General features: G+C 35.4%; 63 protein-coding genes and 2 pseudogenes. 48 read left to right on the top strand and 17 right to left on the bottom strand.

The window, feature by feature from the left end; translation table 11 throughout:
- The first annotated feature begins 92 nt into the window (after positions 1 to 92).
- Complete coding sequence (locus BAQ46_RS00360) at positions 93 to 374, top strand: LCI fold-containing protein (protein WP_000473834.1); 282 nt, start codon at positions 93 to 95, stop codon at positions 372 to 374.
- A gap of 688 nt (positions 375 to 1,062) precedes the next feature.
- Here the strand turns inward: BAQ46_RS00360 and BAQ46_RS31505 are convergent.
- On the bottom strand, positions 1,063 to 1,278 hold the full coding sequence (locus BAQ46_RS31505) for a hypothetical protein (protein ID WP_000833256.1): 216 nt from the start codon (positions 1,276 to 1,278) through the stop codon (positions 1,063 to 1,065).
- A 261-nt stretch (positions 1,279 to 1,539) separates the two neighbouring features.
- On the opposite strand from BAQ46_RS31505, the gene BAQ46_RS31315 reads away from it, so the two are divergent.
- From BAQ46_RS31315 to BAQ46_RS30500, 5 genes are all read left to right on the top strand, one after another.
- Positions 1,540 to 1,665: a hypothetical protein gene (locus tag BAQ46_RS31315; RefSeq protein WP_260115516.1), complete on the top strand. Its 126-nt coding sequence runs from the start codon at positions 1,540 to 1,542 to the stop codon at positions 1,663 to 1,665.
- A gap of 576 nt (positions 1,666 to 2,241) precedes the next feature.
- Positions 2,242 to 3,978, top strand: coding sequence for an S-layer homology domain-containing protein (locus BAQ46_RS00345; protein ID WP_071741438.1), 1,737 nt, complete (start codon positions 2,242 to 2,244; stop codon positions 3,976 to 3,978).
- 136 nt (positions 3,979 to 4,114) lie between these two features.
- A complete protein-coding gene (locus tag BAQ46_RS00340) occupies positions 4,115 to 4,429 on the top strand; it encodes a PadR family transcriptional regulator (RefSeq protein ID WP_061131459.1) in 315 nt (104 codons plus the stop codon).
- A 13-nt stretch (positions 4,430 to 4,442) separates the two neighbouring features.
- The gene (locus tag BAQ46_RS00335; protein ID WP_002170313.1) at positions 4,443 to 5,054 is read left to right on the top strand and encodes a DUF2812 domain-containing protein; all 612 of its coding nucleotides are present in this window, start codon (positions 4,443 to 4,445) and stop codon (positions 5,052 to 5,054) included.
- Between the two features lie 458 nt (positions 5,055 to 5,512).
- Positions 5,513 to 5,677: a hypothetical protein gene (locus BAQ46_RS30500; protein ID WP_169823856.1), complete on the top strand. Its 165-nt coding sequence runs from the start codon at positions 5,513 to 5,515 to the stop codon at positions 5,675 to 5,677.
- Between the two features lie 762 nt (positions 5,678 to 6,439).
- Here BAQ46_RS30500 and BAQ46_RS00330 read toward each other — a convergent pair.
- Both BAQ46_RS00330 and BAQ46_RS30960 read right to left on the bottom strand, forming a co-directional pair.
- On the bottom strand, positions 6,440 to 6,679 hold the full coding sequence (locus BAQ46_RS00330) for a DUF2798 domain-containing protein (protein ID WP_000700215.1): 240 nt from the start codon (positions 6,677 to 6,679) through the stop codon (positions 6,440 to 6,442).
- A 300-nt stretch (positions 6,680 to 6,979) separates the two neighbouring features.
- A pseudogene (locus BAQ46_RS30960) lies at positions 6,980 to 7,069 on the bottom strand (YjcZ family sporulation protein); the annotation flags it as partial.
- 312 nt (positions 7,070 to 7,381) lie between these two features.
- On the opposite strand from BAQ46_RS30960, the gene BAQ46_RS00320 reads away from it, so the two are divergent.
- On the top strand, positions 7,382 to 7,795 hold the full coding sequence (locus BAQ46_RS00320; RefSeq protein WP_000120200.1) for a hypothetical protein: 414 nt from the start codon (positions 7,382 to 7,384) through the stop codon (positions 7,793 to 7,795).
- An 86-nt stretch (positions 7,796 to 7,881) separates the two neighbouring features.
- Here BAQ46_RS00320 and BAQ46_RS00315 read toward each other — a convergent pair whose 3' ends face one another.
- Positions 7,882 to 8,337, bottom strand: a complete 456-nt coding sequence (locus BAQ46_RS00315; protein ID WP_071741436.1) for a hypothetical protein — start codon at positions 8,335 to 8,337, stop codon at positions 7,882 to 7,884.
- 214 nt (positions 8,338 to 8,551) lie between these two features.
- Between BAQ46_RS00315 and BAQ46_RS00310 the strand changes: the two genes are divergently transcribed.
- From BAQ46_RS00310 to BAQ46_RS00300, 3 genes are all read left to right on the top strand, one after another.
- A complete protein-coding gene (locus BAQ46_RS00310; protein ID WP_000448798.1) occupies positions 8,552 to 8,941 on the top strand; it encodes a YflT domain-containing protein in 390 nt (129 codons plus the stop codon).
- A 50-nt stretch (positions 8,942 to 8,991) separates the two neighbouring features.
- Complete coding sequence (locus BAQ46_RS00305) at positions 8,992 to 9,192, top strand: CsbD family protein (protein ID WP_000004269.1); 201 nt, start codon at positions 8,992 to 8,994, stop codon at positions 9,190 to 9,192.
- Between the two features lie 75 nt (positions 9,193 to 9,267).
- Positions 9,268 to 9,519: a GlsB/YeaQ/YmgE family stress response membrane protein gene (locus BAQ46_RS00300; protein ID WP_000522902.1), complete on the top strand. Its 252-nt coding sequence runs from the start codon at positions 9,268 to 9,270 to the stop codon at positions 9,517 to 9,519.
- Between the two features lie 180 nt (positions 9,520 to 9,699).
- On the opposite strand, the gene BAQ46_RS00295 is transcribed toward BAQ46_RS00300, so the two are convergent.
- Positions 9,700 to 9,900: a hypothetical protein gene (locus BAQ46_RS00295; RefSeq protein ID WP_000390993.1), complete on the bottom strand. Its 201-nt coding sequence runs from the start codon at positions 9,898 to 9,900 to the stop codon at positions 9,700 to 9,702.
- A gap of 197 nt (positions 9,901 to 10,097) precedes the next feature.
- Between BAQ46_RS00295 and rsbV the strand changes: the two genes are divergently transcribed.
- The 5 genes from rsbV to BAQ46_RS00270 all read left to right on the top strand — a co-directional run bounded on the left by rsbV (position 10,098) and on the right by BAQ46_RS00270 (position 13,493).
- Positions 10,098 to 10,436: an anti sigma b factor antagonist RsbV gene (gene rsbV, locus BAQ46_RS00290; protein ID WP_001996861.1), complete on the top strand. Its 339-nt coding sequence runs from the start codon at positions 10,098 to 10,100 to the stop codon at positions 10,434 to 10,436.
- Positions 10,437 to 10,442: 6 nt separating this feature from the next.
- On the top strand, positions 10,443 to 10,925 hold the full coding sequence (gene rsbW, locus BAQ46_RS00285) for an anti-sigma B factor RsbW (RefSeq protein ID WP_000970573.1): 483 nt from the start codon (positions 10,443 to 10,445) through the stop codon (positions 10,923 to 10,925).
- Positions 10,888 to 11,664: an RNA polymerase sigma factor SigB gene (gene sigB / locus BAQ46_RS00280; protein ID WP_002163732.1), complete on the top strand. Its 777-nt coding sequence runs from the start codon at positions 10,888 to 10,890 to the stop codon at positions 11,662 to 11,664. Before rsbW ends, sigB begins: the two co-directional genes overlap by 38 nt.
- A 70-nt stretch (positions 11,665 to 11,734) precedes the next feature.
- Positions 11,735 to 12,175 (top strand): ferritin-like domain-containing protein, encoded by a 441-nt coding sequence (locus BAQ46_RS00275; protein ID WP_000017747.1) that lies wholly within the window; start codon positions 11,735 to 11,737, stop codon positions 12,173 to 12,175.
- A 175-nt stretch (positions 12,176 to 12,350) separates the two neighbouring features.
- Entirely contained in the window at positions 12,351 to 13,493 is a 1,143-nt protein-coding gene (locus BAQ46_RS00270; RefSeq protein WP_000025556.1) for a fused response regulator/phosphatase, read from the top strand.
- A gap of 38 nt (positions 13,494 to 13,531) precedes the next feature.
- Here BAQ46_RS00270 and BAQ46_RS00265 read toward each other — a convergent pair whose 3' ends face one another.
- The 3 genes from BAQ46_RS00265 to BAQ46_RS00255 all read right to left on the bottom strand — a co-directional run bounded on the left by BAQ46_RS00265 (position 13,532) and on the right by BAQ46_RS00255 (position 17,553).
- Positions 13,532 to 14,389, bottom strand: a complete 858-nt coding sequence (locus BAQ46_RS00265) for a CheR family methyltransferase (protein WP_000429051.1) — start codon at positions 14,387 to 14,389, stop codon at positions 13,532 to 13,534.
- A 16-nt stretch (positions 14,390 to 14,405) separates the two neighbouring features.
- Positions 14,406 to 17,096: an ATP-binding protein gene (locus tag BAQ46_RS00260; protein WP_071741435.1), complete on the bottom strand. Its 2,691-nt coding sequence runs from the start codon at positions 17,094 to 17,096 to the stop codon at positions 14,406 to 14,408.
- Between the two features lie 205 nt (positions 17,097 to 17,301).
- Positions 17,302 to 17,553, bottom strand: a complete 252-nt coding sequence (locus BAQ46_RS00255) for a hypothetical protein (protein ID WP_000991341.1) — start codon at positions 17,551 to 17,553, stop codon at positions 17,302 to 17,304.
- Positions 17,554 to 17,774: 221 nt separating this feature from the next.
- Here BAQ46_RS00255 and BAQ46_RS30495 point away from each other — a divergent pair, with 221 nt between their 5' ends.
- From BAQ46_RS30495 to BAQ46_RS00235, 4 genes are all read left to right on the top strand, one after another.
- Positions 17,775 to 17,912: a hypothetical protein gene (locus BAQ46_RS30495; RefSeq protein ID WP_000359816.1), complete on the top strand. Its 138-nt coding sequence runs from the start codon at positions 17,775 to 17,777 to the stop codon at positions 17,910 to 17,912.
- 39 nt (positions 17,913 to 17,951) lie between these two features.
- The gene (locus tag BAQ46_RS00245) at positions 17,952 to 18,482 is read left to right on the top strand and encodes a general stress protein (protein ID WP_071741434.1); all 531 of its coding nucleotides are present in this window, start codon (positions 17,952 to 17,954) and stop codon (positions 18,480 to 18,482) included.
- A gap of 125 nt (positions 18,483 to 18,607) precedes the next feature.
- Positions 18,608 to 18,811: a DUF4028 family protein gene (locus BAQ46_RS00240; protein WP_001996867.1), complete on the top strand. Its 204-nt coding sequence runs from the start codon at positions 18,608 to 18,610 to the stop codon at positions 18,809 to 18,811.
- Positions 18,812 to 18,947: 136 nt separating this feature from the next.
- A complete protein-coding gene (locus BAQ46_RS00235; RefSeq protein ID WP_000637511.1) occupies positions 18,948 to 19,259 on the top strand; it encodes a YbjQ family protein in 312 nt (103 codons plus the stop codon).
- Between the two features lie 556 nt (positions 19,260 to 19,815).
- Here the strand turns inward: BAQ46_RS00235 and BAQ46_RS00230 are convergent.
- The 3 genes from BAQ46_RS00230 to BAQ46_RS00220 form a co-directional block, all read right to left on the bottom strand.
- Positions 19,816 to 20,121 carry a hypothetical protein gene (locus BAQ46_RS00230; protein ID WP_071741433.1) on the bottom strand — a complete coding sequence of 102 codons (306 nt, stop codon included), beginning with the start codon at positions 20,119 to 20,121 and terminating at the stop codon, positions 19,816 to 19,818.
- Between the two features lie 117 nt (positions 20,122 to 20,238).
- The gene (locus BAQ46_RS00225; RefSeq protein ID WP_071741432.1) at positions 20,239 to 21,231 is read right to left on the bottom strand and encodes a zinc-dependent alcohol dehydrogenase family protein; all 993 of its coding nucleotides are present in this window, start codon (positions 21,229 to 21,231) and stop codon (positions 20,239 to 20,241) included.
- Between the two features lie 194 nt (positions 21,232 to 21,425).
- The gene (locus BAQ46_RS00220) at positions 21,426 to 22,271 is read right to left on the bottom strand and encodes a helix-turn-helix transcriptional regulator (protein WP_071741431.1); all 846 of its coding nucleotides are present in this window, start codon (positions 22,269 to 22,271) and stop codon (positions 21,426 to 21,428) included.
- A gap of 178 nt (positions 22,272 to 22,449) precedes the next feature.
- On the opposite strand from BAQ46_RS00220, the gene BAQ46_RS00215 reads away from it, so the two are divergent.
- Genes BAQ46_RS00215 through BAQ46_RS30375 form a run of 3 tightly spaced genes read left to right on the top strand, consistent with a single transcriptional unit; the run spans position 22,450 to position 24,211 of the window.
- Positions 22,450 to 23,619, top strand: coding sequence for an MFS transporter (locus BAQ46_RS00215; RefSeq protein ID WP_071741462.1), 1,170 nt, complete (start codon positions 22,450 to 22,452; stop codon positions 23,617 to 23,619).
- A complete protein-coding gene (locus BAQ46_RS00210; protein ID WP_071741430.1) occupies positions 23,619 to 24,014 on the top strand; it encodes a carboxymuconolactone decarboxylase family protein in 396 nt (131 codons plus the stop codon). Before BAQ46_RS00215 ends, BAQ46_RS00210 begins: the two co-directional genes overlap by 1 nt.
- A 41-nt stretch (positions 24,015 to 24,055) precedes the next feature.
- On the top strand, positions 24,056 to 24,211 hold the full coding sequence (locus BAQ46_RS30375) for a hypothetical protein (RefSeq protein WP_157180316.1): 156 nt from the start codon (positions 24,056 to 24,058) through the stop codon (positions 24,209 to 24,211).
- A gap of 136 nt (positions 24,212 to 24,347) precedes the next feature.
- Here BAQ46_RS30375 and BAQ46_RS00205 read toward each other — a convergent pair whose 3' ends face one another.
- Positions 24,348 to 24,488 carry a YflJ family protein gene (locus BAQ46_RS00205; RefSeq protein WP_000273537.1) on the bottom strand — a complete coding sequence of 47 codons (141 nt, stop codon included), beginning with the start codon at positions 24,486 to 24,488 and terminating at the stop codon, positions 24,348 to 24,350.
- A 154-nt stretch (positions 24,489 to 24,642) separates the two neighbouring features.
- Between BAQ46_RS00205 and BAQ46_RS00200 the strand changes: the two genes are divergently transcribed.
- On the top strand, positions 24,643 to 25,005 hold the full coding sequence (locus BAQ46_RS00200; RefSeq protein ID WP_000582794.1) for a hypothetical protein: 363 nt from the start codon (positions 24,643 to 24,645) through the stop codon (positions 25,003 to 25,005).
- A gap of 27 nt (positions 25,006 to 25,032) precedes the next feature.
- Here the strand turns inward: BAQ46_RS00200 and BAQ46_RS00195 are convergent, their stop codons facing one another.
- Entirely contained in the window at positions 25,033 to 25,218 is a 186-nt protein-coding gene (locus BAQ46_RS00195) for a YhzD family protein (protein WP_000539554.1), read from the bottom strand.
- A 168-nt stretch (positions 25,219 to 25,386) separates the two neighbouring features.
- Between BAQ46_RS00195 and BAQ46_RS00190 the strand changes: the two genes are divergently transcribed.
- The 18 genes from BAQ46_RS00190 (at position 25,387) to glpD (ending at position 45,593) form a co-directional block, all read left to right on the top strand.
- Positions 25,387 to 26,628, top strand: a complete 1,242-nt coding sequence (locus BAQ46_RS00190) for a metallophosphoesterase family protein (protein WP_071741461.1) — start codon at positions 25,387 to 25,389, stop codon at positions 26,626 to 26,628.
- Complete coding sequence (locus BAQ46_RS00185; protein WP_071741429.1) at positions 26,625 to 29,549, top strand: ATP-binding protein; 2,925 nt, start codon at positions 26,625 to 26,627, stop codon at positions 29,547 to 29,549. Before BAQ46_RS00190 ends, BAQ46_RS00185 begins: the two co-directional genes overlap by 4 nt.
- A 41-nt stretch (positions 29,550 to 29,590) precedes the next feature.
- Complete coding sequence (gene yhaM / locus BAQ46_RS00180) at positions 29,591 to 30,535, top strand: 3'-5' exoribonuclease YhaM (RefSeq protein WP_001970601.1); 945 nt, start codon at positions 29,591 to 29,593, stop codon at positions 30,533 to 30,535.
- A gap of 303 nt (positions 30,536 to 30,838) precedes the next feature.
- Positions 30,839 to 31,036, top strand: a complete 198-nt coding sequence (locus tag BAQ46_RS00175) for a hypothetical protein (RefSeq protein ID WP_000884893.1) — start codon at positions 30,839 to 30,841, stop codon at positions 31,034 to 31,036.
- Between the two features lie 424 nt (positions 31,037 to 31,460).
- The gene (locus tag BAQ46_RS00170; RefSeq protein ID WP_000272995.1) at positions 31,461 to 32,405 is read left to right on the top strand and encodes a ring-cleaving dioxygenase; all 945 of its coding nucleotides are present in this window, start codon (positions 31,461 to 31,463) and stop codon (positions 32,403 to 32,405) included.
- Positions 32,406 to 32,449: 44 nt separating this feature from the next.
- Positions 32,450 to 33,427: a ring-cleaving dioxygenase gene (locus BAQ46_RS00165; protein ID WP_061131470.1), complete on the top strand. Its 978-nt coding sequence runs from the start codon at positions 32,450 to 32,452 to the stop codon at positions 33,425 to 33,427.
- Positions 33,428 to 33,683: 256 nt separating this feature from the next.
- Entirely contained in the window at positions 33,684 to 34,778 is a 1,095-nt protein-coding gene (locus tag BAQ46_RS00160) for a response regulator aspartate phosphatase (RefSeq protein ID WP_071741428.1), read from the top strand.
- Positions 34,778 to 35,143 (top strand): Phr family secreted Rap phosphatase inhibitor, encoded by a 366-nt coding sequence (locus BAQ46_RS00155; RefSeq protein ID WP_061185158.1) that lies wholly within the window; start codon positions 34,778 to 34,780, stop codon positions 35,141 to 35,143. The genes BAQ46_RS00160 and BAQ46_RS00155 overlap by 1 nt, the downstream gene beginning before the upstream one ends.
- A 239-nt stretch (positions 35,144 to 35,382) precedes the next feature.
- Positions 35,383 to 36,255: an alpha/beta fold hydrolase gene (locus tag BAQ46_RS00150; RefSeq protein ID WP_116777215.1), complete on the top strand. Its 873-nt coding sequence runs from the start codon at positions 35,383 to 35,385 to the stop codon at positions 36,253 to 36,255.
- 80 nt (positions 36,256 to 36,335) lie between these two features.
- On the top strand, positions 36,336 to 36,536 hold the full coding sequence (locus tag BAQ46_RS00145; RefSeq protein WP_000449227.1) for a sporulation YhaL family protein: 201 nt from the start codon (positions 36,336 to 36,338) through the stop codon (positions 36,534 to 36,536).
- A gap of 173 nt (positions 36,537 to 36,709) precedes the next feature.
- Positions 36,710 to 37,561, top strand: a complete 852-nt coding sequence (locus tag BAQ46_RS00140; protein WP_000554476.1) for a DUF2935 domain-containing protein — start codon at positions 36,710 to 36,712, stop codon at positions 37,559 to 37,561.
- 271 nt (positions 37,562 to 37,832) lie between these two features.
- Positions 37,833 to 38,483 (top strand): DUF7018 domain-containing (lipo)protein, encoded by a 651-nt coding sequence (locus BAQ46_RS00135; protein ID WP_062921986.1) that lies wholly within the window; start codon positions 37,833 to 37,835, stop codon positions 38,481 to 38,483.
- A 28-nt stretch (positions 38,484 to 38,511) separates the two neighbouring features.
- Positions 38,512 to 39,585, top strand: coding sequence for a DUF3994 domain-containing protein (locus BAQ46_RS00130; protein WP_071741426.1), 1,074 nt, complete (start codon positions 38,512 to 38,514; stop codon positions 39,583 to 39,585).
- Between the two features lie 531 nt (positions 39,586 to 40,116).
- Positions 40,117 to 40,566 (top strand): helix-turn-helix domain-containing protein, encoded by a 450-nt coding sequence (locus BAQ46_RS00120; RefSeq protein WP_071741424.1) that lies wholly within the window; start codon positions 40,117 to 40,119, stop codon positions 40,564 to 40,566.
- Between the two features lie 96 nt (positions 40,567 to 40,662).
- On the top strand, positions 40,663 to 41,223 hold the full coding sequence (gene glpP, locus BAQ46_RS00115) for a glycerol uptake operon antiterminator GlpP (protein WP_000394287.1): 561 nt from the start codon (positions 40,663 to 40,665) through the stop codon (positions 41,221 to 41,223).
- 228 nt (positions 41,224 to 41,451) lie between these two features.
- Positions 41,452 to 42,273 (top strand): glycerol uptake facilitator protein GlpF, encoded by an 822-nt coding sequence (gene glpF / locus BAQ46_RS00110; protein ID WP_001272193.1) that lies wholly within the window; start codon positions 41,452 to 41,454, stop codon positions 42,271 to 42,273.
- Between the two features lie 13 nt (positions 42,274 to 42,286).
- On the top strand, positions 42,287 to 43,777 hold the full coding sequence (glpK, locus tag BAQ46_RS00105; RefSeq protein ID WP_000759991.1) for a glycerol kinase GlpK: 1,491 nt from the start codon (positions 42,287 to 42,289) through the stop codon (positions 43,775 to 43,777).
- A gap of 133 nt (positions 43,778 to 43,910) precedes the next feature.
- A complete protein-coding gene (gene glpD / locus BAQ46_RS00100) occupies positions 43,911 to 45,593 on the top strand; it encodes an aerobic glycerol-3-phosphate dehydrogenase (protein ID WP_000672813.1) in 1,683 nt (560 codons plus the stop codon).
- Between the two features lie 199 nt (positions 45,594 to 45,792).
- Here the strand turns inward: glpD and BAQ46_RS30490 are convergent, their stop codons facing one another.
- Positions 45,793 to 45,957: a hypothetical protein gene (locus BAQ46_RS30490; RefSeq protein ID WP_000561154.1), complete on the bottom strand. Its 165-nt coding sequence runs from the start codon at positions 45,955 to 45,957 to the stop codon at positions 45,793 to 45,795.
- 238 nt (positions 45,958 to 46,195) lie between these two features.
- On the opposite strand from BAQ46_RS30490, the gene BAQ46_RS30485 reads away from it, so the two are divergent.
- From BAQ46_RS30485 to BAQ46_RS00080, 4 genes are all read left to right on the top strand, one after another.
- Positions 46,196 to 46,363, top strand: coding sequence for a hypothetical protein (locus tag BAQ46_RS30485; protein ID WP_000877814.1), 168 nt, complete (start codon positions 46,196 to 46,198; stop codon positions 46,361 to 46,363).
- A 264-nt stretch (positions 46,364 to 46,627) separates the two neighbouring features.
- Positions 46,628 to 47,161 (top strand): sigma-70 family RNA polymerase sigma factor, encoded by a 534-nt coding sequence (locus tag BAQ46_RS00090; RefSeq protein WP_071741423.1) that lies wholly within the window; start codon positions 46,628 to 46,630, stop codon positions 47,159 to 47,161.
- Between the two features lie 4 nt (positions 47,162 to 47,165).
- Positions 47,166 to 47,573 (top strand): PadR family transcriptional regulator, encoded by a 408-nt coding sequence (locus BAQ46_RS00085; RefSeq protein ID WP_000390165.1) that lies wholly within the window; start codon positions 47,166 to 47,168, stop codon positions 47,571 to 47,573.
- A 6-nt stretch (positions 47,574 to 47,579) separates the two neighbouring features.
- A complete protein-coding gene (locus BAQ46_RS00080; protein WP_071741422.1) occupies positions 47,580 to 48,839 on the top strand; it encodes an FtsW/RodA/SpoVE family cell cycle protein in 1,260 nt (419 codons plus the stop codon).
- Positions 48,840 to 48,896: 57 nt separating this feature from the next.
- Here BAQ46_RS00080 and BAQ46_RS00075 read toward each other — a convergent pair whose 3' ends face one another.
- Complete coding sequence (locus BAQ46_RS00075) at positions 48,897 to 49,382, bottom strand: MarR family winged helix-turn-helix transcriptional regulator (protein ID WP_000841456.1); 486 nt, start codon at positions 49,380 to 49,382, stop codon at positions 48,897 to 48,899.
- Positions 49,383 to 49,663: 281 nt separating this feature from the next.
- Between BAQ46_RS00075 and BAQ46_RS00070 the strand changes: the two genes are divergently transcribed.
- The 3 genes from BAQ46_RS00070 (at position 49,664) to BAQ46_RS00060 (ending at position 53,047) form a co-directional block, all read left to right on the top strand.
- Positions 49,664 to 50,029 carry a DoxX family protein gene (locus BAQ46_RS00070; protein WP_000156910.1) on the top strand — a complete coding sequence of 122 codons (366 nt, stop codon included), beginning with the start codon at positions 49,664 to 49,666 and terminating at the stop codon, positions 50,027 to 50,029.
- A gap of 152 nt (positions 50,030 to 50,181) precedes the next feature.
- Positions 50,182 to 51,573: an MFS transporter gene (locus tag BAQ46_RS00065; RefSeq protein ID WP_071741421.1), complete on the top strand. Its 1,392-nt coding sequence runs from the start codon at positions 50,182 to 50,184 to the stop codon at positions 51,571 to 51,573.
- A gap of 25 nt (positions 51,574 to 51,598) precedes the next feature.
- Positions 51,599 to 53,047 (top strand): MDR family MFS transporter, encoded by a 1,449-nt coding sequence (locus BAQ46_RS00060; protein ID WP_001097156.1) that lies wholly within the window; start codon positions 51,599 to 51,601, stop codon positions 53,045 to 53,047.
- Positions 53,048 to 53,214: 167 nt separating this feature from the next.
- Here BAQ46_RS00060 and BAQ46_RS00055 read toward each other — a convergent pair.
- Together BAQ46_RS00055 and helD are read right to left on the bottom strand one after the other, a co-directional pair.
- Positions 53,215 to 53,778 (bottom strand): annotated as a pseudogene (locus BAQ46_RS00055) (hypothetical protein).
- Positions 53,779 to 53,866: 88 nt separating this feature from the next.
- The gene (gene helD / locus BAQ46_RS00050) at positions 53,867 to 56,200 is read right to left on the bottom strand and encodes an RNA polymerase recycling motor HelD (RefSeq protein ID WP_071741420.1); all 2,334 of its coding nucleotides are present in this window, start codon (positions 56,198 to 56,200) and stop codon (positions 53,867 to 53,869) included.
- Positions 56,201 to 56,710 lie beyond the last annotated feature (510 nt).

Below are 56,710 nucleotides of genomic sequence, written 5' to 3'. Positions count from 1 at the left end.
AAATATTTCTACATATTCAAGATATTTACATAAATTACAAAAGTGATACATTTAAGTTGTAAGTTATAAAAACTATTAAAGGGGGATTTATTATGTTTAAGAAATTAGTAGTAGGGCTATTGGCAACTGGTATTGCATTAACAGGAGGAATTGGAGCGGCTTCAGCTGATACGCAAAAAGCTGTGAGTTCTCCGAAGCAAGCAGCATGCTCAATTCCTTATGAGTATTCTAATGGTAAATTTAAAAGAACTCTTTATTACTCAAATGGAGTATATGCTAATAGTTTTAATGAAAATGTTTGTGGCGGGACGATTACATGGTATTTAAAGCATGTTCAAAATGGAGTTGCTTTTTACGAAGGTAATTTAAAATAGTAGAGTTTTTGAACCTCATGTATTGAGGTTCTTTTATTTTTGATTTTTAAACTGATTCTCTATAAAAAAGCTAGGATTTCTCTTAGCAAAAGAGTTATATGTCATACAGAAAGACAATTGTATACAAACTGGATATTTTCAATTTTATTATATAACGTTTATTGAGGGAATAATTGAATTATGGCAATCTTTACGTAAGCTTTATGTGATATTAAAGTTTTTGGGAGAGGTTGAAGTAGAATTTTGTACAAATAAGTAGGAAGTATGGAGATAATATTATAAATAAAGGGCTCAATTCTCAAAAGGGAGAGAGTTGAGCCTGAAGAGGTAATTACTAAGCTCTCGGGTTGATGAAAACTAGTAATTAAATAAAATCGCCCTAGGTTTAAGGGGTCTAGGGTTTCACGTTTTGGTATATCTCACACGACATTATAAAAAGAATAGAACGTACTGAAGATAACACATGAATGTTTCATATATGTATCAAAAAAATGAACAAATTGTGTTTGAAATAAAAAAGGTCCTTACTATTATGTAAGAACTCCATAAACAAAGAAAAAAGTCGTATGTGCCTCTATATTAGAATCGAAATAACCTTTTTAATATTCAATTATATATAGTTTTCTATATAACTTAACGTGATGAAGTTAAATAAAAATGTTATTTTAATACAAAACGAAATTGAAAGTTAGCAAGCAATACTTAAATAAGTAAAAGCGGCAAATCCATAAACTAATAAGCTACTAGTAGCAAGGAATTTTATAATTTCATTTGTAGAAATAATAGTTAAACATATTGCTATAGATGCACCTATAAAGAATTGGTACTTCGTATGTATATTTGTAAGATTAATTATTACAAGTACAGTTAAGAAAAGTGAAATGAAGTTCAAATATCTTTTCATTGTCATATTTCCTTTCAATATTTGATCTGTATTTATTATACCGGATTGTACCAGTAATAACATACTTTGTAATAGATCGTAATAGAAATCTCATTTTGCCATAAATAAAAAGGCGGTTGTTTCCGCAACCACCTTTCAGCAAAATAAAGCACTTTTTCAGAAATAAAATATGGATAATTCCTGAAAATGTTATAGGATATAATCCCATTTTTATAATTCAAGTGACGAGCTTAATTTATAAGAAAGGAATGACTACATTATATGAAAACTTGTCTAACAAGGTTACAAATAAAAGAGCAGCTAGCAAAGGCTAACTGCTCAATACAAGGAGATACAGAGAAAACTAAATGGGTTTTGGCATACAGCCTATCAACATTATGGACATAATATTGAGTTTTATTCGAAGGAATTCATGTTTTTTAAATTAGATTATAATAATAGATAATTTAATAAATGCTACGATTGGTTTAGGGTTAGTAAGGCAATACATCGCTCCACAGAAATTAGAAATGGCTGTAGCTTGTATAATGAAATAAGTGATGATATGGCACGAAAGCAAACGCGAGAGTCTCTTAGTATTGTACTAGATAAAACGATAAATACGTTTATAAAAATGAGGAATAAAAGAAAGGACCCCCTGGAGTTCGGGTCCTTTTAGAAGTGATGATGTTTTCTCGGCTTGGGAAACTGAGAAAATACAAAAATATAATACATTGAGATTTAGAGAATTTCAATACTAAATTAGAGATTATCATGAGGGAGTTATAACGAGTTACTATTTATATATCCACAAATAAAACAACATAATATCACCATGAATCCCTATAACAATATGAATTTTTGCATATTTCAAAACCTAATATATCCCTCAAAAAATTTTAATAGTATAATATGTTTTGTCATATTCTTTTAGATTTTTCGACAAAAATAACATAAATAGAAACGATATTGGGAGAAGGAATTATGTACACAAAACTACTAAAATCAATTACATCATTATCACTTATTGGTGGTGCTTTACTGTATACAAACGGCAGTGATGTGAAAGCTGCTGAGGCGGGTATTTTTTCTGATGTGCCTACATCGCACTGGTCGTATCCAGCGATTAAAGATTTAGCGAGCAAAAATATTCTTTCCGGTTATGGAAATGGGATATTTGGTTTTGGAGATGTTGCGACGAGGGAGCAAGTTGCAGCTTTAGTGTATCGTGTAATGCTTCCGAATAGACAAGGCGGAACATTTAGTAGCAATAATGCTCTTTATGTATTAAAAGATGGATCTAAGTTTAATAACCCTTATGGTGATATTAATCAAAACTCTACGATGTTCCCTGAGGAAATTTTAATGTTAACGAATGCAGGGGTATTTACAGGGGATGAGAAAGGGAATTTTAGACCGAAAGCTCCTGTGAGTCGTGCGGAAATGGCGCAAATTTTAACAAATGCCTTCCATCTTTCTGCGAAACAAAAGCATACATTTAACGATGTTCCAAGCGGTTTTTGGGGTGAAAACGCAATTAGTGCAGTGCAATCAACTGGGATTGCTTCTGGTACAGGTGAAGGGAAATTTGAGCCATCTAAAACGGTAACACGTGAACAGTATGCGCAATTTTTATATAACACTTTGAAATATAAAAAACCAGAAGTTGCGGTGCAAAATACAGGAGATGCAGCACTATTAGCAGCATTCAAAGATGAAGTGCAGAAGCGTATTAATGCGTACGAAACGAATATTACACTTCCATATAAAACGACAAATAGTAATACAAAAGAAGTGATGAATACACTTTTTAACGCCTATAAAGAAGTGGCAAGTAAAAATGAGTATACAAATAATAATAGATCGAATGTTTCATATGGACTTTCTGGATCACCTGGAAATTATACGTTTACGCTAAAAATTACATATCGTGAAACGAAAGAACAAACAGAATATGTAATGAAGCAAGCGAAGGCAATTGTTTCTTCTATTACACAAGTTGGGATGGATGATCACGAAAAAGTGAAAGCGATTCATGATTATGTCGTAAAACATGTTTCTTATGATACGTCTTATAAAGCTTACACAGCATATGAAGCACTCGTAAATCGTTCTGCGGTTTGCCAAGGTTACGCACTATTAACTTATCAATTATTAAAAGAAGCAGGAATTGAGAATCATTTTGTAGTAGGAACTGGAGACGGTCAGCCTCATGCTTGGAACTTAGTGAAAATCGAAAACAAATGGTACCATCTTGATACAACATTTGATGATCCGGTTCCAGATGAACAAGGCCGCGTAACATATTCCTATTTCAACTTATCAGATGAGCAAATCGCAAGAAATCATGAGTGGAACCGAGGGGACTATCCGCAAGCTACAACAAATTATTATAGTACATTAACAAATAAAATTGCTGCAGGTAGTACGAAAATCCCTGTCTATCAGAAAATATTAAAAGATACAAAGTTAAACTATTTAGGAAATGAATACATCGCAAATAACTATAACGAATTAAAAAATAAAATGCAGCAACGTTATAACGAAAAGTCACCAAAGATCGAAATCCTTTATAAACAATCAATGGATGGCGCATTGCAAGATGTGAAAAAAGCAATTGGGGAAATCGGTTATCCGCAAGGGGCGAACCGTGTTTCTTATAAAGCGGAGCCGTATAATGCGAAAGAAGGATATTCTTTAGTGACGATTACATTTATGTAAAAATAACCTAGATCCTATGGGATCTAGGTTATTTTTTTAACTTAATTTGACATATAAAGTCTAACTGTATAAAATCAAACTATACAGTTGAACTATATAGTTTAGCTATATATTTATTGTTACATTGGAGGTCTTTATGAATAGAGATAAAAATTTACCATTAACGGAAACGACGTATTACGTTCTTTTAGCTTTATTAGAGCCAGCACATGGTTATTTAATTATGCAAAAGGTGGAGGAACTGAGTAATCATCAAGTGAAAATCGCAGCGGGTACATTGTATGGGGCGGTTGAAAATTTATTAAAACAAGGGTTAATAGAATCAGTAAAAAGTGAAGATAAACGAAGAAAAGTGTATGCCATTACGGAACGTGGGAAAGAAGTATTGCATTTAGACTTTATGAGAATGCAGCACATTATTGCGGTTACAAAAAGTTTATTACACGTATAGTTAGGGGGAAACGATGATGTGGAAATTGAAATTCTTTTTAGACTTTGAGAAAGAGGAAAAATGGTTAGAAGAGATGGCTTGGAGAGGATATCAACTAGAGAGCGATACATTTGGTTATACATTTAGATATACAGAACCAGAAGATGCAACAATTAAAATAGACCATAGAGTATTTAGTAGGAAAAGTGACTTTATTAATTACTGTACATTATTTGAAGATAGTGGTTGGGAGCATATAGCTGGTAATTGGTGGTCAGGTACGCACTATTTTAAAAAGGTAAATGAGGAAAGTGAAGATGACATTTTTTCAGATCAAATGTCACGAGCAGGGAAATATAAACGTCTATCTAAAACATTTTTAGAATTAGCTATATGTTCTATTCCGATATTAATCCTATTTATGTTTAATGACACGATTCATTTAGGAGCACTTGCAAATCCGAAAGAATTATATTTTACGCCAGGACTATGGGATAAGCAAGGTGTATCATTTCTATGGGCATTCTTATTTGAAACACCACTTGCATTGATGAGAGGCTTTGCATGGTTGTTTATCCCTGTAGCAATTGTTATGTATTTAGTTTGCTCATATAAAGCACATCGGTTGTATGAAGAGAGAAGATGAAAACAAGCACTTGTTAAGTAACATTAAGATAGGCAGAGAAATATATATTTTTTCTACCAATATGTAGTTCCATTAGGAGATTGCTTATAATGGAATTTAATACATACACAGTAATGCTTATGTTCTTAGCCATTGTCTCAAGCAAGGACTTTTAGGTGTTATTACTACTATTGTTCTCTTGTTAATTGCTGCATGGACTACAAAGGATCTCATACAGACGGTCAGCATAAATAAATTATTGTATTTCTCAATAAACAAAAACAACTTAACATGGTAAAATAATAGTTGGATGGGAGTCCAATACATATTATTAAAATTAAGATGGTTCAAGTCGGAGGAAGGCACCTTAGGGTGTCTTTTCTTTATTTTGCTAATGAATAGATTGTCCTCTTCTATATAACTCTTTAAAATATAAAATGTGCCATCTTTGCCCTTCCCTTATGAAGGGAGGGACAGGCATGAAAAAACGTAAAAAAAAGGCGACCAAAAAGACACAATCCCAGTCTTTCGTAAGTAATCTAGCATCGTGGACGACAGTAATGAGAAATATTCATTACTTTTTCACGCAAAGCCAGTTTGTAAAACATATAATTCAATTCATCAAAGAACAAATTGGAATGTAAAAAAGTGCTGCTATGATTAGCAACACTCAACTCAAAACTAAAGTAGATGGAACACTGAGCTGAAAGTACTGACCATACTTTCTTCGCACAAGACCAAAGTGATTTAGAAGCGGCAAAGGTGTCAGTGTTCTATCTTCTACTAAGATTATATTTTATTTTGTCCATAATAGACCTATATATACGTTAATAAAAAAGAAATACCCCAGCGACCAACCGGGGTATTTCATGACCGATAGGAATGAAAAAACTTGGCGACCAAACCTAGCTTTTGTGTTATTCCCATAAAATTTAAAAACTAAGCAACATCTTGTTGCACTTTTATTTTATCATTATCTTTCTCTTATTGTAATACATTAGATTATTTTTTAGATAAGAGTCCAATACATATTATTAAAATTAAGATGATTCAAGTCGGAGGATGGCACTTTAGGGTGTCTTTTCTTTTTTCTAAAAGAGAGTTTTGCTTTCAAGAAGATACATTTTTAATGGATTACTGCCATGCGTATATAGATAAAGTCCATCAAAACATGTATGTTCATGAATATGTAAAATTACATAAAATTTCCGAGAAAAAGAGAGTATACTTTCTTATTGTGTAATAAAGATAAAGCCCGCCTACGGAAATAGGCGAGCTTTTTTAACATATAAAGAAAAGCAACTTTTAAGGTGCCTTCCTTCGAGTTGAAACATTTTACTAGGTTAAGTTTTGTGATGATTATTTCTTTTCATTTAAATGAACTAGAGTAGTACATCACTTTATTTTTAAGCATCCTTCTCAACAAATATGAATATTTTCATTATCCTTTTCACTACAAAGGGTAGTAATTTAGAAGCTAAAAATGCAAGCACGAAAGCAATTGCCCATGTTTTTATCCATGATTTGAGAAATAAAGCTGTATACCCAACATTCATTGAAACCATGACGAAAGAGATAATACTAGATATACCTAAAATCATAAAGAGATTAAAAATTATCGGTTCAAATTTTTTATTGATTTTCAAAATTAACACCTATTTTCTATATATACTTTGCTGTCCGATTTCACCAACATCTAATCTTACAGTTTGAAATCTATGTTGTCCAGCTTGTTGTACTTTTCTGCAATAGCAATTATTGAGATGTTAACTAGTTTGTCTGGGATGGGAACTCATGATATTGCTATCAAGCTAAGGTTGTATAAATGAACACTTTATCTTTTTTATAGCATCGAAGTTCATTTTGGGGGCGAATGTAATATTACATCATTAAAGTAATAGTTGCACTTGAATCTCTGCATATCGCATGTCTTTTCCAATAGTTTTTTAGCAGAAGCAAGCAACTCCAACGATGATTAATAAAATAAACAATACAACTAATAAAGCAAATCCTCCCGCGAAGCCATAACTATCACCAAAGCCGAGAACAGTTCGTTCCTCCTTTAAAAAGGAGGGATAAAACAAAGGATCAATTATGTGTTTTAACGGATTCCATTTACTTTATGTATTTATGAATGGAGCAGGTTCTTTTCAAAATAGATTTATTCTTTGAAGGAGTTCAAGGACAAAATAGGAGAATCTATATTATTTATTAATAGGGAATAAGTGGGAAAAAATTTCCAAAAACACAGATAGAAATCCGCTTTTATACCTTTCATTAAAATAATACTAGCATTATATATTGTAAGGAATACTTATCCTTAATTGTAAATGAAAGGGGGGATTAGTATGAGTTATGGCTATGATCATCCTCCTGAAAAACATCATAAACACCACAATGAAACTTTGTCAACGGGTGTATTACGTAGACATTCCGCTACGTTGTTTCTTACTGTGGAAGCTATGAATGTTGATCCAGATGATACTCATACAGTAACTGTTGAAATGTTTGATTGGTCATCGGGTTCTCCGGTATTGTTACCATTAGTAGACCCTTCAACACAAACATTGGCACCTAATCGACGTGTTACTTTTCGTTCAGCAGCTCTTTCTTCAGGTGTTTTTGCTTATGAAGTAAGAATCATTCGTTCGAAAGATAGAGATGTTGTTACGAATGTTTTTGGTCTTAGTGCAATCGTATTTAACCCACAAGAAGGAAATAATGTTTTACAACATGATTTAGCAAAATTAGATCTTAAATAGCTTTTATAAAAGTTTATTTATTGGACAAGATTAAAAAAGAGTAGGATTACATCCTACTCTTTTTTAACATCAATTATATTAAAATTTTAAAAGAAATCCTTCATCATTTTCACATCTTTAATATTCACTGTTACACCTTCAACCTTATCCTTCTTCTCATCTTTAGCAATCGTAATTTTCTCATTATTATCAACCCAAACAAGAAATTCTTCTTTTGTGTCATCTTTATATGTAACGGTAATAGTAGAATGTGCCGATTCTCGCTTTTTTTGATCTAAAGTGATTGTTTTAGGCGTGCCTTTTTGAACTGCGGAAACGATAGATTGTATCATTTCTTCGTTGTCTGTTTGAGATTTAGAAGTAGTATTATTGGTTGTCTGAAGTATTTCGATATCTGTAATGTTTGCGGAGTTTAATTGAAAGGCATTTTGTTTCTGTTCTTGCTTAGCTTGTGAAGCTTTATTTGTAGCTGAGGTGCTTGTGCAGCCTATTAAAGTGAAAGATAGAGCGGTTAGAGCGCATATATAAGTGGTTTTTTTCATTATATCCCCTCCTTGGTTTAATTATAACAATTTTCTGTTAGTTTAGGTAGTTATTGTAAGGTGGGTGAGGTGTGTTGAAGTGGTAAATCATGCTATTCTTTCTCTATCAAAAACAAAATTTAGATATTTTTTTAGATTTTATGTTTAACATTTCGAAAATAGGTGTACTACATATAATATAACAAATAATTCATTTTAAAGGAGGAAGTTAAAGATGGAAACGAAGTATAGGAAACCTTTTGTATATGAATTTATTACGGAGAAAGAGGTCATGAATGCGGCGAATGATCTAGTAAAGAAAGGAATAGACCAAAAAGATATTTACGTATTAACACACGAGAAAGAAAGGACAGATAGAATTGCAGACAATGCAGACGTGAATACAATTGGTATACAAGAGGAGGGACTTGGGACAAGTATTATTAACGTCTTTCAAAAAACGGGAGATCAGTTAAGAAATAAGATGCAGGAGTTAGGGCTTAATGAGGAAGAAGCGAACTTCTACGAAGAAAAGCTGGATGAAGGGAAAATCTTGTTATTCGTTAAAGATTTAGAGAGAGTCGGTGAATGGTTACAAGAAAGAAGATGCATGTATTCTATTTAAATTTGTATCCTGTAAATCTATAAATCTATTACGAAAAGGAGATGGGAAATATGAGTGAGAGCGGACTAAAAGAACAAATTACTGGTAAAGTGGAAAAGACAAAGGGACAAGTAAAAGAAGGAATTGGTGAAGTTACAGAAGATAGAAAGTTGAAAAATGAAGGGAAGTGGGACAAGACGAAGGGAACGATAAAAGAAAAAGTCGGAAAAGTTAAACAAAAGATAAGTGATGGGTTGGATAATAAAGAATAATACATGTTTATCAAGCTTTGGTTACATACCAAAGCTTGATAAATACAATATAAAACGAATATAGGAGGGTTAATTGTGGGACTTATTATTACGTGTATTGTAGGTGGACTTATTGGTGCGTTAGCTGGAATGATTACGGGAAAGGACTTTCCTTTAGGTATAGTTGGTAATGTGATTGCCGGATTAATCGGATCTTGGGTAGGTAGTGCGTTATTTGGTCATTGGGGTCCTGAATGGGGAGGCATCTTTATTCTTCCAGCGTTATTAGGTGCAATTGTCTTTATTTTAATCGTTACATTCTTCTCTAGAATGCTACGGAAAGCGTAAGTATGATAATGAATAGTAATCTTAAGTTTATTATATATAGTTATAAAGTAAATAGAATGATAAATATACATAAAAAAGCATCCAATTCAAATAATTTGGATGCTTTTTTATGTAATCTGCATAGGAATGAGCGGGGGATGAAGGCCCCCGCTCATTGAAATTACACTTTCTATTTATGTATTAAGCCATCGTTACTTTTTTACAAGCGTTTATTCTTACGACCTGCCTTGGTTCTATATGAGATAAGTCCTCGTTATTACCTATATCAACTACAATTGTATTCGTTAGTATATTAATAATGGAACCAACTAATTTTGTAGCATGATCGTGTCGATAAGAAAATTGAACAAAATCTCCTTTTTTAAAATTGTGCTCTTCCATAGATAGATCCCCCTAAAAATAATGTTTATAGATTATATATACACAAATTTATAAGGTTTAAACATTTGGTAGTATTTTTTACGTGTTAAGCCGAGAAAGGTGTGGAAAATTTATTTATAATAAAAATAAAAAAATATGTTTAAAACTAATTTTTATGGGTAATTAACATAGTAGTAGTTTGAGATAAGGGGGCGGAAATGATGAATTTGGGAATAAATATTTTGCAAAATGATGTAGGGTATACGGTACAACTTAATGGTGAAATTGATGCATATACGGCATCAGATTTAAAAAATAAGATGATGCCTATTGCAAGCGAAAAAGAGGTTCATATGGTAGTAGATTTTACTGAGGTAGAGTATATGGATAGTACAGGATTAGGCGTGTTTATAGCGCTATTAAAAGCAGTTAAGAAAAATGATGGAAAACTAGAGTTTATTGGTGTATCTAAAAGGTTAAAAAGATTATTTGATATTACAGGGTTAACAGAAATATTAAATTTGAATTCCGATTTTGAAAAAGTAGAAAGAAGGTGACTAGGGATGATGGAGAGATTTGAAAAGATAGAAATGAAAATTCCTGCAAAGGCAGAATATGTGGCTATTATTCGTTTAACGATGGCTGGTGTTGCGAATCGAATGGGCTTTGCTTATGACGATATAGAAGATATGAAAATTGCTATTAGTGAAGCATGTACAAACATTGTACAACATGCATACAAAGAAGACGTTGGAGAAATTGCAATTGTCTTTGGGCTATATGAAGATCGATTAGAAATTATGGTTGCGGATAATGGGGTTAGCTTTGATTTTAATAACTTAAAAAGGAAAGTTGGTCCGTATGATATTAGTAAACCAGTAGAACATTTGCCGGAAAATGGTTTAGGTTTATATTTAATTAATACGTTAATGGATGATATACAAATCATGCATGATGAGGGCATGACAGTTTTAATGACAAAATATATACAAAGAGAGCAGGTGGAGAATGATGGAAATCCAATCTCAACCTACGAATCTTACTAAAGAAGACGTTATGAAACTAATTGCAGAATTTCAACAAAACCAATGTGATGAAGCACAGGAAAGGTTAGTTGATCATTATAAAAATCTCGTATATTCCATTGCATATCGCTATTCAAAAGGCGGGCCGATGCATGAGGATATTATACAAGTAGGCATGTTAGGGCTCTTAGGCGCAATAAGAAGGTATGATTATTCGATAGGGAATGCTTTTGAGCCTTTTGCAATACCTACGATAGTAGGGGAAATAAAGAAGTATTTACGCGATAAAACTTGGGGCATTCACGTTCCAAGGCGAATTAAAGATTTAGGTGGAAAAATTAAACTTGCGATAGAGGAGCTAACAGATCATTTGCAACGTTCACCGAAAATTATAGAGATTGCGGATCATTTAGGACTATCCGAAGAGGAAGTACTAGAAATTATGGATGCGAAAAATAATTATCGAGTATCTTCCTTAGATGATGTAGTTGAAAATGCATCTGATGGAAGTTCGGTAGCGAGAATTGAATCTGTAGGTGAAGTAGAGCAAGGATATGAAGAGACGGAAAGGCGTCTCGTTTTAAAAGATATTTTTAACGTATTAAATGAAACGGAAAAGAGTGTTATTCATTATATATTTGAAGAAAATTTAAATCAAAAGGATACAGGGGAACGGTTAGGTATTTCACAAATGCACGTTTCTCGTATTAAAAGACAAGCGATAAGTAAATTGAAGCAAGCCGCATTTTTAGATACATAAAAAATTTAAAATAATGATGTTTAAAACATGAGAAAAGGGGTACGTATTAAGTATAGGAGGAGATATAAAAATGTCACACGATGTGAAAGAACTAATCGAAGGATTGAATGAAGATTTAGCAGGAGAATACTCAGCAATTATTATGTATAACCATAATGCAGCAACAGTTTCTGGTATATATAGACAAGTGTTAAAACCTTTCTTTGAATCTGAAATTAGTGATGAACAAGGACATGCCCTATATTTAGCGGAGAAAATTAAGACGTTAGGTGGTACACCTACTACGATCCCTTTACCAGTGAAACAAGTAGAAGACGTTAGAGAAATGTTAGAAGAAGCTAGAAAGTCAGAATATGAAACAATTAAGCGTTATGAAAAGAGAAAAGAACAAGCAGCGAAATTAAATATGACAGAGTTAGTTGTAAAGTTAGAAGATATGATCGCAGATGAAACAAATCATATGGAAGAATTGGATCGTCTTTTAAATGATAAAGCAATGGTGTTAAATTAAAAGTGGAAACTTATAGAGTGAAAGAACAAACTCTCATTTCTGGGGGTTTGTTCTTTTGCTATATAAAAAATATGTTTGAGTAGGAAATTTTTATTTTATAACTGAGTATGTAATACTAGAAAAATAGAAAATAATAATCGATTTACATTTTATATAAGAAAAGGGGAAATCACTTGTGTCCATTTTAATTGTAGATGATAATCCGGTTAACATCTTTGTAATTAAGAAGATTTTAAAACAAGCCGGATATCAGGATCTTGTATCGCTGAATTCTGCACAAGAGCTTTTCGAATACATCCATTTTGGAAAAGATTCTTCCAGGCATAATGAAATAGATTTAATACTATTAGATATTATGATGCCTGAAATTGATGGACTTGAAGTTTGTAGGCGATTACAAAAAGAGGAGAAGTTTAAAGATATTCCTATTATTTTTGTAACAGCTTTAGAAGATGCGAATAAATTAGCTGAAGCTCTTGATATGGGGGCAATGGATTATATTACGAAACCTATAAATAAAGTTGAATTGTTAGCGCGTATGCGTGTAGCATTACGCTTGAAATCGGAATTAAATTGGCATAAAGAACAGGAAGAAAATCTTCGGAATGAACTAGATTTAGCTACGCAAGTACAAAGAAACTTATTAAGTAGTCCATTAAGGGAAGAGCATATAAAAATTGAAGCAAGTTACTTACCTTCATTTAAACTAGCTGGAGATATGTATTACTGGTATAAAATCGATGAAAACCGCTACGGTATTATATTATTAGATGTGATGGGACATGGTGTATCCGCTTCCTTAGTTTGCATGTTCATTTCGTCTGTATTACGTGAAACGATTAAATGTTTAATCGATCCAGAACTTGTCATGAAAGACTTAAATAAATATATGACTCTTTTACATAATGAGAATGACAATATTCCATATTATTTTACAGCGATATACTTAGTAGTGGATACAGAAAAGAGAACGATTGAATATGTAAATGCAGGACATCCTTCTGGATACGTTTTAGTTGATGAAACAAATGTAGTGGAACTAAATCGCGGGAGTTGTGCGGTAGGATTTTTTGATGAAATAAAAGTTGAAAAGACAGTTATACCTTTTGAGAAGAACGCTCAAATCGTATTGTTTACAGATGGTGTACTTGAAGCAATAGCAAATGATGAATTTGAGGCTGAAGAGAAATTACGTACTTTTACAGAAAGAAAATGGGGAGAGTTAGAAGAAGAGATAGAAGGGTTTTACAAGGAAGAACAGAAGGAAGCACAATCAGATGATATGTGTCTTATCATGATACAAGCGAATGCGAAATAAAAAGCGTATGAAATCCAAATAGAGGATTTCATACGCTTTTATTGTATTTTTTGATAGATTTGTTCGTGTGGATTAAATTGCGTATAATGTGGCATGATATCCGAGAAACGAAGAGTTTCTTTATTTCCTAAACATAGGAATCCATTGTGACTTAAACTTTCATAAAATAGTTGCTGTACTTGGTTTTGAAGTTTACTTGTAAAGTAAATTAAAACGTTACGGCAAAGGATAATATGAAATTCGTTAAAAGATTGATCGGTTACTAAATTATGTTGTGCAAAAATAATGTTTTGTAACAGTGAAGGATTAAAATAAGCAAAACGACTATCCGTTGAATAATAGTTAGAAAATGCTTGTGTACCGCCAGCTTGTAAATAATTTTTCGTATAAGTTTGCATTTTATTTAATGGAAGAATACCTTGTTTTGCTTTTTCTAACACATCTGTATTCATATCTGTTGCGTAAATAATAGCTTTTTCACTTAATCCTTCTTCATGAAGTAAGATGGACATGGATAATACTTCTTCACCAGTTGCGCATCCAGCGTGCCAAATTCTAATTTCAGGATGCTTTCTTAATTCAGGAATAACATGCTCTCTTAGCGCCTTAAAAAAGATAGGGTTACGGAACATCTCAGTTACATTGATCGAGAAATCATTTAATAACTGTTCTAAAACCCCTTCCTCATGAATTACTTTTTCAATTAACTTTGAAATGGTAGGGATATTAGAAATTTGCATTCGATTACAAATCCGCCTATAAATAGATGTGCGAGCGTATTGGCGAAAATCAAATCCTGATAGTTTAAATACCGCTTCTAATAGTAAGTCAATTTCTAAGTTCGTACGCTTATCCGTATCTACTGATGGATCAAAATTATAATACTTATTTTCCACTGAAACGAAACCTCACTTATTTTATTAACCATACACTCATTACCGAATAGAGTTGATGTAAATTTAATGGTTTACTTATATAATCTGAAGCGCCAGCAGATAAACATTTTTCCTTATCATTTGGCATTGCTTTAGCAGTTAATGCGATAATAGGTATTTCATGTAACCCTAAGTTCATTCGGATATGTTCCATCGTTTCATAACCGTCCATATTTGGCATCATAATATCCATTAAAATAAGGTCGATATTTGTATTGTTTTTTAGTATTTCTAAACACTCTAGGCCGTTTTGTGCAGTAATGATATTGGCATGTTGTTTTTTTAATGCATTTTGTAATGCAAATATATTTCGATGATCATCATCGACAATTAAAATAGTTTTCTCTTGGAAGACGTTATTTGTTTCTGGAATCACGATAGTTTCCTCAACAACTTCAGCAGGAATAACTTCATCTACCGTTGCTGCGACTTCTAAATTGGATACTTGTATATCAGTTAATCCGTTTGGAAGGTTAGGAATATATACAGTGAAAGTACTACCTTCACCTACATGACTTTCTAACGTAATCCAACCACCTAATAGTCTAGCAAACTCTTTACAAATAGATAAACCTAATCCTGTACCACCATACTTTCGAATTGTTGCACCATCTGCCTGTTGAAAGGCTTCGAAAATAAGTTGATGCTGTTCTTTAGCGATACCAATACCAGTATCTTTTACTGAAATTGTTATCCAGTCTTTACTTATAGACTGCATATCATGACTCAAGTTGCTTGTTTCTATTGAATCGAAATATAAAGAGACGGATCCTTTTTCCGTGAATTTAAATGCATTGGATAATAAGTTTTTAATAATTTGTTCAATCCGTTTTGCATCTGTATAAAACAGATCAGGAATCGTGTCACTGTCTTCAACAGTAAATTCAACATTTTTTTGTGCAGCGATATGTAAGAAGTTTTGCTGCATACTTGTTGCCATATCACTTATGTTCGTTGCTTCAAAAATGACATCTAGTTTTCCGGCTTCTACTTTAGATAAATCTAGTATGTCATTAATTAAAGTAAGTAAATCCTTCCCTGATGAATGAATGACGGTTGCCAATTCAATTTCATCATCGGATAAATGATTATCATGATTTTCTTTTAACATTTCAGATAATAGTAAAATACTATTTAACGGTGTGCGTAATTCATGTGACATATTTGCTAGGAATTCTGATTTGTATTTTGAGCTACGTAACAACTCGCTTGCTTTTTCTTCTAATTCTAATTTAGTCACTTGTAAGTCAGCTGTCTTTTGCTCGGCCTCTTCCGTTCTAGACTCTAACTGTTCGTTCGTTGTTCTTAATTCCTCGGCTTGCATTTGTAGTTCTTCCGCTTGCGTTTGCAATTCTTCAGATTGAACTTGTAACTCTTCTGTCATTGCTTGTGATTCATGTAAAAGAGTTTGAATTCGCATACGTCCCATAATGCTGTGGATTGTTAAACCTAGATTATCAACAGTTTGGTGAATTAAATCTTGATGTAAATCTGAAATGTCAGTTACACTCACTAACTCCATTACTGCAATCACTTCATCCTCAAATAAGACAGGGATGACTAGTAAATTTTTAGGGCGTATTTCTAATAATCCAGTAGTAACGTAACGAAACTCTTCAGGTATGTCCCTAAGAATAAAACTTTTCTTTTCTAAAGCAGACTGTCCAATGAAGCCTTCACCCATTTTAATAGATTGTTTTCCAATATCAACACCTTGATCGGCGAAAGAAGCTTTTTTCACAAAGTAGACAGTTTCTTCAACTTCTTCACGTACATAAAACGCACCGCAAGAAGTTTGCGTTTTTTGTATAATTCCACTCAAAATTTTGTTACCTAACATCTCAATAGAAGATACACCTTGATACATTAAAATTAATTCTGCAATCTCCGTTTGTAACCACTCTCTTTTCGATATTTCGTCTAGCAGATGGTTCGTTGTATGAGCAAGATCTTTTATTTCATCATGTGTATTTACATGAATTCTTTCCGTAATTTTTTCTTTAGAAGAAATGGATTTAATAGCTTGAATTACATTTTTAATCGTTTTTGTAATGGAATTGGAAATATAAAGTGAAACGATAATAGAAACACAAGATAGTAAAAACAATAAACTGTATAACCAAAGCTCTAATTTATTATTTTTAGTATCTAATTGTGCAGCTCTTTTTTTCGTTAATTGTTCCTCAGTGCTCCGGAAGTCAGTTAGTTGTGATTGTAATGATTGGATTTCGGTAGTGTCGATTTCTTGTATTTTATTACTATTATGATTTGCAATTAACGGGTGAATCTCTTTATTCATCCAATTAGTAATGTTTCCATTAATCTCTTTTAATTTTTCTTGCTGAGATGGATTATCTTCTAATAAAGAAAAAAGATTATGGTAATGTTTTTCATAATCTCTTTCGGCAGAGTTAAGAGATTGCAAATAGTTCGCGTTATTAGAAGTAATAAAGCCTTTCGCTTTATTTTCTATTGTTAGCAAGTCTTTCTCCACTTGATTCGTTAAATTGAGAACTTTAAAATCGTGATCAATAATAAAATTACGAGATTTTTGTAAATTGGAAATCTGATTGTTTAACATAATAAAAGAAATAAGTAAAAACAAAATGATAACTAAATAACCAGCCATAATTTTGTAGCGAATACTAAATTTTGCTTTCGATTTCATTAAAAATTCCTACCTTCAAGGTTATTAAAAGTTTTCTATTTTAAAGAATGAAAAACGTAATATATATTATATCAGTTTTCATAGGGCTAAACTAGAAATCCCCCTATTGTATTAGGGGGTCTCGTTTTGAATAGAGGAAATCATTTTGAAGTATAAAACTATGTATGAAAAATAACAATCGAGGGAATAGGGGATAATAAAACCTTTAAGAAGGAAAGAGTGTTCTTAAAGCTCTTTTTGCATCTATTCCTTCAAATATAAATAATACAAGCTCTCTCTTTTTTATAGTAAGGAAAAATGATACTAATGTGCTTAAGTTTTTAATAGAAGTAAGTGTTCCTCGTTTACTTATAAATACATTCGTTTGAAATGTTGTCATTAAAGCATAAAAATGATGAATCTGCGTTATTGTAGGTGTTTCATTATAAAGAATAGTAGTAGAGTGAATGGCGTTCATCGTAATTTTCCTTTCCATATAATAAGCATAACAATATAAACGTACCCGTTTTAAAAAATGTTAAACATATAAATAAGAAAAAATATAATTATAGTTTTTTACGTTTAGAAAGGGGGAAGAAGGGTATACATATACCATAAAGAGATTGACCGAAGATGGATTGTAAAGTTTTAGTCTATAAAAATATACTTTTACTTTAAATAAAAAGGAGACTGTTACATATGGATAAAATGATAACGGATATTACATTTGATTTCATTTACTTGTTAAGTAGTTCTCTTGTAGTCCTTTTATTATTAGCATTTTTCGTAAATGGTTATGTGAATAAAAAAATTAGTGTATATAAAAACGAAGAGTAATAAAGATACGTTATATAAAATTTTAGGAGGTTAATAGTTATGAATATGGATAGAAAAATAGTAGGTGTTTTTCCAACAATTGATGATGCGGCACTCGTTATTAATGAATTAAAGGAAAAAGGATACTCGGCAGATAACATTTCAGCTATTGCGAAAGATCAAAAGGAAATTGAACATCTGGAAGAAAAATCAGGTGAGAAAGTGAATCATGAAACTGCACATAAAGGAGATATCTTTTCAGCGACAGGACTTGTAGCAGGAGGAGTAGCAGGTGGACTCGGAGGTTTATTAACAGGCCTTGGTGTACTTGCTGTATCTGGACTGGGCCCAATTGTAGCAGCGGGACCGATCGCAGCAGCTATTGGGGGAGCCGGTATTGGCGGAGGAGCTGGCAGTTTAATAGGAGCATTTATAGGATTAGGCATTCCAGAAGAACACGCTAAGAAATATGAAGAATACATTTACGATGGAAATATATTAATTTTAGTAGATGCAAAATTAGATGATAAGTTAGAAATCTATAAAATATTTGATAAGCATAATGCTTATAACTCTGATTTCTTTAAATAAAATGTAAACAAAGTAAATATCGTTTTTGATCTTACAACTTTGGCGCGACCGAGGAGTCGTATGACTATAAGAGAGGAAGGGCTTATGGTAAAAGATCAAGTTTAAGAGAGAAGGGGTGTCTTGTCGTGATTGTAAAAATATTAAAGGATAGTAATAATAGTTTCCTTTGTACAGTGCAAAATAAAAACGGGGATCAGTATGTGAAGAAATGGTTTCGTAAACATGAAAACAATGAAGAATTAGGACGACCAACTTTTAAAGAAGTAGAACGCGACTGGAAAGAAAATAGGGAATCGTTTATGTATCCTAATGTTAAAGCACTTTATTAAACAAAATAGTCGCTGTATTCTTACAAAACTGTCACATTCCTGTAAGGTAATTCAATAGATTCGTTGCTTGTTCCATGTCATAATAAAGACATAAGAAAGCTTATTCAAACTACAACTTATTAGGAGAGTGTCAGTCATGATTGTAACAACAACGTCTGGAATTCAAGGTAAAGAAATTATTGAGTATATCGATATTGTAAATGGTGAAGCTATTATGGGTGCAAACATTGTCCGCGATTTATTCGCTTCTGTTCGTGATGTTGTCGGTGGTCGTGCTGGTTCTTACGAAAGTAAGCTAAAAGAAGCTCGTGATATCGCAATGGATGAAATGAAAGAACTTGCAAAACAAAAAGGTGCGAACGCTATCGTTGGCGTTGACGTAGATTACGAGGTTGTTCGTGATGGAATGTTAATGGTTGCTGTAAGTGGTACAGCTGTACGTATATAAGTAAATAAAAAAACAGGCTCACCCCTTGAAGATTATGCTTTGAGGGGGTTTTTTTGTTCATAACTAAAGGTAAGAGGGAGAAGAGCTGATATACTAGCCTGCTTATTTCAAATGTAGTATATTATTCTCGAAGATAAAAGTAATAATATGGAAAAATGTTAACTTTATGACAAATAATAAAATTATTATTTGAGGTAAGAAGAGAAATAATAGTATGAATAGCTTTAGAGAGTGTATAGTTGATAGAAATAAACGATTGAGCATGTAAAGAGTTATATTACATAAAATTTATTATGGATGGAGGCGATTATATTATGTTTTGGTTAGGATGTTTTTTAGGATACATTGTAGGCTCAGTTATTACATGCGCTCTATTTTACTATGGGTATAGATCTAATGAAAACAAAAAAGCGAATATACAAAAGAGGGAGGAGAGGAAAATCAATCAAAAAGGTGTATAGGATGTGGAAGGTACGGTGATAACGTTGATGCAAAAATAAAGGACAGTACATATTTTATATGACTATTATGTACTGTCCGGCTTATTCTTTTTGGATTAGGAAAAATTGTTGCCTGTCTTACTATAAATTTCATAGGCGAAATAACCAAATAAATAGCCTATTCCAGATCCTAAACTAACTGAAAGCAGGGAGAAGTCCGGGAAAAACATACCGAAAATCAAACCGATTATAGAGCCAACAAGCATTCCTATAGGTATGAGACTATCTAATAAGTTTTGAGCTTCTTTTGATTTTTTCTTACCTAATTTTCCGTTCTTATATTTATGTTCCAATCTTTTTATTACAAATACTACAATTCCCCCGACTAGTATAACAGGCCAAATTGCCGAAATTAACCACATGTGAAAATCTCCTTTCACCTTTTAATAGAATTATACCAGATACTTACAAATGTTCGCTCTTAAAGGTATTATCTAGTCTATTTAAAAGGCCAATCAAAAAGCCCACTTCAATTGTAGTTAATAACTAGTCAAAAATACTTTCCCTTTCGTTTTCTCAGCAGACTGCACAACATCAACCGCCGTTTTCACATCCGCTAAGTCATATGTAGAATGTACTTTCATAAAACGTAATTGCTTATTTTCTACTAAGTGAATTAAATGACGAAACGTCTCTTGCCATTTATATGGCGTTACTTCTTTATTCCAATGTCGTAAATGAAATATGTTCGCGTGCACTTTTGCTTTCGTGACAATCTCTGCCCAGTTAACTTGTACACCTGATAGAAGACCGATCGTTAAAAAGTACCCGTTTGGACGTAAGGAGAAAGCCAATTCATTTCCATCTGATCCCCCGATAGAATCAATTGCAGCATCCGCGCCGAGCCCGTTCGTTAATTCCATAACGGTTTCATAAAGCGGGGTAGTGGAAGTATCGATTACATATGCAGCACCAAGGCGTAGTAACTCCTCTGTATGCTTATTATTTCTTGTCACGGCAATGAGTCGGAAGTTTAAAATGTTTGATAACTGCGCAAAAAGATGACCAATGGCGGATCCGCAAGCATTCACTAATAAAACGTCATTACGTTGTAAGTTTAACGTTTCTGTACAAGTAACCCACGCTGTAAGAGGATTAATATACATTTGTGCCGCTGTAAAATCATCGATAGAATCCGGAATAGGAACTACAAAATCAGCTGACGTCTTCACATACTCTTGCCAAGTACCTTCTCCACGTAACGGTAAAACACGTTTACCGATAAGCTCTCTCGTAACGCCCGCGCCAACATCTTCTACAATACCAACACCTTCGTAACCAGGTATGTTAGGTAAAGGAATTCTATGAGCGTACGCTCCCGTTATTGGAATTAAGTCAGATGGATTAATCGGTCTAACTAGCATACGAACTAAAACTTCATTCTCTTTTAATGGTTCTATATTTTTATATTCAACTTGTAGTACATCTTTTGGATTGCCGAACTTGTGAAATTGAATGTGTTTTCCGTGCAAGATAAATGATCCCCCTTAGTTTGATTGGGTTTATTATAGCATTTTTAGTTTGAAGGGCTATTTTGTTGAAAATGAATAAAAGGGAACAAAAGGCTATTATTCTTCTCGTTCTAGTTTGTAAGGTTTAGCCTAGTATTGCATAATTTGCAGTGTAGGCCTTATGTTAATAATCAGTATGAGTATGTATTTTATATTTAATTGGAAGTTAATTGTAGTAATTGTCTTAATTTATTTAAAGTTTCTGGGTCTTTAGGTCGATACATAGTTAGTTTTAAGTCTGGAGCGTCATACACCCGGAATGTAATATGTTCGAATAATAGTGTGCCTACTATTGGATGATGGATTTCCTTTTTTCCACTCGGTGTACCGAGAACATCGTGAGCGAGCCACCATTCTTGGAACTCTGCGCTAATAGCCATTAATTCTTCCACTACTTCTTTGAGCCATTCTTCACCAACAAAACGACTACATGTAGCTCTAAATTGTGCTAAAAGTCTCCTTGCATGGGCCTCCCAATCATTTGCTAATAAGGTTCGATATTCTTGGGAGGCAAAACATCTCCAAACTGCATTTCTTTCTTTGAAACTCATAGTTTCAAAATCTCCAAATACTGCACTTGCAACACGGTTCCAGGTTACAACATCCCAAAGTTGATCTGTTACATATATCGGGTAAAACTTTAAATCATCTATAAAATTTTGTAGTACAGGGCTTACTTCGTCATCAGTTTTTAAAGGCTTTTCAGGAGGTAACTGTTGATGAGCTAATAAAAACATATGCTCACGTTCTTCTTTATCTAAGCGTAAGGCATCAGCTAAACTTTCTAAAGCCTGTATTGAGACTTGGATATCTCGGCCTTGTTCAATCCACGTGTACCAAGTTACCCCAATATTAGCTAGTTGTGCTACTTCTTCACGACGTAATCCTTTGGCTTTTCTGCGTGAACTAATTGGTAATCCAAAATCTTGTGGAGAAAGTCGGTTGCGTCTAGACTTCAAAAAATTTCCGAGTTCTTTTTTTCTTTCCTGTTCACTGTTCATAAAAAGCCCCTTTCTTTAAGGTAGTACTGTTAATACTAGTATAACTGGATATCTATTTACATTAAAATATTTGTTTTATATTAAAGTTGTAGTTTTGATAAAGGGGGTGAATAAAGTGAATAAAGCCAATACTTCTGTACAAGAAAACCCAAGAGTTACAAAGGGAGTAATCTTTTTCATGGCAGTTGCTTGTGGATTTACAGTGGCGAATGTGTATTTAAATCAGGTTTTGCTTGTAAGCATGGGGAAGACATTTAATGTAGCAGCAGCATCTATTGGTATTGTAGCCACTTTAACACAAGTAGGATATGCTTTAGGGAATCTTTTAGTAGTACCACTGGGGGACATATTTGAGAGAAGAAAATTAATTTTAACGTTGCTATGTGCAGTAAGTCTTTCACTAGCAGCAGCCGCTATTTCACCAAATGTGACTTGGCTTGTGGTGACCAACTTTTTGATAGGGATTTGTACGGTTATTCCTCAGATAATTGTACCCCTTGTAGCTAGTTTGGTTGATGAAAAGGTGCGCGGAAAGGTCCTAGGAAATGTAGCCATAGGCTTGGTATGTGGGATTTTAGGAGCACGTTTTGTTAGTGGCTTGATTGACGTGCATTTTGGTTGGAGAGCAATGTATTGGGTCTCCTTTGCAAGTATGCTGGTAATCATTGTACTCACAAGACTTTTACTACCCAAAAGTCAAGGGATTGCTTCTATGAAGTATAGTGAGTTATTGACTTCATTAGGCCCCATGTTTATACAAGAAAAAGTACTGCGTCAAGCTTGTATAAGCCAAGGAATGATATTTGGTGCATTTAGCGTGTTCTGGACAACTCTTGGCTTCCTTCTACAATCACCTTTTTATTCATATGGAAGTGATGTTGTAGGATTAGTTGGGTTAGTTGGAATAGGAGGTGCATTTGCTACTCCTATAATTGGGCGGGTAATTGATAAAAAGGGTCCAATTTATGCGAATACTCTTTGTATGACAATTACATTCATAGCATTTATTATTTCTATTACGTTAGGTTACTGGTTAACTGCTTTAATTTTATCTGCATTATTAGTAACTGTAGGTACACAAGCAAATCAAGTTGCATGTCAAGCCAGAATATTTCAGCTCTCCCCAGATAAACGTAGTAGATTAAATGGACTGTATATGGTAGCCACTTTTTTAGGTGGGGCACTTGGATCGTATATAGGGGTATTAGCTTGGAGCAATTGGGGTTGGCTAGGAGTTTGCATAACAGGTATGGTGATGGTGAGTTTAGGATTTACGAGTCTTTTAAACATGAAAAATGAGGTTAAGAGCTTAAAAATGGTTGAAAATATGAAAAGGGGCGATGCATAATGGTAAGGAATGAAGAGAATTATCAAAAAGGTCTAGATATTCTGAAAAAAATAGACGAGGAGAATTATCAAGCGATTCTCGATAGTTTTAAAGATTCTATTGCACCAGATTTAGGCACATTAGCTGTTGAATTTAATTACGGACAAATTTTTTCAAGACCAGGATTAGATTTAAAGTCTCGTCTATTAGCTACAGTAGCTGGGTTAACGGTATTAGGAAATACGCAACAACTTAAGTTTTATATTAATGGAGCTTTAAATGTAGGGTGGACAGAAGAAGAAATTGTAGAAGTAATGATGCAAATGTTGATTTATGGTGGTTTTCCAATAGCTTTAAATACGATTTTGACAGTTGCTACGGAAGTATTTGAAGAAAGAAAAATGGCAACAAAGTAAAAAAACGTAAGGGATGGAGAATAATATGATTATTGATAGCCATGCACATAGCAGGTTTAATGGAAAATAAAAATGTCTTTGTGAATGAAAGACATAATTTTACACTAGTTGATGTTGCAGATGAACCCTTACAAGGAGGTGGCTTTGAAATTAATGACACTGATTTACGAGCAGCTAGATTTGCTACGGATACATAAGTGGATTGGTGAGCATACGGAATTAATTCTCACGGATAAACCTTATGTTAAAGAGATGGATAAAGATACTACCATGGAAGGGTTTCCTAATACTCTGACAAGAAGCCACTTGAAAAGTGGCTTCTTCTATTTTTTATTAAGCCGAAGCTCTCTTCATTCTCTCAAGTAAACTAGATAACACATGCGTACGATACGATTCTAGTTTTTTACCTTCATAAGTACGGATACCTAATTTTTTAAGTTCTTTTACATACCAACCTTTGCTTCCGAAATACATGTGATCGCTCCCCTTCAACTTTGTTTTTATTTGTTCTGATTGCATATGGAGGTACAGGTAATATAATGAAGGAAATGAATTTCGCGCGAAAATGGTTAACTTTGTTGCAAAAGACATATATACTAAAGATAGTATATAACGAGGTGGACAAGACGTGATTATAGAGAAGCACGAAATTCAAATTGACCAAATTACGAGCGGTAAAGTGAATATCTTTACTTTCTATAGAAATAGAAAGCAAATTGATGATCAGTTTTTACGATTGCAAGAACCATCGCTTACAGCAAACTACTTCTTCCATTTTCATTTTGATGCAGAGAGCTTGCATCTACTGCAGAAAGAGTTTCAGGGCGTATATCCGTACGACGGTAGTGAAACGATTCACGACTGGACGGAAAAGATGAAAGCAGAATTGCAACATCAGATCCAAACAGGAAAATGGAATAAACGCGTACGTATCGGTAATCGCATTCTAGATGTGGTGTTTACGTGGTGTGACGAAGATATAGTAGAGTGAAAAAGAAGCGGATGACGCTTCTTTTTTTTAGCGCTGGAATAAAACGAGCTTACCTGCAGTAGATGTGCAGCGATGTGTTTTTTCATACAATCCTTTTTCTCGTAAAATAGATTCACCTTTTGCTTTCGCTTCTTTTTCAGTTGCCGCCTCGAATGATTCGTCTAATGCTTTTGAACCATCTTTTTCAAAGACTGTTAGAACGTATACTCCCATGAAAATTCCCTCCAATAATAAAAATCAGAATCTTATAACTATTTTGGCATAAATCACTAGAATATGCAAAGAAATATATGACATTGCGTGGTAAAATAGAGAGAAAGTTTTATGAGCACTAGATTTACTATTCGTAGTAAAGTACGGAAAAAGAAAGGATCGTTATTTGTGAAACAAGTGAAGTTTATACATGCGGCTGATTTGCATTTAGATAGTCCGTTTAAAGGAATGGAGATGAATGTACCGCAGTCTGTTTGGGAGAGAATGAAGCAAAGTACGTTTGAATCGTTCGAGCGTATTGTTGATAAAGCGATTCAAGAGCGCGTGGATTTCGTATTACTAGCCGGGGATTTGTATGATGCGGAGACGAGAAGTTTGAGGGCGCAAGTGTTTGTGCGCGAGCAAATGAAGAGACTTTCGCAGTACGATATCCCTGTTTTTATTATTCACGGTAACCACGATCATTTAGGGGGAAGCTGGGCAGCAATTGAGTTTCCGGAAAATGTTCATGTGTTTACGGAGCCTTACGTAGAAGAGAAATCATTTTATAAAAATGGTGAGCTATTAGCTTCTATTTACGGGTTTAGTTATTTGCAGCAAGCGGTAACGGATAATATGACAGCGCAGTATACGAAAATGAGTGATGCGCCTTTTCATATTGGCATGCTTCACGGAAGTGTGGAAGGGGATGCAGAGCATAATCGCTATGCACCGTTTCAAATTCGTGAGCTGAAAGAAAAGCAGTTTGATTATTGGGCTCTTGGCCATATACATAAACGTGAAATTTTATTAGAAGAGCCATACATCGTTTATCCAGGGAACATACAAGGTCGTCATCGTAAGGAAATAGGCGAGAAGGGTGCGTACCTGATTGAACTTACGAAACAAGGAACGCAATGTTCATTTTTCCATACGGCAGATGTTGTGTGGGATGAGATAGAAGTGAATATTGATGGACTTGAAACTGTTGATGATCTTATGACAGCAGTGTCAACAGCGATGAATGAATGTCGAAGAGAAGAGGAAGGGACGCTTTTAACTGCCGTATTTACAGGGCAGGGACCACTTTCTCCTTATTTGCGTGATGAAAAACGTGTTGAAGAAATTTTTCATATTTTAGCAGCTGGCGAAGAGCGAAAAGATTTCGTGTATGCGATGAAGTGGAAAAATGAGACGGTCTCTTTTGCGGAAATCGAACGTTTGAAAGAAGAAAATCATTTCGTCGGTAGTGTGCTAAAGGAGTTAGAAGCTTTCACAAATATGGACGGCGTATTGCGCACGATTTGGACATCTCCTATAGCGCGTAATAGTATTGAATCTTTTACAGAAGAAGAGAAGAAAGAGATTCAGAAGGAAGCGGAAAATATTATTTTAGAACAATTATTCCAGCAAGAGAGGGATAAAAAATGAGAATGGAAAAACTCCATATTTATGGGTACGGAAAATTAGAAAATGTGGAAATGGATCTGTCAATGCTGACGGTGTTATACGGTGAAAATGAAGCAGGGAAATCAACAATTCGCTCGTTTATGAAAAGTATTTTATTCGGTTTTCCGACGAGAGGACAGCGCCGTTATGAACCGAAAGAAGGCGGGAAGTATGGCGGAGCAATCACTGTGCAAACAGAGAAGTACGGTCGTTTGAAAATTGAACGATTGCCAAAGACGGCTGTTGGTGAGGTAACTGTTTATTTTGAAGACGGGAAAACGGGCGGCGAAGAAATTTTACACGATATATTAACCGGGATGAATGAAAGTTTATTTGAATCGGTCTTTTCTTTTGATATGCACGGTCTTCAAAACATTCATCAGCTAGGCGAAGCGGATATCGGCAATTATTTATTTTCGGCAAGTGCAGTCGGAAGTGATGCGTTATTGCAGCTCGATAAAAAGCTAGAAAAAGAAATGGATCAGCGCTTTAAGCCGAGCGGGCGTAAACCGGAAATTAATGTGTCACTGCAAGAGATGAAGAAACTGGAAGAGAAGATGAAAGAGTGGCAAGGAAAAATTGGCACGTATGAAAAGCAAGTGGAGCAGTTAAAAGAAAGTGAAGAGAAGCTTGCTTCTGTTCGCGCAGAAAAAGAGAGTGCAGAAAAACGAAAGCAAGATTATGAAATATTAGCAGCACTTGAACCTCTCGTTATTGAAAAGCGTGCGTATGAGAAAGTGTTAGAAAACGAGAAGGGGCAGTTTCCTGTAAACGGAATGGCGCGCTATGAAGCGATTAAGGCGAAAATGGAGCCGCTCCAATTACAAGTTGATTCGCTTCATAAAAAAATAGAGAATGTGCAGTCAGAAATAGAATCGATTCAAATAGATGAAGAATTTTTACAAAAAGAAAGTTATGTAGAAGAACTTCGAATGCAGCATATGTCTTACGAAAATGCACGCCAAGAAATGCGTGATATAACAGGAACGATTACGAATATAAAAGAAGAGCTTGCAGAACTAGAGCAACAAATCGGTGCTACTTTTGAAAAAGAAACAGTTCTTTCGTTTGATATGAGTTTGGCAACGAAAGAGTTAATTACGCAAGCAGTGCAAAAAGCGCGTGAATTAGAAACGCAAAAAGCACAGCTTGATGGTCATTTTAAAGTAGCGCAAGAGCAATTAGAAGAACAAGAAGAAAATATAAGACAGATTCAGAAGCAAATGTTAGCGGATGAAGAGCGAAGTGCGTTAGCCGAGAAAGAAAAGTCGTTCCAAGATGCGGCGTTTATCGGTATGGGCGCTGAGAGAATGAAGCGCAAGTATGAGGAAAAAGCAGGAGCGGCTATGCAAAAGAAAAAGCAGTGGCAAAGAGTTTGTCTTCTGTTACTTCTTATTAACACATGCGTGTTATTCACGAGCTTATTTATAGATAACCGCCCGCTCTTATTTATTAGTGTCATTGTTTTTGTAGGGATTGTTCTTGCTCTTGTTTTATATAAAGATCCGTCAAGTGGGTTACAAGAAGAGCTCCTTACTCTTCAGCAAAGTGCTGGCGGGAGACAAAGTGAAGAAGCGATGTCTGTTCGTTATGAGTTAGAAAAAGACGAAGAAATTCGTAAGTTATTTGAGCGTGAGTCATATAAATTGCAGCAAATGGAGCGAGCGTATGATAAAGTCGTTTCATCGTATGAGGAATGGGAGAGAGAAACGTTCCGCATGAGCGAACAAGTAAATGTATATAAGAAGCGCTATACGTTCCCTGAATTTTATACATATGCACACATATTGCCGGCGTTTGAGCGTATGGAAAAAATGCAGCAATTATATCGTGAATTAGAGAAGCAAGGCAAGCGAAAATCTTCATTATATGAAATGATTTCGCAATTTGAACATAAACTAGAAACTGTTATCGGTAGCGCGGAGTATAGTAAGCTGCACGAGGCGCAAAGTCGTATGCAAAATGAGAAAGAAAAACGCCAAACTTGTAAGCAGTTAAAAGAAAAACTGACGGAATGGCAAGAAGAATATGAGTTTATGCAAGAACAATTAAAGCAATTACTAGTAGAACGAGACAGTTTATGGCATATTGCAGAAGCTACAAATGAAGAGATGTTTTTAGCAGCAGGTAAACTAGCGGAAAAACGTGAAGATGCGGAGAAGCAAGTAGGACGTTTATTACCGCAAATTGATCTTTTAGAACAACGTTTAACGAGTTTATCATTAGCTGAACATTATGAAGCTGACGGTTATGATGAAAAATTAAAGCAAGAACTGACAGCCGCGCAAAACTGTCTGGCACAAGAAAAAGAACTGACAGAGCGTATTGCACAGCATCGTATGGAAATTGCGAATTTAGAAGAAGGTAGTACGTACGGTGATTTAATGCATGAATGGGAAATGAAAAAAGCGCAAGTGCGTGAGCAAGTGAAGAAGTGGGCTGCGTATGCGGCCGCAAAGACAGTGTTAACGAAAACGAAGCAATATTATCATGAAGTACATCTTCCTCGTATTTTACAAAAATCAGAAGAGTATTTTGTGTATTTAACGGGCGGACGATATAGTAAAATCTTTTCACCGTCAGAGGCGGAGCCGTTCATCGTTGAGCGTAACGACGGTATGCGTTTTTATAGTCATGAACTAAGCCAAGCGACAGCTGAGCAGTTGTATTTATCGCTGAGATTTGCATTAGCAAAAACATTTGAGCATGATTATCCATTTATTATTGATGACAGTTTCGTGCACTTTGATGCGGTAAGGACGAATCGGACGATTAAACTTATAAAGGAAATTGCAAAGGATAGACAAGTGATCTTCTTTACATGTCATGCGCATTTACTCGCATATTTTACAGAAAAACAGATTATAAAATTAACGCATATGCGTAAAGAAAATGAGTTGTAGTGTGCTATACTAAAAGTAATTGATTTGGTGGAGGAATTCGAATGAAAAAGAAAATTGCAGAATATGAAGTTGGTGAACAAGTCGATGTTTTCTTGTTAATTAAAACAGCGACAAAAGGTATCGCAAGCAATGGAAAGCCATTTTTAACAGTAATCTTACAAGATCCAAGTGGAGATATTGAAGCGAAGCTATGGGACGTATCACCAGAAGTTGAGAAACAATATGTAGCGGAAACAATCGTGAAAGTAGCTGGTGACATTCTAAACTACAAAGGCCGTATTCAATTACGTGTGAAACAAATTCGTGTTGCGAATGAAAATGAAGTAACAGACATCTCGGACTTCGTAGAAAAAGCACCAGTGAAAAAAGAAGATATGGTCGAGAAAATTACGCAATACATATTCGAAATGAGAAATCCAAACATTCAACGTCTCACAAGACATTTATTAAATAAGCATCAAAACGAATTTTTAGACTATCCAGCAGCTACGAAGAACCATCACGAGTTCGTATCTGGACTAGCTTATCATGTCGTATCGATGCTTGATTTAGCGAAAGCTATCTCAAATCTATATCCATCATTAGATAAAGACTTACTATATGCAGGCGTTATTTTACATGACCTTGGTAAAGTAATCGAGTTGTCTGGTCCAATTTCCACAACGTATACGTTAGAAGGAAATTTATTAGGCCACATTTCGATTATGGTGAACGAAATTGGTAAAGCAGCAGACGAGCTGCAAATTGATGCAGAAGAAGTATTAATTCTTCAACACATCGTGCTTTCTCACCACGGAAAAGCAGAATGGGGTAGCCCAAAACCACCATTAGTAAAAGAAGCAGAAATTCTGCATTACATCGACAACTTAGATGCAAAAATGAACATGATGGACCGCGCATTAGGACGCACAAAACCAGGCGAATACACAGAGCGTGTCTTTGCTCTTGATAATCGTTCGTTCTATAAGCCGACGTTTCATAATTAAAATCGCTTTTTTAAATATGGAATGCCAATATGGTTATAAAAAATGGTGTGAAATTAAGTTTTCACACCATTTTTTATTGCCCGATAAGAGAAGAAACTATAGGAAATTAATGTTGAATTAGCCGGTGTAAAGCTAATGGTTGAGAATCTGTTTACAATAAAGTAAAAATCTTTAACAAAAAATTGCATACGATGTGATGCAAAGAAGGTAAGAGCGAGTGCCCATTGATTGGAAATCTTTTGTAGTTTACTCTAAATGTATAGGTGTATTAGGAAGATTCTTTAAAGGGGGAGTGATCACTTTATGTTAGACAAATGGCTGAATAAAGTAAAAGAACCTAAATGTATACACAAATATAAATTTATTAAAACTCTGGATAGTGAAAACTTTAAAACAGGTCAGATGGGCACAGCTAATTTTTATAAGTGCGAAAAGTGTGGTAAAGAAAAGGTTGATTATAAATATAATAGTGATATAAATAGTGATTTTTGGAATATATAAAACGAAACTATAATCAGTGTGGGACATCCGGCACTGATTATAGGCTATTGTGTTTTTGAAATTGAAATGAAGTGATTTTATTATCGTAAATATGTAAATAACCGCTTTAAAAAAATATAGCAATTAACGATTCTTTATCCTAAAATGTTATTTAACAAAAAAATATCTCAAATTCGAGATTTTTCTCTTGCTTTTTAATCACTTGAGGTGTAAAGTGATAGTAACGAAAGCGATTGAGTCATATGAAAAACATACACTCAGTTGCTTTCGATAAAAAACAAAGTAAGTTATGCAGTAAAAACTAAGATGAATTTACAAAAACATAATGAAGAATAAATTGAAACGTTAAAAACCATATTAGTTGTGGGAAATGTTATTTTTTTAGTTATCACTTGACTAGTAAAACGAAACGGAGGAATAAACAATGTATGAGATTAAAGGGCATCATCACATTTCGATGGTTACGAAAAATGCAAATAAAAATAATCATTTTTATAAAAATGTACTTGGTTTACGTCGCGTGAAAATGACAGTGAACCAAGATGATCCATCAATGTATCACTTATTTTATGGAGATAAAACAGGAAGTCCAGGTACGGAATTAACGTTTTTTGAAATTCCTTTAGTAGGAAAAACATATCGCGGTACGAATGCCATTACTCGAATTGGGTTACTCGTTCCTTCAGAGGATAGCTTGCATTACTGGAAAGAACGATTTGAGACATTTGATGTGAAACATAGTGAAATAACAACATATGCAAATCGTCCTGCTTTGCAATTTGAGGATGCTGAAGGTCTTCGCTTAGTATTACTCGTTTCAAACGGAGAAAAAGTAGAGCACTGGGAAACTTGGGAGAAATCAGAAGTTCCTGCAGAGCATCAAATTCAAGGAATGGGTTCTGTGGAAATGACAGTTCGTAGACTTGATAAAATGGCGAGTACACTTACAGAGATGTTTGGTTATACAGAGGTTAGCCGCAGCGAAGAGGAAGCGATTTTTCAGTCCATTAAAGGCGAGGCTTTTGGAGAAATCGTTGTGAAATATTTAGATGGTCCTACTGAAAAACCGGGCCGCGGTAGCATTCACCATTTAGCAATTCGTGTGAAAAATGATGCAGAGCTTGCTTATTGGGAAGAACAGGTGATACAAAGAGGCTTCCAGTCTTCAGGAATCATCGACCGTTTCTATTTTAAAAGCTTATATTTCCGCGAATCAAACGGAATCCTATTTGAAATTGCGACAGATGGACCAGGATTTACAGTTGATGGAGATGTGGAACATTTAGGAGAAAAGCTTGATTTACCACCGTTCCTAGAAGATCAGCGTGCAGAGATTGAAGCGAATTTAGCACCTATTGAAGAGAAGTAATAGAAGAGAAAACATAAATTTTAAAACTATTGGAGGAATATAAAATGAACCAATTAAAAGGAATTCACCACGTTACAGCAATTACAAGTAGTGCAGAAAAAAACTATGAGTTTTTCACTCACGTTTTAGGAATGCGTTTAGTTAAAAAAACAGTAAACCAAGATGACATTCAAACATATCATTTATTCTTTGCAGATGATAAAGGTAGTGCAGGAACAGATATGACATTCTTTGACTTCCCAGGTATTCCAAAAGGAGTACACGGTACGAATGAAATTTCAAAAACTTCATTCCGCGTGCCAACTGATGCAGCATTAGAATATTGGGTAAAACGTTTTGACCGTCTGAAAGTGGAACATACAGGAATTAAAGAACAATTCGGTAAGAAAACTCTTTCTTTCGTTGATTTTGATGACCAACATTATCAATTAATCTCAGATGAACTTGATAAAGGAATCGAATCAGGTACACCATGGCAAAAAGGTCCAGTTCCATTAGAATATGCAATTACTGGCTTAGGACCTGTATTTATCCGCATTGCGAACTTTAGTTTCTTCAAAGAAGTGTTAGAAAAAGTTCTATTATTTAAAGAGGTTGCGCAAGAAGGAGAATTCTATTTATTTGAAGTAAACGAAGGCGGAAACGGTGCTTCTGTCATTGTAGAACATAATACAGTTCTTCCAGAAGCACGACAAGGTTTTGGTACAGTGCACCATGCTGCATTCCGCGTAGAAGATCGCGCTGTATTAGAAGAATGGATTGAGAGAATCAGTAGCGTAGGGCTTCCTTCATCTGGTTATGTAGACCGTCACTTCTTCGAGTCATTATACGCAAGAGTTGCACCACAAATCTTATTTGAATTTGCAACAGACGGCCCAGGATTTATGGGAGATGAGCCATACGAAACACTTGGCGAAAAATTATCTTTACCTCCATTCCTAGAGCCAAAACGTGAAGAAATCGAAAAATTAGTTCGTCCAATTGATACAGTAAGAAGCACGAAGGAATTTATTAAAGAGTAAAAGTAGAGATAATAAGTAGGAGAGCAAGTAGTTTTAGCTGATAGCTGGAATTGCTTGCTTTTTTATTTGTTCTATTAAGTTTTCTGACAACTCTTTCTCAAGTTATCTAAAAGGAAAACTTTGGTATAATTAATTAAAATATTTAATTTTCTGATAATTATTTTTCAATACATAGAAAAGAGGTGATACTATACAATTTTGATAATTCTATAAATATCCTAATTTTGTAATTTTGGAGAAAAGGGGATGCGAGTGTATGGGAGCAGATGTAGTAACAAGGGAGCAAATGAAACATTCTTTAGATGATTGGTATCGTGTAATGTTGCAGCAAAATATAGAGAAAGCAACGGAGATGAAGGAAGAGATTGAGAGTGAATTTTCTAATGTAAAAGAGGATGGGGATTTGTGGCTATATTACTCTTTATTAGATTTTAGATATAAAGTGCTGGCGGATGGTTTACAAATTACTAAAAATAGTTTTGATAAAATTGATGAAATTTATAAAACGTCTGAAAATCGTTTGTCATATTACTATTATTTTTTTAAGGCAATGCATGCAACTCTAATATCAAATTACAATGATGCAAGTAGATGTTATGAGAAGGCCAAAACACTAATAAAATATATCCCTGATGAATTAGAATATGGGGAATTCTGTTATCGTCTTTCTGCATTTTTCTACAATACAAGGCAACCAATGAATACAATAAAATATGTAAATAAAGCTAAAGAAATTTTTTCAAAACAAGCAGGACAAGATATGAATATTGCTTTATCTCAGAATCTTTTAGGACTAACTGCCATACAAATAAAGCAATATGAACAAGCAGAAGAGTGTTTAAATTCAGCGATAGATATTCTACAAAAACAGGATAACGCTATATTGCTTTTAAGGGTACGTCATAATTTAGGCTGGCTATACGCAAGTCAAAACCTTTCTGCACTAGCTATTCGACATCTTTCAGAAGTAACAGAGAAATTCCCAGCACATTTCAAAGCGATTTTCCTACAAGCTAGGGAACATTTTAAACTGGGAGAAACAAACATTGCTGAAGAATTAATTGATAGAGGATTAAATATTTGTATGGAGTTAGAAAATGAAGAGTATATACATCATTTTAGTATTTTAAAAGCAGTAAATGGTAATGTTCCTATTAAAGAATTAGAGCAAATTATTCTTAAAGGAATTACTTATTTTGATAAAGAATCTTTATATAGTTACACTCAGGAATATGTTGAAAAACTTGCAATAAAGTTTCGTGAGGATGCTAATTACATGAAAGCAAGTGATTATTTTTACAAAGCATTACAGGCAAAAGAGAAGAAGATAGAGAGAGGAGCATTAAAATAATGTTTAAAAAAATTGGTATGGCTGTAACTGGTATAGTGTTAGTTGGTATTGTATCTGTCGGTTTAAATAGTTCTTTTGTACAACAAGCGGAGCACGGTGATGTTCCAGCACCAGCAAGACCAGACTATGTTAGTTTTAATAAAGGAGATACTGGTGGGGCACCAGTAAAACCAGACTATGCTAGTTTTAATAGAGGAGACACGGGTGGAGCGCCAGCAAGACCAGACTACGTTAACATAGGTGAAACAGGCGGAGCACCAGCAGATAATAGAGGCGATGGAGGAGCGCCAGCCAACTTCAATAAAGGAGATGGCGGAGCACCAGTAGATAATAGAGGCGATGGCGGCGGAGTAAGCCAACTATAATAACAAAGAAAGGGACTTCAACATGAAGTCCCTTTTTCTATTTTTAGACCATGTAGAGAAAAGAATTGACTTACTTTAAATGTGTAACTATAATAGTTACAAAATAACCATTAGTAATAGAAATGAGTTATATTTTTTTAGTGAAATTGTAACTGTTTTAGTTACAATTAAAAATAATTATAAAACAACCAAATAATGTAAAAACTTTAAATAGCAACAAGAGAAAGGAGACGGGAATGTTGAAACGGTTTAAGTTTTATTTGATTAGCGGTATTGTGCTCGTTTTGCTTATCGTATGTAACTTCGTTGATAAGCCGATTGCGAAGGTTGGAGAAGTGAAAGATACTGTTATGATGAAGCTGCATACGAAAGAGAGTATGGCGCAAATTGACGGGCAGACGATTTATTTTAAGAAAATTGGTGAGGGGAAGCCTCCTTTACTTATGCTGCACGGGTTTGGTGGTTCTTCAGATGGATTTAGTGATATTTATCCGGAACTAGCGCGGGACCACACGATTATTGCAGTGGATATTTTAGGGTTTGGACGTTCTTCTAAGCCAATTGATTTTGAGTATTCGTTTCCTGCGCAAGTGAATTTATATTATAAGTTAATGAAGAAGCTCGGATACGATCAGTTTGCGGTGCTCGGTCATTCAATGGGCGGAGAGATGTCCCTCAATTTAGCGTATTTATATCCGGACGCAGTGACGCATCTCATTTTAGCAGACTCTACAGGAATTGAATCTTTCCAGCAAAAAGAAAGTTATGAAGTGCCGCCGCTATCGACAGACTTACAAACTGTAACAGAGATTACGGATTACAATAAAAATGAAGTGAAAAATAGTCGTGATGATAAAGAGCATTATGATCAGCTGACGAAAATGAGAGAGCGCCGCATTGCGATGGAAGCCGATAAAATTAAGGTGCCAACTTTAATTTTATGGGGACGACACGATAAGAGCGTTTCTTGGAAAAATGGTGAACTGTATCATGGGCTATTTGCGAATAGTACGTTTCATATTATTGAAAAAGGATACCACGCACCGTTTCGTCAGGAACCAATCGAGTTTATGGAATATGTACAAGCGTTCTTCGCGAAGAATCCACAATGATAAAATTTTAAGCATAAATGTACTTCTTTCCTCATACAGTGAAACTAATAAGGCTTGTCTAAGGAAAGGAATGAAGTAGAGTGGAAACTTTACCATGGTGGGTGTATCTTGTAATCGTTGGGATCGTATTAAGTGGCTACATGGTTTTATATACTTCAAAAAAAGAGCAAGAGATGGATAATGAGTTTATTGAAAAAGAAGGCGAAGTGTACATGAAGCGCTTAGCAGAAGAGCGCGAGAAACGTAATCAGGATAGTGATAAAGATTCTGTATTGCTTTAATAGAAATGTTGAAAGGCTATTATCTAGTAGAAGTTTACATCTAGGTGGTAGCCTTTTTCTTTGTTGGGAAGCATGTATACGAAATTCATTATGAACTTTTATTGAGGGCATTTATATATATGTTTCTTCATAAGAATGGAACTAGCGGGGTATTTTACTGGGGGGGATTAACAATGCATAGGGATGAAACTCCATTACATCCGGATACAGGTGTTACATCTGTAATGTTTGTTGAGCGTTCATTAAATGAAATTCGTTTTTGGTCTAGAATCATGAAGGAGCATTCTCTTTTTCTTCGCTTAGGGTTTAGATGCGAGGATACGCAATTAATTGAAGAGGCGAATCAATTTTATCGATTGTTTGAACATATTGAACAAATAGCGCATTCCTACACAAATGAAACAGATCCTGAGCAAATCAAAAGATTTAATGCAGAAGTACAACAAGCCGCAACTAATATTTGGGGGTTTAAACGGAAAATTTTAGGATTGATTCTCACATGTAAATTGCCAGGACAAAATAACTTTCCACTGTTAGTTGACCATACGAGTAGGGAAGCTGATTATTTTAGAAAACGTTTAATGGAATTAAATGAAGGAAAATTAGATGCTCTTCCTGATGCTATTATTAAAGAAAATGTTTTCTTTTTGAGGATTATGGCAGACCATGCTAAATTTATTGGCCATCTTCTTGATCCATCGGAAAGAAAGCTTGTAGATACAGCGCGAAATTTTAGCAATGATTTTGATGCATTAATGTATCAAGCAATTGACTTAGAATCAATGAAACCACAATCCCAAACTGTCCCTCTTCTAGATCAATTTTTAGATCAAAATCGTGTGTCGGTTGCATCTCTTCGGGACTTTAAGAAAACAGCACGTGATTTAATTGAGCAATGTAAAATAAAGAGTATCATCCACCCATTATTGGCAGACCATGTCTTCCGTGAAGCTGATAGATTTCTTGAAATCATTGATATGTATGATGTTCATCTTACAAATATTCAATCACAACCTAGATATTAGAAGGTAAGGAAAGATATTATTTTCCCTTAAGTTGAGAAGTTAACAATTTATTGTTAGCTTCTTTTTTCGCGTAGAAATGTTTCTTTAAAAACTACATAAATCCCTTTGACCAAATATGTAATTCTTTGTAAAATGATATATATGGAAAGATTGTGAATATACAGGAAATCTATTCGTAGTAGATTCTAATAAATTATTCGGGGAAAATTTATTAATTAAGTATATTAACTTTTTCACACTAAATTTTACAACTAAAGGGGTAGTAGTAATCATGAAGGCAAAGAAATTAGTAAGTTTAGCATTACCAGTTATGTTATTGAGCGGTTGTATTACAATTGAAACGGATGGTAAGAAAGCTGATGAACCAAAGAAAGAAGAAACACAAAAGGTAGAGAAAGAGAATAAGGCTTCTGAGAAAGAGAGTAAGTCAACTGATAGCAAGAAAGAAGATAGCTTATCTGTAGCGAAAGGTGAAGGTACAAGCAGTAGTTCATCAAGTAGTCAACAAAGTTCCTCTTCTAATTCTTCAACTGGTAAGGTAACTGGTTCTGATGTTGAAAGGTATAAGGCAGATATCATAAACAGTGCTACTCAAATTGAAGATACAATGAAATTAATTGAAGGAATAGCAGATTCAGACGTAAAATCATACAAACAAAAGAAAAGTGAAGTACAACTAAGTTTAGGTGGAGCAAAGGCAACAACGAAGAAACTGAAGAATTTACAAGCGCCTCCTGAGTTACAGGGAGAACAGGCGAAGATAAAGCAATCGATGGAACTGTATGCGGATTGTTTTCAACTTCTCTTTGATGCATTAGATCAAGAAGACGAGAGTAAAATGCATCAAGCAGTAAGTAAAGCACAAGAAGGTTCAAAACTGTTTGAAGAAGCAGCGAAGAGCATCGGTAGTAAAACCAACTAAGAATAAATGATTTAAAGGGGTATGAGGTATGAAAGTGAAGAAACTAATAGCTGCTGCAGTTCCAGTTGCTTTATTATTAAGTGGTTGTGTTACAGTAAAAGATTCGGCAAGTAAAGAAGAAAAGACAGAAGAAACAAGTAAATCTAAGGCTTCTGAAACGAAAGAAAAATCAACGAATGCGAAAGAAGGAAGTAAAGATGTTCAAAAGGTTCGCGTTTTGGATGAAGATTATGCACAATATTTATTAGACATTGAACAGGATATGTTAAGACGATTTGATTACTATGATGCTTCTGTAAGGGATTTGAGAAACGGAAGTAAATCAAAAGCTGAGGTATTAGATAGTATTAAAGACATCTATAAAGTATTTGATAAAATAGAGAAGATTTCCGCACCGCCAAAACATAAAGAAGATCAAAAAGAGATTGAAAGAGCGACGGATAAACTAAGAGAAACATTCGGTGAGATAGAGAAGTTATTCAAAGATAAAGGATTCAGCATAGAGACTGATAAAGAAATCTTAAATAAAGCAAATACAAAACTAGAGGAAGCAAAACGTATTTGGAAGCCTACGTTCGATAAGTTAAGATCCGAAACAAAAGGTGATACAGTCACAGAAAAATCTACTAGTACAACAAGTAATTCTACACAGGCAAACTCAACTACTGGTAGTCAGGCTCAAACAGATAAAAGCCAAGCAAAAACTGGGGTATTTGTAGGTACAGTTGGTACAAGTGAAGAGTTAGGAATTAATTATGAGAACATGCAGAAGAACATTAAAGATGGTACTGAGATTATTGGTAATTGGGGTATTGATTACGGTAGTGGCATAAAAACTACGTTAGTACTAAAAGGTGATAAGACATTTGAGTCCTATGCGGATGGTTCTTATCCGAATAAAGATAACTACTTAACAGGAACATATGCGGTAGATGTTCCATCATTCCAATTATCGTTAAAGGTAACAAAAGCAGTTAAAGACGGTCAAGAAGTAAAGCTAACAAATGATAGTATGATGTATAAATTACAAAACTATGATGGAAACACATTACAAATTTATCATATGGACGATAACGTTCGTATTCGGTATGCAAAACAATAAATAATCGGCAAAAAACTCTGTAATGAATTTTACAGGGTTTTTTGCTCGTTCTAATTTCATTATCTTTCTTGATGGTATCGATACTAGTATAAGTTGGGAAATGAATAAAATGATTTTCTTTCTGGAGAATGATAAGAAGGGGAATCAGGATAGTGATAAGGATTCGTTTTTATTATAATTATGGGAGCGTGGATAACATGTCGTTATCCACTTTTTTATTTTTTGAAATATATCAACGATTTTTCAAATATATCGAACACAACTTGAAATATATCAACGATTTTTTCGATTTATCGACGATTCGACATAAGATATCGACTTACCGACACGAAACGACAATGTTAAGAAGCACGATTATTGTTCGGGAAATTATTATAGAAGAAAAATATATGAAACCTACATCGCATAGCATATGAAATAGCACCATTATAAGCTGTAACGCACAAGTTGCACAGGCTACGCAACGACAACTCGCTTTACTCTACATCATGTATTTGTCCATACTAGATGTAGAGAGGTGATAAACACAGTATGATTTTTAGTGAACGCTTAGAAGAAGAACGAGAAAAACGAAATTGGTCGCAAAGTGATTTGGCTGAAAAAATTCATGTAAGTAGGCAGTCTGTTTCGAAATGGGAGACGGGAAAGAACTATCCGAGCATTGAAATTATTATTCATTTAAGCGATTTGTTCGGTATTACGATTGATGAACTGCTAAGGAGCGATGAAGAGTTGACGCAAAAAGTAATTGAAGATAGTAAGCAATTGGCGTATCCAAAATGGAAGGTGTTTTTTGATAGTTTATTTATGGTCGGGGTATTTTTGTTTCTTACAAAAATCGTTGTATGGACATTAAATAAGTTTGCAGGAACGAGCATTACAATTTTAGCGGACGCACCATATGTAATGAGTTTTTTACCTTTCATATTAATGGTTATAGGTGGCACTGCTTCTAATAAGTTGAAGAATATGTATAGGTAAAAAAAGATTTGAAAGAAATCCCCTACACTAGCTGTTCTTTTTACTTAAATTGTGTACTATAAAGGATAGGACGACATAAAGAAGGGGACATATAGAATGGAATTTCATGAACAAAAGATTTTGCCGGCAGTGAGGCAAATTAAAGATTTGGAAAAGCTATTACATAGTTCGTATGAGTATATCGTTATTTTAGATATTCATGTCGGTCAATTGAAGAGTGTTATATCGCTTGCGAAGCAATATTGTAAGAAGGTATTTTTACATGTGGATTTAATTCATGGCTTGCAGAGTGATGGGCATGCGACGGAGTATTTATGTCAGGAGTTTAGACCGTACGGGTTACTTTCAACAAAGGCGAGCGTCATTATGAAGGCGAAGCAAAAAGGTGTTGTGGCAATTCAGCGTATCTTTTTAATCGATTCGAGTGCAATGGAGAAAAGTTGCAATCTTTTAGAAAAGACGAAGCCGGATTATATAGAGGTGCTCCCAGGAGCGTTAACGGATGTGATCGCTGAAGTGAAAGAGCGTACTGGTGTACCGATTTTAGCGGGTGGTTTCATTCGTACTGTTGATGATGTAGAGAGAGCTTTAAATGCTGGTGCGACAGCAATTACGACATCAAAACGTGAACTATGGAAACATTACCAAAAAAAGTGACGAAAATGTGAAATAATTCTGTTGACACCGCTTTCATTAACGGTTAACATTATAGACAAGTTAATAAACGTGACGGAGAAAAGTAGAGATCCACATTTCATTGTTTCTATATAAATTTATATAGAAGCGTGCAAAGCTGTGGGTCTTTTTCTTTTGACAAAAACGAATGGCCATTCATTTTACCTCTATCACATTTGAAAGCGTTTAAATTGATTGTGGAGGGATACTATGTCAGCATTTTTAGGAGAGTTAATAGGGACTGCGTTGTTAATCGTACTTGGTGGCGGCGTTTGTGCTGGTGTAAGTTTAAAGAAGTCGTTTGCGAAAGATTCTGGTTGGATTGTTATTACAATGGGCTGGGGCTTAGCCGTAGCGGTTGCAGCGTACGCGGTTGGATCAATTAGTGGGGCACATTTGAATCCAGCTTTGACGATAGGATTAGCATTTAAGGGAGCGTTCCCATGGAGTGACGTACCTGGTTATATCGCAGCACAAATGATTGGGGCAATTATCGGGGCAGTTATCGTATATTTACATTACTTACCACACTGGAAAGAAACAGAAGATCCAGGAACAAAGTTAGGTGTATTTGCAACAGGTCCAGCAATTCCGAACACATTTGCAAACCTTTTAAGTGAAATGATTGGGACATTCGTTTTAGTATTTGGTATATTAGCAATTGGTGCAAATAAATTTGCAGATGGATTAAATCCATTTATCGTAGGTTTCTTAATTGTAAGTATTGGTTTATCATTAGGTGGAACGACAGGATACGCAATCAACCCAGCACGTGATTTAGGTCCGCGTATCGCGCACTTCTTCCTTCCGATTGCAGGAAAAGGCGGTTCAAACTGGAAATATGCATGGATTCCAGTAGTAGGTCCAATTTTAGGTGGATCACTGGCAGGATTATTCCATCAAGTTGTATTTGAAGGAAAACAAAATGCAGCACTTATTTATGTGATTATTGCAACTGTGATTGTACTAGCAATCTCTTATATGACAAGCAAAAAAAGTGGAAGCAATACAAATAGTAGAAAAGTAGCATAAGGGGGAAACCATTATGAAAAAATATATTCTTTCATTAGACCAAGGAACAACTAGCTCACGCGCAATTCTTTTCAATAAAAAAGGTGAAATTGTTCATTCAGCTCAAAAAGAATTTACACAACATTTTCCAAAGCCAGGCTGGGTAGAGCATAACGCGCAAGAAATTTGGGGATCTATTTTAGCGGTTATCGCAACTTGCTTAAGCGAAGCAGATGTAAAACCAGAACAAATCGCTGGTATCGGTATTACGAACCAACGTGAAACAGCGGTTGTATGGGATAAAACGACTGGTAAACCAATTTATAACGCAATTGTATGGCAATCTCGCCAAACAGCTGAAATTTGTGATGAGTTAAAAGAAAAAGGTTATAGCGAAATGGTTCGCGAAAAAACAGGTCTTTTAATTGACGCATACTTCTCTGGTACGAAAGTAAAATGGATTTTAGATAACGTTGAAGGTGCAAGAGAGAAAGCAGAAAACGGCGATCTATTATTCGGAACAATTGATACGTGGCTTGTATGGAAACTATCTGGTGGTAAAGCGCACGTAACGGATTACTCAAATGCATCACGTACATTAATGTTTAACATTCACGACTTACAGTGGGATGATGAACTTCTAGACATGTTAACAGTACCAAAGAGCATGCTTCCAGAAGTACGTCCATCATCTGAAGTGTATGGAGAAACAATTGACTATCACTTCTTCGGTCAAAATGTACCGATTGCCGGTGTAGCTGGTGATCAACAAGCGGCATTATTTGGACAAGCTTGTTTCGGTGAAGGTATGGCGAAAAATACTTACGGAACTGGTTGCTTCATGCTAATGAACACTGGTGAAAAAGCGGTAGCTTCTGAGCATGGCCTATTAACAACAATTGCATGGGGAATAGATGGTAAAGTAAACTATGCATTAGAAGGAAGTATTTTCGTAGCAGGTTCTGCAATTCAGTGGTTACGTGACGGAATGCGCATGTTTAAAGATGCAAGTGAGAGTGAAGTGTATGCGAATCGCGTTGAATCAACTGACGGTGTATACGTTGTACCAGCATTCGTAGGATTAGGTACACCTTACTGGGATAGTGAAGTACGCGGCGCTATGTTTGGTGTAACACGCGGTACGACGAAAGAGCATTTCATTCGTGCAACACTAGAATCTTTAGCTTACCAAACGAAAGACGTATTATGCGCAATGGAAGCAGATTCAGGTATTGAACTGAAAACATTACGCGTTGATGGCGGAGCAGTTAAAAATAACTTCTTAATGAAGTTCCAAAGTGATATTTTAGATGTTCCTGTAGAGCGTCCAGTGATCAATGAAACAACAGCTTTAGGTGCAGCGTACTTAGCTGGTCTTGCGGTTGGATATTGGAAAAACCAAGATGAAATTAAAGAACAGTGGCATATGGACAAACGCTTTGAACCAACAATGGAAGCGGAAACAAGCGAAGAGCTATATGCTGGATGGAAAAAAGCAATTGAAGCAACAAAAGCTTTCAAATAATCATAAACAGTGTTATAATGGTGACAAGTTAATAATTCGGTAGGAGATTTGGAGAGACCACAACACGCTATAGAGGCGAAATCTATAGCGGAGTTTGTGGTCTCTTTTTTCGTTATCAAAGGGAGGAATTACCATGAAATTTTCAAGTAAACAACGTAAAGACGTATTAAACGGAGTAAATAAACAAGAATTAGATGTGATCGTAATTGGTGGAGGTATTACTGGTTCTGGTATTGCATTAGATGGAGCAACACGCGGATTATCAACAATTGTGTTTGAAATGCAGGACTTTGCAGCAGGTACATCAAGTCGTTCAACGAAGCTTGTACACGGTGGTCTACGTTATTTAAAACAACTTGAAGTGAAAATGGTAGCAGAGGTGGGGAAAGAGCGTGCGATCGTATATGAGAACGGTCCCCATGTAACAACACCAGAGTGGATGTTACTTCCGTTCCATACAGGCGGTACGTTCGGATCATTCAGTACATCAATTGGTCTTCGTGTATACGACTTCTTAGCAGGTGTAAAACGAAGCGAGCGCAGAAAAATGTTTAACCGTGAAGAAACGCTGAAGAAAGAGCCTCTTGTAAAACAAGAAGGATTAAAAGGCGGCGGTTACTACGTAGAATATCGCACTGATGATGCGCGTCTTACAATTGAAGTAATGAAAGAAGCAATTGAGCACGGTGCAAAAGCTGTTAACTACGCAAAAGTAGATAGTTTCTTATATAAAGATGGAAAAGTATGTGGTGTACGTGTAATCGATTTACTAGATGGTGAAGTATACGAAGTTTACGGTAAGAAAATTGTAAACGCAGCTGGTCCTTGGGTAGATACACTTCGTGAAAAAGATAACTCGAAAAAAGGAAAAGTACTTCAGTTATCAAAAGGTGTTCACTTAGTAATTGATCAAAAACGTTTCCCATTAGGGCAAGCAATTTACTTCGATACACCAGATAAACGTATGGTATTCGCGATTCCGCGCGGAGGAAAAACATATGTAGGTACAACAGATACGTTCTATGATAAAGATGCAGCTGTACCACAAATGACAACAGAAGATCGCACATACATCATTAATGCGATTAACTACATGTTCCCAAGCGTAAAAATTACGGAAAAAGACATCGAGTCAAGCTGGGCTGGTGTACGTCCGTTAATTTATGAAGAAGGTAAGAGTGCATCTGAAATTTCTCGTAAAGACGAAATTTGGACTTCTGAATCTGGTTTAATTACAATCGCAGGTGGTAAATTAACAGGATACCGCAAAATGGCTGAAATGGTAGTAGACTACGTAACGAACTTACTACAAAAAGAAGGGCATAGTGCATATCCGAAGAGCACAACGAAACATATGCCAATCTCTGGTGGACATGTAGATGGCTCTAAAGGATTACCAGCATTTATCGCGAAAAAAGCAGGTGAAGGTACGAAATACGGTTTAACAACAGCACAAGCAGAAGAATTCGCGAAATTCTACGGCTCTAACGTTGACGTACTATTTGACCTAGCGAAAAAACATAAAGACGAAGCGAAAGAATACAACATGCCGCTAGACGTTCTAATCCCACTTGTATACGCAATGGATTACGAAATGACAGCAAAACCAGTTGACTTCTTCGTACGCCGCAGAGGCGCTGTATTCTTCAACATCCACTGGGTATACGAGTGGAAAGAAGCAGTAATCAACTACATGGCTGCAAAACTAGGCTGGAGCAAAGAAGAGCAAATGAAATACACAGCAGAACTAGAAAAAGCATTAACAGACGCTGTCATTCCTGTAGATCAACAAGAGCATGCAGCTGCATTAGCGTAAAATAGAGAAACACCTGAAGAGAAACTCTTTAGGTGTTTTTTTATCTTGACTAAAAATAAATAAAATGTGTTACAATGATGGTAGAGTATATAGTATGAATTTTGCATAAAATAAAGAAGACAGAAGCCTGAGAAACTTCTGCCTTTGTAACCTAACTTGCTATTGTGGTGGTAGTAGGTGCGGTTATAAGACAATTACATTAACGTTTTAGCCGAGAACCGCCCTTACCTTTTCCACGAAGCAGGGTGGTTCTCGCTTTTTTGTATACAGAAATTAGCCACGGACCGACGTATCTTCTACCGATGACAACGCCAGCTCCGGTTAGGATACCATACACTAATTTAATGACAAACATCGCGATCATATTATCACCTCCCCCTTTTTTCAAAATGGAAGAGATGATTACCACACCTACTAGTTATAGCTTATTAAGTTACGTATTTATTGTATTATGTTTTAAAATAGGGAACAAGACATATAGATAAAAAGCCCTAGTGTTCAAACTCAAACCCCCACTGAAAGGCTTTATCTCAGTAGGGGTAGTTGACTCCTTGTTAAATAAACATAACTAAAAAAATAAAGATACTGATAACAATATCCAAATGAAATACACGGCAGAACTAGAAAAAGCAATAAATCAACAAGAACAAACAGCTGCGTTATGTATAGAATTTCAAATACTACACTTGTATGAAGAGTGTACTGGTTTTGATAGTATCGATCCATCTTTGTATGGCCATGAAATATTAGATTCTTTAAGTGAGCGTTAGAAAGAAGGAGGACTCGATTAAATCGGTTCTCTTTTTCATTTAGCGATAGGAAACGAAGACGCCCCTCTTATTGCAAACTTAAAGAGCGCCGTGGGAGAAAGACGCTCTTTAGGTGAATGTATTGTAACGACTATTCGGTTTATTATATGTAAGTTGCTGAGGAAGTGTTTTATAAAAAACGTTATTACCCTCTGTATTTTTTTATAAATTTATAAAACTTTTCCATACAGTGCGTCGTCTAATATATGGGAAGGAGGGAAGGCTGTGGATGAATTAACGGTAGAAGCGTTTGAAATAGAAGATAAGGAGGACCTTATCGACGAAATAATGAACAAGTATGGACAAGAAGTCTTACAGCTTGTGTATTCATATGTGAATAATAAAGAGGTTGCGGAGGATTTAACGCAAGATATATTTGTGAAATGTTATAAATCTCTTCATACATATAAAGGGAATTCGAACTTAAAAACATGGCTATGGAGAATTGCAATTAATCATTGTAAGGATTATTTAAAAAGTTGGTATAACAAAAAAGTTATTGTTACAGAAGATGACTTTACGTATATGGAGAGTCAAAAAGAAAGTGTGGAACAAACTGTCATTCAAAATGCGGAGGATCGTGAACTGGCTTCTGCAGTAATGAATTTACCGATCAAATATCGAGAAGTCATTTATCTATTTTATTATGAAGAATTATCAATTAAAGAGATTGCGATTGTAATAGATGTGAAGGAAAACACGATAAAAACGAGGCTGAAAAAAGCGAAGGAGCTTTTGAAGAAAGGATTGGAGGAATAATCAAATGGAAGATCGATTAAAAGGCTTGCGAAAATCAATGGAGAACACAACTTTTAAACATTTGAGTTTTTCTGATCAGCACCAGAAGCGGGTGCGTGAAAAAATCAATCAATCGTCCGAAAAAGAAGAAGATATCCTTTTAGCAGTGTTGCAACTTCTTATGAATGAAAAAACAGGCTATGAATTGATGCAGTTACTACGGGGAAGAGGGATTCAAACATTTGAAGGTAATGAAGGGTCTCTATACACTTTGTTACATCGTCTAGAGCAGAATCGCTTTATCCAATCTAGCTGGGACCACGAAGGAGCTAAATATTATCAATTAAATGATAAAGGAAACAAGATGCTGCGAAAGGCAGAGAAGAATGCTACGAAGGCACGATTTATATTAAAAGGATTAGTACAGGAGTGAGAAAAATTGAACAAAAAAGGGGAGCGTTTTTTAACAGAAGTTACGAACCATATTAAATCAAAAGAAGCGAAGGACTTAGTAGCAACTGAACTGAATTTTCACTTAAAACAGGCAAAGAATATGTGGATGGATAAAGGGTTAAGTGAGGAAGTTGCTGAAGATAAGGCTGTTGAGCAAATGGGGAGTCCGAGTAAACTAGGGCGGGAACTTAATAAACTTCATAAGCCAAAGGTGGATTGGTTCTTAATTGGTTTATTAGTGGCTGCGATGGGGTTAGGGTTTTTGCCGGTTTTGGTTTTTGAATATACGAATGATGTAATGATAAATAAGGTGATATTTGTTATTCTCGGTGTTGTAACAGCGATTGGGATGATGTTACTTGATTATCGGAAATTAGAGAGAATGGGATGGTTGTTTTATGTAATCGGAGTAGTTGTCCTGTTAATACTATACTGTTTTCCAAACGCTTCAATGATTGGAGAACCGTTAATACAAATCGGTCCAATTGCAATTGACTGTCTAATGGCAGTGCCTTTCTTTTTTCTAGCTTGGGCTTCTTTTTTTAATAATAGTAGGTTAAAGATTATACATCTTGTGGTTTTATATTTATTTTCTTTGTACTTATTTTTGATTGTATCCACCCTTTCGTCAATTTTTATCTATATTACGATGGTATTCGTTATGCTTTGGTGGAGTAAGCTAGGAAAGAAAACGTCGTTGATTATTACGGTTGTACCTATTTGTTTATTTATTATTAAGGTATCCGTATCATGGTCTTCAGGATACCACTTAGATAGACTTTTAGGGTATTTAAATCCTGAGAGTGATGCAGGTGGCGCAGGATTTATGTATATACGTTTAAAGGAGGTAATGTCGTCAGCAGGTTGGTTTGGTACATATGGAGATATGAAATTCATCCCTGCTCCGGATACTGATTTTGTATTTGCAAGTTTGACTTACTATTATGGGTATTGGCTTGCGTTAATTCTTGTCTTCGTTCTTTCTCTTTTTGTAGCAAGATTAATAGTCATCTCTTATAAAATAAATGATCGGTACGGTAAATTGCTGCTCGTTGGTGGATTGACTCTTTTTGTATTCCAGTTCATTTATAATGTTGGAATGATACTAGGATTATTGCCGCTTGCTGCTATATCCTTACCTTTTATTAGCTACGGATTAACGCCGACTGTATTTCATGCGCTTATAATGGGGATTGTACTGAGTGTGTATAGGCGTAAAGACATTCCAGCGAGAAAATCAGCTTAAAAAACAAACCACCTAGTCCCTATATTTTTTAGGGTGTAGGTGGTTTTATTTACACACTTAACAAGTTTTTCCGTTCTCAACTTCTCCGCATGAATCTGGAATTTGCTTATCTTTTATTAATAGTAATAAAAGTTCAAAAAACTGTTCGCGTTGTTCTAATGTGAGGTTTTTTAGAATATCGTTTGCGACTTTGTCTTGGAAAGCGAGCGCCTGCTCCATATTGGAATGCGCGCGTTCAGTAAGTTGAATTAATGTAGCTCGGCGATCAGTTGGATCTGGTATACGAACTAGGAGCTTGTCTTGTTCGAGTGCATCGACAAAATCGGTAACTGTACGTGCTTTGACGCCTAATTTAGCAGCTAATTCATTCATTCGAATGGGACCATTTTCAGAAACGGTGGATAGAACGCGTAACCTAGGACCTGTTAGATGATAAGGTGTGTCAAGGGCTGACAATTGAGATTGAAATTCTCTTTGAACATAGTTGGACGATTGCATTAAAATATGGATGATATCTATTGCAGCTGGATTATTTGATTTCATGAATGGGATGACCTCCTCATTATTTTGTAGTTCATTTTTGCACGTTTCATAAATATATTGTATATTATTAGTGAGTATCCTCTCTATATTATAAACAATTAGTGAGTAACCTCATTATATCGCGTACTCATAATGTGTGATAGCGGGATAATTACTATTATAACTGATGCGGGGATCTATAGAAAACGATAATAGAGAGAGGTGGATTTATGTAAGGAATTTCAAATCGTTTCAGCATTTAATAGCAATACCCTTAAAAAATATATAATGGAGGATTGTACATGACTATTGTAGCATTAGTACTTCAATGTTTATTAATTTTTGCATTTTTCTTTTCAAGTGTGAGTAAAATTGCAGGAGCAAAAATGCAAGTAGAGGCTTTCGCTCATTTAGGTTTACCGCAATGGTTTAGAATTGCGACAGGTTGGATTGCTTTAGCAGGCGTGGTTGGACTAATTTTTGGTTTCTGGAATGAGATCGTATTAGTTTTAGCAGCATTATGGATTGCTTGTATTATGTTAGGAGCTGTATTGTCACATATGCGTGTTAAAGATCCAATTGGAAAAATCATGCCAGCAGCCGTGCTTATGATTTTAGCACTAGTTCTTGCGGTCATTCATTTTTCAGCAGTAACAGAACTTCTGTAAAGCGAATTGTAGATTTGATTGAATAGAGGTAGAAACTGAGCACGTACGATAAAAATGATATCCTCATTATAATAAAATAGTGAGGATATTCATTATGTTGATACTCATTTAAATTTGTATAGATTATGGGAAAGAGAAAGGGGGTCTACAAGATGGTAGATCATTCATCACAAAATGCAGATAAATTGCTAGCAGTTTTAGTAGTTACGCTAATATTTTCGGTTATGAACGGTACGATGTTTAATGTAGCTCTTCCTGAAATCGGTAAAGAATTCAACCTTGTCCCTTCAGAGGTTAGTTGGATTATGACGAGTTATATGGTCGTTTATGCTGTTGGTTCCATCGTAATGGGAAAACTGGCGGATAAATATCGGTTAAAGGATTTGTTAACGTATGGACTACTTATTTTCGCTCTAGGTTCCTTGCTTGGTCTACTTGCTACTGAGTATTGGGTTATCATTTTAGGCCGTGTCATTCAGGCAGCGGGAGCTTCTGTTCTTCCTGCGACAGCAATGATTATTCCAGTTAGATACTTTGCGCCAGAGAAAAGGGGGCGTGCGCTTGGAATTTCAGCAGTTGGTTTAGCGCTTGGGAATGCTTTAGGGCCCGTTGCCGCTGGATTAATTACGAGTTTTGGAAGCTGGAGACTCATGTTTGTTCTTTCATTACTACCGCTTCTAACGCTACCTTTCTTTAGAAAGTATTTAGACAATGCAAAAGGGAAGGCAGGTAGTATTGATATTCTTGGCGGAGGTCTATTAGCTGTATCGGTCGCGTTCTTCTTGCTTGCCATTACGCAGATGCAAGTGCTGTTATTCCTTGGAGGATTTGTTATGTTAGCTTTCTTCATTTTGCGAATTAGAAAAGCTACAGAGCCTTTTATTAAACCGACTCTGTTTAAAAATAAGAATTTTTCGATTGGGTTACTCCTTGCCTTTATGACGACAGCGATGAGCTTTAGCATGACATTCATGACGCCGCAATTTCTATCGGCAGTAAATGGATTGACTCCTTCGAATATTGGTTTTGTTTTAGTTCCAGCTGCAATTGCCTCGGCAATTATGGGAAGAAAGGGAGGAAGGGTAGCTGATACTCGGGGCAATTTTGTACTCGTTTTTATTGCATCAGTATTCATATTCCTTGCTTTCTCATTATTATCTACTTTCATTGGGGTCTCGGCTTTTGTCATAGCATTGATTTTAATTTTCGGAAATGTAGGACAGACCTTTATGCAGATTTCAATGTCTAATACAATTTCACAAACACTGTCAAAGGAAGAGACAGGTGTGGGAATGGGATTACTGTCGATGATTAATTTCATATCTGGCGCGATGGCTATGAGTGTAGTAGGGAAATTGCTTGATAAAGGATCGACGTCACTAAAGCTAAATCCTTTTGTTGCAAATGAAGCTGCAAATATGTATAGTAATATCTTCGGCGTGATGTCATTGTTGATCTTACTTGTAGTTGTGCTCTACCGTTTTCAATTTGGTATGGGCGTTTCTACGTTAAATATGACTAGCAAAGGTAGTAAAAACTTATAAAAGAAAATACAAGGAGGGTTTATGTATGAATACTCAAACTGCACCTGTTTCTTCGCAGTCAAAGGAGTTTGACAATGTGAAAAGACTCCCAATTTTAATATCAATGATCATTGGAGCGTTTTTCACCATTTTGAATGAAACATTATTGAACGTTGCTTTTCCACAATTAATGGTTGAGTTGAATGTAACAGCGTCGACTCTTCAATGGCTTTCAACAGGGTACATGCTTGTAGTTGCTGTACTCATTCCAGCTTCTGCTTTATTAGTACAATGGTTTACAACAAGACAAGTATTCATAGGTGCTATGGTAATCTTTACTTTCGGTACACTTGTAAGTGCGATTGCGCCTGGATTTTCTATACTATTAATGGGTCGCTTGTTACAAGCAGCAGGTACGGGATTAATAATGCCCGTATTAATGAATACGATTCTCCTTCTATATCCTCCTGAAAAGAGAGGAGCGGCAATGGGGAGTATTGGGCTTGTAATCATGTTTGCCCCTGCCATTGGGCCGACACTTTCAGGGCTCATTTTGGAAACATTGAATTGGAGATGGCTATTTTATTTCGTTCTTCCATTCGCGATTTTTTCTATTGTTTTTGCATTTATTTATTTGAAAAATGTCTCTGAGCCTACTAAACCAAAGGTGGATGTATTATCTATTCTTTTATCTACAATTGGATTTGGCGGAATTGTTTATGGATTTAGTAGCTCAGGTGAAGGTTGGGGTAGTTTCCAAGTATATGGCATAATCCTAATTGGTCTTGTAGCAATTCTATTCTTCGTATTGCGTCAATTGAAATTGAAAGAGCCATTACTAGACCTTAGTGCATTTAAGTATCCGATGTTTACGCTCACGACAATTTTATTGACGATCATGATGATGACGATGTTCTCGACAATGACGTTATTACCATTTCTATTCCAAGGTGCTTTAGGCTTAACTGTCTATGCAACCGGTCTTATCATGCTTCCAGGTAGCCTGTTGAATGGTCTGCTTTCTCCAGTTTCAGGGAAGCTTTTTGATAAATTTGGTCCAAGAGCGCTTATTATTCCTGGTACGTTATTATTAGCAGGTGTGATGTGGTTCTTTACACAAGTAACGGCAGATACGTCTAAAATAACTTTCATCCTATTACACGTCACTATGATGATATCTATTTCAATGATTATGATGCCGGCGCAAACGAACGGTTTGAACCAACTTCCGAAGCGATTTTATCCTCACGGAACAGCTATTTTGAATACTCTATCGCAAGTAGCGGGTGCGGTAGGAGTTGCGTTCTTTATTAGTGTTATGACTTCCGGACAAAAGAAATATTTGGATGCATCTTCAAATCCAACTGACCCAGCTCAATTGACAGAAGCAATGGTTTCAGGCGTGCATAACGCATTTACGATTGGCTTTGGTTTGGCACTACTTGCAGTCGTTGTAGCTTTATTTATAAAACGTTCGCAGACCTCAGAAAGTTAAGGGTCGAAGTAAAGAGGGTATGCCGAGGGCAACCCTCTTTATTATTTTGTTCCTACATATTAATTTGATTTTGGTTCCTTCTTATTAAAATAGTATTTGTCGGATAGCCCACCTTTTTAAATTTATAATGGAGCAGCTCTACTTAGCGATAAAGCTTCATTTTATGTTTAAATAAGTGAACTCGCTTTAATAGAAGTACATAATTCAGAACGAGAAATGGATTCAGCTAATTGTTGTAAATAAGCATGTTCTGTCGTATTTTTTTCAGAAGTGTTAGGATCCAATAAAGGTGAAGAAAGAAGTATATCAATCGTAAGTATGTCTGCATCATGAGAAATGATGTTATAACCTGCAAATACAGGTCGTTTTAAGTCTTTTACTTTTTGAATCATTTGATGGAATTTCGTAACACTTATATTGATTTGTGCGAATGGAAAGCATTTTTGGGTAGGATTCTCGATGGTCTTTCTAATTTTATAATCGTATACATAGTAGTACTTTTCTTGCTGCTCAAGTGTTTGCAACTCTTTCGTTAATAAGTGGTATTTGTCTGTAAGTCCAGTTGTAAGTGCATCGTGTTCTTCGTCAACTAATAATGTGAAAGGTCTTGGTTATGAGATTGAAAGGGTGCGGACGTTTAGATCAGTAAAAGTGGGATTAGATTGTAAAATGGTATGTAATTTCTCGGTAGGAAACTCACCGTCATAAATAGCAATAAAATAATGGTTCATCTTTTCGCTCCTTAACTTTTTTCTAAACTGATATATTCTACTTTAAAGGTGTAAGTCCTGCATAAAAAAGAAAACACCTTGATTGTTATCAAGGTGTTGTAATAAGCTCAAAACTCTCCGAATCAGCCTCAACAATAAAAGGACTAACCTCGCCAACGCTATAAAGTTGCAATTCGTGCATCGCGCGCGTACAAGCAGTGTAGAATAATCTACGAACGCTCTCATCGCTGTATACATCTTTAGAAGCATTGTAAATAATAACAGCATCAAATTCGATACCTTTCGCTAAGTAAGCTGGGATCACGACGATGCCTTGCTCATACTCAGCTGAGTTACTCTTCACGAGTTTAATATTCTCGATATGAATAAGTGCCTCATAGGCCGCGGCGCTTTCAGCTGCAGATTTACATATAATTGCGATCGTGTTGTGATTTTGTTTTTGTAATTCAGCAACTTTGGCAGTAATACGTTCGTGCAGTTCGCTCTCATTCGCTACTTTCGTCACTGTAGGTTTCTCACCGTCACGTTCAAAGGCGTGAATGTTCTTCCCTTCCGGTACGAGAGCACGTGTAAATTCAATAATTGGTTTTGTTGAGCGATAACTACGAGTTAAGTTAATGCCGTTTGTTTCATCCGGTCCGTATAAGCTAGTGAGCGTATTGAAATTCACTGTTTCACTTGCATGGGCAAATATCGCTTGGTTAAAGTCTCCGAGTACAGTCATTCTTGCAGCAGGGAAGAGACGTTTTAAAAACTCGAACTGAAATGGTGAATAATCTTGCGCTTCGTCTACGAGTACGTGTTTAATTGATCGGTTCGTTTGGAAGCCTTCAATTAACTCTTTCAAAAGTAAAAATGGAGTTGCATCCTCGTAATATAGCTTTCCTTCATCAAGCATGTTTACTGTTAATGAGCAAATGTCATCCCATTCTTTCGGCTTTTCTCCCGTAACCCATGATGTATCTGTGAAGAGCTGTTTATATATGCCTGTGAAATTGATAAAGCGCAATGTTTGAACACCTTTGCGAAGTGGTTTCAATTTTTTACGGACAATCATACGTCCAAGTACTTTCGCTTCTTTCTCAAAATCGTTAAAGGAGTTGTCGTCAAACTCCCCTTTTTTCTGTAAATATTTATAAGCCTTTTGATATTCATCTTTACTCAGTAGTTCAATTTCTTCTTCTACCCAAGGCTTTTTCAGTTCTGCTTTTTCAAGTGCATCTATTTGCTTATTTAGCCAATCCGTTAACTTCTCAATACGGCTATGGAAGCGGAGGGAGGAGTCGGTATTGTAAAATTGCTCTGTAATTTCTTTCGCAGAAACAATTAGCTTTCCTCTAAATTTCATTCCTCTAAATAGCATGCCTGAAGATTCAAGAGATTGTCTGTACGCTCGAATCATCTCGAAAAATTGAGTAGATGCTTTAAATTGAATGCTCGCATTTCTCGTTTTATAGGTAGGGCTATTTGTTTCAGTTAGCATATATTCTAATTGCTCGTATGGATCTTCCACGTCAAATGACTTACTTAGTCTATGGTTTAAATATTCTTGGAATGTCACTTGCTGCATATTTTCTTCGCCGAGTTCAGGTAGTACGTTAGAAACGTAGCTATTGAACATAGAGTTAGGGGAGAAGAGAATAATTTGATCCGCTTTTAGCCATTCGCGATATTTATATAGTAAGTAGGCGATTCGTTGCAGCGCAGCTGATGTTTTACCGCTACCAGCAGCTCCTTGCACGATAAGGAGTCGGCCTTCATCGTGACGAATAATTTCATTTTGCTCGCGCTGAATCGTAGCGACGATACTTTGCATATGTTTGTTCGTACCTTTTCCGAGCGCTTGTTGCAAGATTTCATCGCCAATTGTAAGGCTCGTATCGAACATAGAATCAATCTCGCCATTTTGAATAATGTATTGTAATTTTTTCTCCACGTTACCGTGAATTACGCCACCTGGTGTACTGTATTCAGCCGGTCCTGGTGGATAATCGTAGTACACACTTGAAATGGGTGCGCGCCAGTCATATATAAGAAAATTTTCTCCGCTTGCATCAGTAAGCGTGGCTACACCGATATAAATTTGCTCCGCAGCAGATTCTCCTTCTTCTTTAAAATCAATTCGTCCAAAATAAGGTGATTTATGCATGCGTTTTAGTGCGGCAAGTCGATTAAAGGTGTGCTTATGAGTAATTTGTGTAACAGCTAGTGACTGAGCTTGTTGTCTTAAGTTGATAACTGTTTCAAGATAATCATCAAAAGTATCAGTATTCACTTTCACGTCATCCCAGAAATGTTTACGAATATTGATTACTTCTGCCCGGCGTCTACCAGTTTCGTTTTCCAGCTTATCAATTTGTTTCGCAATCGTTTCGATTACGGTATCCAATCGTTTTTGCTCTAAATCAAGTTTTTTGTTCATACGGTAGCACTCCTTTAAAAGTGAAAAATAGAGGTTGACTGAAGATGTGTTTTGGTGTACAATTAAGATACGGATAAATACGTTCTTTGTATTTCTGAAAACGTGTTTCTGTACTAATTTAACATAGTTTTTGAATTTAATCAATGATAATAAGATAAACCTTGGTTCCATGATACGTGGATCAAGGTTTTTTTGTGTTTATAGAGGGAGTCACGCTTGTTGTCGTTTTTTGTCGGTAAGTCGATATATTTTGAAAATCGCTGATATATTTGGAATTGCGCCGATATATCTCGAAAATCGCCGATATAATTGGAGTTGTGGTCGATATATTTAAAAAATCGCCGATATAATTTATTCAGAGGACCAACTATATAATTTCATTTACCGAAATCGGACATAGTTACCGGGAGAAGAGGGCATATAAAAAAGCTTGGGCCGAATGAAGTGAACCCTGAAAACGGGACACCAATCAAAACACCTAAACCACTTGTTCCCTAAATTCTTTAGGGG

Origin of the sequence: Bacillus paranthracis (genome assembly GCF_001883995.1) — a bacterium.
Taxonomy (GTDB): domain Bacteria; phylum Bacillota; class Bacilli; order Bacillales; family Bacillaceae_G; genus Bacillus_A; species Bacillus_A paranthracis.
This window is presented reverse-complemented; position numbering and strand designations above follow the sequence as displayed.

Coding starts and splice junctions, on each gene's coding strand:
- BAQ46_RS00335 (WP_002170313.1), top strand. CDS start 4,443: ATGATGTGGAAATTGAAATTCTTTTTAGACTTTGAGAAAGAGGAAAAA.
- BAQ46_RS00070 (WP_000156910.1), top strand. CDS start 49,664: ATGACTATTGTAGCATTAGTACTTCAATGTTTATTAATTTTTGCATTT.
- BAQ46_RS00315 (WP_071741436.1), bottom strand. CDS start 8,337: ATGAAAAAAACCACTTATATATGCGCTCTAACCGCTCTATCTTTCACT.
- BAQ46_RS00170 (WP_000272995.1), top strand. CDS start 31,461: ATGTATGAGATTAAAGGGCATCATCACATTTCGATGGTTACGAAAAAT.
- BAQ46_RS30375 (WP_157180316.1), top strand. CDS start 24,056: ATGCACATAGCAGGTTTAATGGAAAATAAAAATGTCTTTGTGAATGAA.
- BAQ46_RS00295 (WP_000390993.1), bottom strand. CDS start 9,900: ATGGAAGAGCACAATTTTAAAAAAGGAGATTTTGTTCAATTTTCTTAT.
- BAQ46_RS00210 (WP_071741430.1), top strand. CDS start 23,619: ATGGTAAGGAATGAAGAGAATTATCAAAAAGGTCTAGATATTCTGAAA.
- BAQ46_RS00085 (WP_000390165.1), top strand. CDS start 47,166: ATGGAAGATCGATTAAAAGGCTTGCGAAAATCAATGGAGAACACAACT.
- BAQ46_RS00165 (WP_061131470.1), top strand. CDS start 32,450: ATGAACCAATTAAAAGGAATTCACCACGTTACAGCAATTACAAGTAGT.
- BAQ46_RS00205 (WP_000273537.1), bottom strand. CDS start 24,488: ATGTATTTCGGAAGCAAAGGTTGGTATGTAAAAGAACTTAAAAAATTA.
- BAQ46_RS00230 (WP_071741433.1), bottom strand. CDS start 20,121: ATGTGGTTAATTTCGGCAATTTGGCCTGTTATACTAGTCGGGGGAATT.
- BAQ46_RS00260 (WP_071741435.1), bottom strand. CDS start 17,096: ATGAAATCGAAAGCAAAATTTAGTATTCGCTACAAAATTATGGCTGGT.
- BAQ46_RS00345 (WP_071741438.1), top strand. CDS start 2,242: ATGTACACAAAACTACTAAAATCAATTACATCATTATCACTTATTGGT.
- BAQ46_RS31505 (WP_000833256.1), bottom strand. CDS start 1,278: ATGAAAAGATATTTGAACTTCATTTCACTTTTCTTAACTGTACTTGTA.
- helD (WP_071741420.1), bottom strand. CDS start 56,200: ATGAACAAAAAACTTGATTTAGAGCAAAAACGATTGGATACCGTAATC.
- BAQ46_RS31315 (WP_260115516.1), top strand. CDS start 1,540: ATGAAAACTTGTCTAACAAGGTTACAAATAAAAGAGCAGCTAGCAAAG.
- BAQ46_RS00305 (WP_000004269.1), top strand. CDS start 8,992: ATGAGTGAGAGCGGACTAAAAGAACAAATTACTGGTAAAGTGGAAAAG.
- BAQ46_RS00175 (WP_000884893.1), top strand. CDS start 30,839: ATGTTAGACAAATGGCTGAATAAAGTAAAAGAACCTAAATGTATACAC.
- BAQ46_RS00120 (WP_071741424.1), top strand. CDS start 40,117: ATGATTTTTAGTGAACGCTTAGAAGAAGAACGAGAAAAACGAAATTGG.
- BAQ46_RS00060 (WP_001097156.1), top strand. CDS start 51,599: ATGAATACTCAAACTGCACCTGTTTCTTCGCAGTCAAAGGAGTTTGAC.
- yhaM (WP_001970601.1), top strand. CDS start 29,591: ATGAAAAAGAAAATTGCAGAATATGAAGTTGGTGAACAAGTCGATGTT.
- BAQ46_RS00220 (WP_071741431.1), bottom strand. CDS start 22,271: ATGAACAGTGAACAGGAAAGAAAAAAAGAACTCGGAAATTTTTTGAAG.
- BAQ46_RS30495 (WP_000359816.1), top strand. CDS start 17,775: ATGGATAAAATGATAACGGATATTACATTTGATTTCATTTACTTGTTA.
- BAQ46_RS00135 (WP_062921986.1), top strand. CDS start 37,833: ATGAAGGCAAAGAAATTAGTAAGTTTAGCATTACCAGTTATGTTATTG.
- BAQ46_RS00075 (WP_000841456.1), bottom strand. CDS start 49,382: ATGAAATCAAATAATCCAGCTGCAATAGATATCATCCATATTTTAATG.
- rsbV (WP_001996861.1), top strand. CDS start 10,098: ATGATGAATTTGGGAATAAATATTTTGCAAAATGATGTAGGGTATACG.
- BAQ46_RS00160 (WP_071741428.1), top strand. CDS start 33,684: ATGGGAGCAGATGTAGTAACAAGGGAGCAAATGAAACATTCTTTAGAT.
- BAQ46_RS00065 (WP_071741421.1), top strand. CDS start 50,182: ATGGTAGATCATTCATCACAAAATGCAGATAAATTGCTAGCAGTTTTA.
- BAQ46_RS00215 (WP_071741462.1), top strand. CDS start 22,450: ATGGCAGTTGCTTGTGGATTTACAGTGGCGAATGTGTATTTAAATCAG.
- BAQ46_RS00185 (WP_071741429.1), top strand. CDS start 26,625: ATGAGAATGGAAAAACTCCATATTTATGGGTACGGAAAATTAGAAAAT.
- BAQ46_RS00360 (WP_000473834.1), top strand. CDS start 93: ATGTTTAAGAAATTAGTAGTAGGGCTATTGGCAACTGGTATTGCATTA.
- BAQ46_RS00340 (WP_061131459.1), top strand. CDS start 4,115: ATGAATAGAGATAAAAATTTACCATTAACGGAAACGACGTATTACGTT.
- BAQ46_RS30500 (WP_169823856.1), top strand. CDS start 5,513: ATGAAAAAACGTAAAAAAAAGGCGACCAAAAAGACACAATCCCAGTCT.
- BAQ46_RS00130 (WP_071741426.1), top strand. CDS start 38,512: ATGAAAGTGAAGAAACTAATAGCTGCTGCAGTTCCAGTTGCTTTATTA.
- BAQ46_RS00320 (WP_000120200.1), top strand. CDS start 7,382: ATGAGTTATGGCTATGATCATCCTCCTGAAAAACATCATAAACACCAC.
- BAQ46_RS30485 (WP_000877814.1), top strand. CDS start 46,196: ATGAAATACACGGCAGAACTAGAAAAAGCAATAAATCAACAAGAACAA.
- BAQ46_RS30490 (WP_000561154.1), bottom strand. CDS start 45,957: ATGATCGCGATGTTTGTCATTAAATTAGTGTATGGTATCCTAACCGGA.
- BAQ46_RS00195 (WP_000539554.1), bottom strand. CDS start 25,218: ATGGGAGTATACGTTCTAACAGTCTTTGAAAAAGATGGTTCAAAAGCA.
- BAQ46_RS00155 (WP_061185158.1), top strand. CDS start 34,778: ATGTTTAAAAAAATTGGTATGGCTGTAACTGGTATAGTGTTAGTTGGT.
- BAQ46_RS00275 (WP_000017747.1), top strand. CDS start 11,735: ATGTCACACGATGTGAAAGAACTAATCGAAGGATTGAATGAAGATTTA.
- rsbW (WP_000970573.1), top strand. CDS start 10,443: ATGATGGAGAGATTTGAAAAGATAGAAATGAAAATTCCTGCAAAGGCA.
- BAQ46_RS00310 (WP_000448798.1), top strand. CDS start 8,552: ATGGAAACGAAGTATAGGAAACCTTTTGTATATGAATTTATTACGGAG.
- glpK (WP_000759991.1), top strand. CDS start 42,287: ATGAAAAAATATATTCTTTCATTAGACCAAGGAACAACTAGCTCACGC.
- BAQ46_RS00140 (WP_000554476.1), top strand. CDS start 36,710: ATGCATAGGGATGAAACTCCATTACATCCGGATACAGGTGTTACATCT.
- glpD (WP_000672813.1), top strand. CDS start 43,911: ATGAAATTTTCAAGTAAACAACGTAAAGACGTATTAAACGGAGTAAAT.
- glpP (WP_000394287.1), top strand. CDS start 40,663: ATGGAATTTCATGAACAAAAGATTTTGCCGGCAGTGAGGCAAATTAAA.
- BAQ46_RS00235 (WP_000637511.1), top strand. CDS start 18,948: ATGATTGTAACAACAACGTCTGGAATTCAAGGTAAAGAAATTATTGAG.
- BAQ46_RS00255 (WP_000991341.1), bottom strand. CDS start 17,553: ATGAACGCCATTCACTCTACTACTATTCTTTATAATGAAACACCTACA.
- sigB (WP_002163732.1), top strand. CDS start 10,888: ATGATGGAAATCCAATCTCAACCTACGAATCTTACTAAAGAAGACGTT.
- BAQ46_RS00245 (WP_071741434.1), top strand. CDS start 17,952: ATGAATATGGATAGAAAAATAGTAGGTGTTTTTCCAACAATTGATGAT.
- glpF (WP_001272193.1), top strand. CDS start 41,452: ATGTCAGCATTTTTAGGAGAGTTAATAGGGACTGCGTTGTTAATCGTA.